Genomic DNA, 56534 nt, shown 5'->3' on the forward strand with positions numbered 1-56534 from the left:
GTCTTTGAGGCAGGGTTGATGCTCGCCGTTAGTCTCGGCCGCAAGATGCTCCTTCGTTCCCAAAAATCTGCTCCATATACGTTGCTCCTTCGTTCTGGTTTCAGCGCGTCGTGGCGCGCCTTGCCGCTGGGCGGAATCCCTGCGTGCGTAACGGAGTCGATGGACGGACTCCGAGCGTCAATTCAAAATGGGAGAATGGTAGGCCGACCGACGCTGGCCGGGTTGAAGTTGGACTTCACCTGCGCGGAGCGCAGGGCCACTCGAGCTCACTGGCCGTCATGGCTGTTTTGCCGGCTGGCGCCGACTTGTGCCCCCGACGCTACCAACATCGCGGGGCTAGAGCCTGATTAGAACAGGCAACGTCTGGCTGCCACACTAATGACGTTGCGTCAAGTGGCAATTCGCGTGACATTGATCGTGTCAGACAATTTGCCGTGCTTCGTGGTGTAGGAGCGAGGCTCACTGTCATCCGATGACAGTGACGACCTCAGCCCGGGGACGAATTGGTACTAACACCCGCGCGGCGTGCGATCTCCCCGTCGCTCCACCTACCCCACTCCTCATCGTAGAGTAGCGTCAGCACAGCACGCCGCTTATCTTCTCAGAGAGGTTGGCCAGCGCCCGCCGGTCCTTCCAACCGGCGGTTGGCGCTTCCAACCGCCATGGGGTTATAGGGGTATATTCACACACACCAGTTGGAAGGCGGTTGGAAGCCAGTTGGAAGGCGAATGGAAACCACCCTAAGAGGCGATCAAGCGGCTGCGCTGTCGTGACTTCGAGCCTTCGGTAATCATCCTTATTTGCCCGCTATCCATCAGGCGCTGCATTGCTTCCGCCAAGACCTTCTTCGACATCCCGTCCGCGTCAGGGTGTTCGGCAATCCGCTTCGGCGCGTAGGTCGGTCCTGTGTTGGCGCTGACGTTGATGCCTTGTTCATTGAACTTCCCCAGCACCTCGAGGAAAACTTTCGCGGCCTTCCGATGTAAGAGAGCAGAACTAGCTGTTGAGCGGCCATCATCGATGACGAAGACGCCGTCGCGCCAACGTAGCCGCAACTCTTCGCCCTTTCGGCCATAGTTCGATTTCATGCCTTTCAGCACACGCAGATCCTCATCGTCCTTGTCAGCGGTGAGGTAGAGGCGACTTCGGACTGAGTTGTTCCACGCCGTCGAACCGGAAGTACCCGTACCGGTCTGCATCCCTTGAACGGAAGGATGCGAAAGCAGGACGACAGCAGTGTCGAATGCGATTGCCAACGCGCGCAGCATTCCGATGAACCGCCGCACTTGGTTTCGGTTGATCTCATCGCCGCCGAACAGATCAGCGCTGGTGTCAAGTACAATAAGCGAAGGCCTGAACAACGCTACCTGGTCCAGTAGCGCTTCGTAGACTTTTGTCGGCAGAAGATGTCTCCGCGAGGCATCCAGAGACGCCAGTTCCACGTCCTCGCCAGCGGCGGGAATAACCAACATCCGGTCACGCAACCCCGCCATACCAACTGCATGCTCGCGACAGATATCCGCCAGGCGGCGATGGATCTCGTCTTGATCATCTTCAGCGGCAAGCACTAACGTACGCCCTTGCTGCGGCGTAAGGCCTAGCGTGCTGATACCTAAAGCGCCGGCCACCGCGATCTGCAGCGCCAGGAGTGACTTGCCCGTGCCGCCGTCACCTGAAAGCAACGTCACGTTGCGGGCGGGAATTAGGCCGTCGATGTACCACTGGCGCGCGGGAACCGGCTTATCGGCAAGCTCGGCAGGGTCAATCGGCTTGAGCGATAATGCGGCGGCAGGTGGCGCGTTATCATTTGCTGGTTTCAGCGGAAACAAATCCTGACGAAGCTTCTCCGCTGCCTGCGCCACCCTACCGCGTTCACGCTTCGGCGGCTCGGCGCCTATATCGCGCGCGATGATGGCTTCGGCGATTGCCTCGTCATCGGCCAAGCCTGCAATCCGCCCGTGCTGGACCTGGCCGTCATCGTCCACCCACAACAAGTATGACGTATCGCGGGCGCAGCCGTCGATTCCGTCGTCCGACACTGCAACACGTCGCGCGGTCTGATCGTCATCGGGCCATTCGTCAGCGGGAAGGCTTTCGAGACACTCCGGTGCGGCGCGTTGCCAATCCGGTGAACCGTCCTCCTTTGCTGGCGCGAGGACGACATTTGTTATGCAATGGCCGTGATCCCACAACCGGTCGCAAAGGCCGAATATGATGGCCTCGCGATCATGAGAGGAAATGAGCTTAGGCTGCGCGCTGCTGGTCAAGGTTCATCTCTCCGATAACGGCCAGAGCGGCGTCGATAATTTGAGCAGCGATGTCTGGCGTGAACGTCACAGCAGCGCTGCCGAAAGAGGAGGGGCCGAATGCTCGCCAGCCGCGATCGGTCTGCTTTAGTGCTACATTGAATAGGCGGATACCCCACGGCGTCTCAACGTCTACACGGGCGCGCGTGGTCCCACCTGCCGGCATGAGCCGGTAAGCAATCACCTTCATGATCTGTCACCATCTTAGACGCCAGCGCGTCGGCTGGCGGTTTCAACTTTTATGCGTTTTGGTGCGCGTTGCAGCGCCTAATAAGTTGAAACTTTGTATGAGAAACAGGCACTTCCCCCCGGCCTGTCACGCCGGAGGTCGCGGGTTCGAGCCCCGTCACTCGCGCCATTTTCTTTCTAGGCTTTGCGGCCGTTTCTTCCTGTAAAGTCTGACCTTTTGGCTCGCTTACTTTGCCGTGTGCGCGGTTACCGTACGCAAGCGGGGGGCGGACGCCCCGAGAATCGCTTCGACGAATCCTCAGCCGCCTGTCACCTGAGGGAACAGCGTTCACATTGCGGGTGAAATCGGGCTCTTCGTCGACTGATTTATCGAGGGAACGGGGGGCAGGGCAGTGCACGGCCTGTGTGCTCGGCTATTCCTCCGCCACCACGCCCGCAGCCCGTGCTGCCTTGGTCGCGAGCTCGATGAACTGCCGGTATTCGTCAGGGTTGAGGCCGGGCAAGAGTTCCTTCTGCAGCTCCTCGACGATCGGCGCGGTTTTTTCGAGCAGGTCTTCGCCGGCAGGCGTCAGGGTGAGTTGCAAGGCGCGTTTGTCGCTGGTGCTGGCCTGGCGGGTTACCAGACCCTTTTGCTCAAGGCGGTCGGCAACTGCGCCGACGGTCGCCTTGTCCTTACCGATCGCCTGCGCAAGCCGCGCCTGATCGGTACCGGGACGGTCGCTCAGGGCATCAAGCGCCGCGAACTGCACGGGAGTGAGGTCGAAGCCAGCCTCCCGCATCCGGGTCATGAACACCTGCGTCGAGAGCTGATGCAGCCGGCGGATCAGGTGACCCGGCATTCCAGAACTTCTGTACATCGCGACCGCTCCTCACACCTGCCTGTGTCCCGCAGGAGGCTTGTTGATAGCCAACTTATGCGCGGCGACCCAGATTCTTGTTGACGCACGCATCCGGCGTATCCATATCGTAAGTGTACTTACTAATTTAACCGGGAGGGTCGGTCTTGCAATATCATCTCAACGGTTTTCGTCCGGGGGATCCGGAGCTTGCTCCTCTCGGCGCCGGTCGCAGCGAGAACCAGGGACCGCTGCCGGAAAAGGTTGATGTGCTGATCGTAGGCTGTGGTCCCGCTGGCCTGACGCTTGCGGCACAGCTTTCGCAGTTTCCCCAGATCGTTACGCGAATCGTTGAGCGCAAGGACGGCCCGCTTGAGAAGGGGCAGGCCGACGGCATTTCCTGCCGCTCCATGGAGATGTTCAACGCCTTCGGCTTTGCCGAGAAGGTGCTGAAGCAGGGCTACTGGGTCAACGAGACCACCTTCTGGAAACCGGATCCGAATGAGCCGGAGCGAATCATCCGCAATGGCCGCATCCAGGACGTCGAGGACGGCCTGTCCGAGATGCCGCACATGATCCTCAATCAGGCGCGCGTGCACGACATGTATCTCGAGGTCATGCGCAAGTCGCCGACACGGCTGGTGCCTGACTATTCGCTGGCCTTCGCGGGCCTGGTGATCGAAGAAAGTGCTGACGACTATCCGGTGACCGTGACGCTGGAGCGTCAGGACGAGGGGCACATTGGCGAGACCGTGACCGTGCGCGCCCGCTACGTCGTCGGCTGCGACGGCGCGCGCAGCGGCGTGCGCAAGGCGATCGGCCGGGAGCTGGTCGGCGATTCGGCCAACCAGGCCTGGGGCGTGATGGACGTGCTGCCGGTCACCAACTTCCCGGACATCCGCTGCAAGACGCTGATCCAGTCGGCGCATGAGGGCAACATCATCATCATCCCGCGCGAGGGCGGCTATCTCACGCGTTTCTACATCGAGATGGACAAGCTTGCCGCGGGCGAGCGCGTCCACAACCGCGACATCACCATCGAGCATCTGGTTTCGGCCGCCCAGCGCATTTTGCGGCCGTATGATTTCGAGGTGAAGGACGTGGCGTGGTGGTCGGTCTACGAGATCGGCCAGCGACTTACTGACAAGTTCGACGATGTGCCGGCCGATCAGGTCGCCACCCGCCAGCCGCGCGTGTTCATCGCGGGTGATGCCTGCCACACGCACAGTCCGAAGGCGGGGCAGGGCATGAACGTGTCGATGGGCGACACCTTCAACCTCGGCTGGAAGCTTGCTTCGGTGCTGCTTGACCGCTGCGCGCCGGGAATCCTGCACAGCTATTCGGCCGAGCGCCAGGCGGTAGCGCAGGACCTCATCAATTTCGACCGCGAGTGGTCGCGCATCATCAGCTCGCGGCCGTCGGCGGACGATGGCGCGAATGGCGAGGAGCCAAAGTTCCAGCGCTATTTCATCCAGCACGGCCGTTACACGGCCGGCATGTCGGTGACCTACACGGAGTCGAAAATCACCGGCAGCACGAAGTATCAGTCGCTCGCGGCGGGCTTTCCGATCGGCCAGCGCTTCCACTCGGCGCCGGTGATCCGGGTTGCCGACGCCAAGCCGATTGAGATTGGCCACACCGTGCTGGCTGATGCGCGCTGGCATGTCTATGCCTTTGCGGGCGAGGGCGATGCCGGCGGCGAGGGCTCGGCGATCCGTGCGCTCTGCGAGTTCCTTGAGAATGCGCCAAATTCGCCGCTGCGCGTGCACACGCCGGCTGGTGCCGACATCGACTCGGTGATCGACGTGCGCGCGATCTTCCAGCAGGGTCACCGCGAGCTTGCGATCGAATCGATGCCGTCGCTGCTGTTGCCGAAGAAGGGCAAGTTCGGCCTGATCGACTACGAGAAGATGTTCTCGCCGGACCTCAAGAATGGCCGGGACATCTTCGATATGCGCGGGATCGGCCGCAAGAAGGGCGCGATCGTCATCGTCCGCCCGGATCAGTACGTCGCCCATGTGCTGCCACTCGATGCACACGAGGAGCTGGCGGCGTTCTTCGCCGGTTTTCTGCTGCCGGCTGCGTAAGTGAAATTCTGAAGCCCAGGAGAAGGCGGGGGCCGCTTGGCCCCCGTTTTCGCATCTACTTGTCGGAAACGCCCGCCTCGGCGAAGGTCGCCATGCCGGCGTGGCAGGCCACCGCCCCGCGCAGGATGTTGATGGCGAGGCAGGCGCCGGTACCCTCGCCAAGGCGCATGCCCATGTCCAGCAGCGGCTCGAGGCCGAGGTGATCGAGCAGGCGGCGGTGCTGCGCTTCGGCCGAGACATGACCCGCGATGGCGTGGGCGAGGCCGCCCCCGGACTGCTTCGCGAGAACGGCAGCGGCTGCGGTGGCGACGAAGCCGTCGATTATGACCGGGATACGGCAAAGGCGCGCGGCAAGCACCGCGCCGAACATGCCGGCCAGCTCCCGGCCGCCGACGCGGCGCAGCACCTCGACGGCGTCGATCATCGCATCCTTGTGTAGCGCCAGTGCTGCATCGACCGTATCGGCCTTGCGCTTCAGGCCTTCGTCATCGACGCCGGTGCCGCGGCCGACCCACGACGCGCCGTCACCGCCGAACAGGGCGGCGGCGATGGTGGCGGCCGTCGTGGTATTGCCGATGCCCATCTCTCCGATGGTGATAAGGTCGGTGTCGGGGCCGATCGCGTCGAATCCCGCAGCGACCGCCTCTACGAACTCCTCCTCGCTCATCGCTGGGGCCTGGGTGAAGTCCTGGGTCGGCGTGTCGAGCCGCAGCGAAAACACTTTCAGCGACGCGCCAGCCGCGCGCGAGAGCTGATTGATTGCCGCGCCGCCCGCCTCGAAGTTGGCGACCATCTGCGCGTTGACGGCATCCGGAAATGCCGAGACGCCGCGCGCGGTGATGCCGTGCGCACCGGCGAAGATCAGCACCTCCACCTTGTCGAGCTTCGGGATCTCGCGGCCCTGCCACCCGGCGAGCTGGATGGCGAGCTCTTCGAGACGGCCGAGGCTGCCGGGCGGCTTGGTCAGCACGGCCTGTCGCGCCGCGGCGGCCTTTGCCGCGTCAGAGTCGGCTTCAGGCAGATTGCTGCACAGACGACGGATGTCGTCGATCGATTGGGGGGATGTCATATGCATTCCTCAGGTTAGGAGCGTTGCGGCGAGAGCGAGGAGGACGATCTCGCCGATCTGTTGCAGGGCGCCGGCGACGTCGCCGGTCTGCCCGCCGATCTGGCTTTCGGCGGTGTTTTCGAGCGCGAGCAGTACGATCCCGAGCAGGACGGCAGCAAGCAGCGCGAACCAGAAGCCGGAGAGAAGGGCAATGAGGACGCCAAGGGTTGCGGCCAGCGCCGCGATCTCCTTCGGCGGGGTGCTGGCGGATGCGGATAAGCCGTCGCTGCGGGCAGGGGGCAGGTGCACCATCAGCGCCGGGATGATCGCACGGGAGCCCGCGTGCGCGGCGATGATCGCGAGAATCATCGCCAGCGGGCTCAGGAAGGCGAACGAGGCGAGCGCAGACCAGCGAATGAGCGCGGAAAGGATGAGGGCAAGGACGCCGTAGCTGCCGACGCGGCTGTCGCGCATGATCTCGAGCTTGTGCTCGCGCGTCTTACCGCCCCAGAAGCCGTCAGCGGTGTCGGCAAGGCCATCCTCGTGCAGCGCGCCGGTAAGCACGATACCGCCGCCGAGCGCAAGGGCTGCGGCGAGGTTTGGATGGACGCCGAGTGAAAGGAACAGCCAAAGGAGCAGGCCGACGAAGAGGCCGATCAACGCGCCGGCAAGCGGCGCGGCCCATTGCGTCTCGATAAAGGGCCGGCTGGGGTCGAGCTCACGACGGATCGGGATGCGCGTGTAGAAGCCGACGCAGGCGGCGAAATCGGAAGTGATCTGGTCCTTGGCTGGAAGCGACACGTCTGAACCTTTCGGGAGCGTGGCCGGGGCAACCGGATATCAGCCCCGGTCGGTTGCTGAAAGATTTCCATCGGCTGGCGCACAAATTAGTCGTGCAGAGTTGCACGAGGCAATGCGATGCGCGACACCGCATTATCGGAATGCGAACAGGTGAGCTGATGGCGGCGACAGGACGTCTGACTTTCGTGCTGGGCGGAGTGCGCTCAGGCAAGAGCCGTCATGCCGAGGAGCTGGTGTCGGCCCTCCCGGCGCCGTGGTTCTACATTGCGACTGCCCAGGCCTTCGACGACGAGATGCGCGAGCGGATCGCGCATCACCGCGACAGGCGAGGCGACAACTGGCAGACGCTGGAGGCGCCACTTGATCTGGTCGAGGTGCTGCAGGACGTGCCTGATGGCGCGCCGGTGCTGATCGACTGCCTGACGCTATGGCTGACGAACGTGATGCTGGGCGAGCGTGACGTCGAAGCAGAGACCGCCCGGCTCGCGGATGCGTTGTCGCGTCCGCGAGGGCCGTGGTTCGTCGTCTCGAATGAGGTCGGGCTCGGGATCGTGCCGGAGAATGCGCTGGCGCGGCGGTTCCGCGACGAAGCCGGTCGTCTCAATCAGGCCGTCGCCGCGAAGGCCGACAGTGTGGTCTTCATGGTGTCCGGGCTGCCGATGACGGTCAAATAGCGGTCGCGATCGATACGGAAGCCTGTTCGATCACGAGATCGGCGAGCGCGTCGACCACCTCGTAGATCTCGTCCTCGGTCATTTGTACCGAGAGCGGGAGGATGATGCAGCGCTGCTGCGCCTCCAGGCTGCGCTCGAGGCTCGATCCAGCGCGGAAGAGGCCGTCGCCCCCGTAAGCCGCCTCAATATGCGAGTTCATCACCCCACGGCGGGTGGAGATGCCCTTGTCGAGCAGCGCCTGCATGGCCGCGAGCTGGTCGATTCCATCAGGCAGGCGCACGCAATAGCTCTGCCAGTTGCTGCGCACGCAGCTTGGCTCGACGGGCGTTCCGAAGCCGGGGATCTCCGAGATCGCTTCGGTGTAGAGCGCGGCAAGCCGCCGGCGCGTCTCGATGATCTCGGGCAGCCTTTTCAACTGCTCGCGGCCCATCGCCGCCTGCATGTCGGTCATGCGGTAGTTGTAGCCGAGCTCGGGATAGTCCTCGTGGATCACCTTGGGCGAGCCGTGGCGCACCGTGTCCGGCACGCTCATGCCGTGCTGGCGCCAGAGCCTGAATCTCCGGTCGTATTCCGGGTTCTTCGTCGTCAGCATGCCGCCGTCGCCGGTGGTGATCACCTTGCGCGGATGGAAGGAGAAGCAAGCGATGTCGCCGTGCGGCTTGCCGATCTTTTCCCAGCGACCCTGCCACAGGATCTCGCTGCCGATGGCGCAGGCGGCATCCTCGATGACCGGGATGTTGTTGCGCCGGGCGATGCCGACGATAGCGGCGAGGTCGCACGGCATACCGAGCTGGTGGACGCAGAGAATTGCCTTCGTCTTCGGCGTGATCGCTGCCTCGATGAGGTTGGGATCGATGTTGAAGCCGTCCGGCTCAATATCGACGAACACGGGAACCGCGCCGCAATAGCGAATGGCGTTGGCCGTCGCGATGAAGGAGTGGCTGACAGTGATGACCTCGTCGCCTTCGCCCACATCCGCAGCGAGCAGCGCCAAATGCAGCGCCGTGGTGCAATTGGAGACCGCGCAGGCATGCGGCGCGCCGACGAGTTCGGCGAACTCCTTTTCGAACGCGGCGACCTCCGGTCCCTGCGTGACCCAGCCGGAGAGGATGACCCGGCGGACTGCTTCCACCTCGCGTTCGTCGAGGACCGGGCGGGCGACAGGAATTGTACTTGTGCGTTTGGTCATTACTCAGCCGCCATCGAGGTTGTGCCACTTTCGGCGCGCCACCAGTCGACGAGTTCCTCCAGACCCTGCTCGAGCCCGATCTCGGCCTTGAAGCCCAGCATCCGCTCAGCCTTGGTAGTGTCGGCAAGACGGCGGGTGACGCCATTGACGGTGCGGGCAGGACCGTGCTCCGGCGGGATGCTGACGCCCATCACCTTCGACAGCGCCTGTGCGAGCTGCAGCAGACTAGTCTCGGTTCCGCTGGCGACGTTGAAGACCTCGTCGGTGACGTCCGCTTCTGCCGCCAGAACGTTGGCGCGCGCAATGTCGCGGACGTTGACGAAGTCCATAGTCTGCGAGCCGTCGCCATGAATGAGTGGCGGTTCGCCGCGGGCCAGGCGCTCCATCCACCGGATGAGCACTTCGGTATAGGCGCCATGCACATCCATGCGCGGGCCGTAGACGTTGAAGTAGCGCAACGCGACATAGCGCAGGCCGTACATATCGGCGAAGCTGCGCAGCAGTCCCTCGTTGAACGCCTTGGCGGCACCGTAGATGGTGCGATTGTTGTAGGGGTGGTGGTCTTCTGTGGTCGGGAAGCTTTCGGCGAGCCCGAGCACCGAGGCCGATGACGCGGCGACAACCTTGGAAACCTTCGCATTCACAGCCGCTTCCAGCACGTCGAACGTGCCGCCGGCGAGGACATCGAAGGCAAGGCGCGGCTCCTCCGCGCACTGGGTGATGCGGATCGCCGCCTGGTGGAACACCACGTCGACGCCATCAAATACCTGCGCCAGCAGTGCACGGTCGCGGATGTCGCCATGGACGATGGTGAGTGGGAAGGTGGCCAGCGCCTGCTTAAGGTTCTCGAGCCGCCCGCGCACGAAATTGTCGAGGATGATGATCTCTGATGGACCCCTTTCGGCCACCAGATCGGCGATGTGCGACCCGATCAGTCCCGCGCCGCCGGTAATCAGGACGCGCTTGTCCTTCAGCATTCTCGTTCTCCCTCTGGCGCCCGTTGGGGGCTAGCCGACTGTTTCTTCCTCGCGCGCCGTCGCATGCACGGCGGCTGCAATGCGCTCGATCTGTTCTGCGGTTAGTTCCGGATACATCGGCAGTGACAGCACCTCGGCGGCTGCGGCTTCCGCTTCCGGGAAATCGCCGGGGCCGTAGCCAAGGTCCGCATGCGCCTGCTGCAAGTGAACCGGCACCGGATAGTGCAGGCCGGTGCTGATACCGGCTTTCTCCAGCTCGGCCTTCAGCCGGTCGCGCTCGCGAGTGCGGATCGCGTACACATGGTAGACGTGGCGGCTGCCCGGCATCTCTATGGGGGGCGTGATCGCGGATGAGCCCGCCAGCAGCCGGTCGTAGAGCGCAGCATTGCGCCGCCTTGCTTCCGTCCACTCCTCGAGATGGCGCAGCTTGATGCGCAAGATCGCGCCCTGAATGCCATCCATCCGGTAGTTGTAGCCCTTAATGTCGTGGTAGTAGCGGCGGCTCTGGCCCCAGTCCCGCAACATGCGGATCTTTTCGGCCTGGCGCGGATCGCTGGTGACGACGATGCCGCCTTCGCCGCATGCGCCAAGGTTCTTGCCAGGATAGAAGCTGAAGCAGCCGGTGAGACCGATGCTGCCGGCGCGCCGGCCGCGATATTCGGCGCCGTGTGCTTGGCAGGCGTCCTCGATCACCAGCAGGCCGCGCCGGCGCGCGATTTCCATGATCGCGTCCATGTCGGCCATCTGGCCATAGAGATGGACCGGCAGGATCGCCTTGGTTCGCGGCGTAATCGCAGCTTCGATTTTTGCCGGGTCCATCGTCAGCGTGACCGGATCGACATCGACGAACACCGGCGTAGCGCCCGTATAGCAGACTGACGACACTGTCGCGACGAAGGTGAACGGGACGGTGATGACCTCGTCACTTGGCCCGACGTCTGCCGCCAGCAGCGCGAGATGCAGCGCGCTGGTGCCTGTGTTGACGGCGATGGCGTCGGTCACGTCGCAATAGCGGGCGAACTCGCGCTCGAACGCGGCGACTTCCTCGCCGAGCACATATTGCGCCGATGCCAGTACCCTCAGCACCGCCGGTTCGACCTCGGCTCTGATGCTCGCATACTGCGCCTTCAGATCGAGAAGCGGGATCATGCAACTTGCCTTGCAGGTTCGAGATCGATCGGGCGGCCGCGCTGGGCCAGTGATAGGGTTGCTGCTTCAAGGATTCGCACCACGCGCAGGCCCGCATGACCATCGGCAGTTGGCGTGCCGCTGGTTTCGATGCAGCGGACGAATTCCCGAAGCTCGATGTTGAGGGCCTCGGTCACCTCGAGGTGCGGCGCCCACATGTCGCCGGTGCGGTAGCCCACGAGCGCCTGATAGACGTTGCTGCCATTGCTTTGGGCGGCGTCCCTGAGGGTAATGCCCTTGTCGTAGACCTTGATCTTTTCGCTCGGCTCGAGGTCGTCATAGACGATCATCTTGCGGCTTCCGCCGATGAGCGTCCGGCGCACCTTGACCGGCGCCAGCCAGTTGACGTGGATGTGAGCAATCAGATTGCAGGGGAAGTGCAGCGTCAGATACGCGATGTTCTCCGGCTCGCCCGGCACATGGCTGACGCCCGTCGCCGAAACCGCTACGGGACGCGTTTGCAGCACGTAGTCCATGATCGACAGGTCGTGGACGGCGAGATCCCAGATCACGCTGACGTCGTGCTGGAAAAGGCCGAGATTCACCCGCACGGAGTCGTAGTAGTACATCTCGCCGAGGCCGCCATCGACCAGCTCGCGCATCTTTCGCACAGCGCCGGTGTGGATGAAGGTATGGTCAACCGCGAGCACCAGCCCGCGCCGTGCCGCCTCGTCCACCAGCCGCTCTGCTTCCTCGGCAGAGGAGGCGATCGGCTTTTCGACGAAGACATGCTTGCCCGCCTTCAGCGCCGCCATGGCGAGGCGGAAGTGCGACGAGACGGGAGTTGCGATTGCGACGGCGTCGATTGAGTTGTCGTGCAGGAGCGCATCGAAATCGTCGGTGATGGTCACCTGCGGATAGCGCAGCTTGACCGGCTTCAGCCGCTCGAGATTGAGGTCGCAGACGGCTGCGAGGTTGGCATCCGGGATTTCGGCAAGGTTGCGGACGAGGTTGGGGCCCCAGTAGCCGTATCCGACAACAGCAATGTTGATCATCGCACGGCCCTCGCAGCCAGGGCAGGCGCGTCCTTCGCCCTGCCGGTAACGACCGCCGGAACGCCGGCAACGATGGCGTAGTCGGGCACGTCACGGGTCACGACCGCGCCCGCGCCGACAACCGCGCCGCGGCCGATGGTGATGCCGGGCAAGATCGTCGCGTTGCTGCCGATGGCGGCACCTTCGCGCACGATAGTGGGGATCAGCTCCCAGTCGGCATCCGTCATCAGGTTGCCGTCAGGGGTGACGGCCCTCGGATAGAGGTCGTTGGTGAACATCACGCCATGGCCGACGAAGACGCCATCCTCGATCGTGATGCCTTCGCAGACAAAGCTATGACTGGAGATCTTGCAGTTCGCGCCGATCACGGCGTTCTTCTGGATCTCGACGAAGGTGCCGATGCGCGTTCCCGCGCCGACACGGCATCCGTAAAGGTTGACGAGATCGGGGTGATGAATCACCACCCCCTCTGCCAGCACGACGTCCGAAGAAATCATCTGTTCGGGATCCTCTCGCCGCTGTTCGGCTCCCCGCAACGAGACGGTTTTTCAACCTTCCGGTAAACCGACGAAAACGCGGTAGCGCGGCTCCTCGAAAGGAGTAGGGGCGTAAGCGGGGATGGATTTTCGGACGGGGATGGGGATGTGTGGACGGGGGAAGTGCGCAAGACCAATCTGTCCGGATGCCCTTGCGTTTGCTCTGCGATGTTAAGGCAGCGCGCGCCCGTCAGCGAACCCAATCATCCCATTGTGGGATACCAGTGCAATTGCCGCTCTTCCGCTTTCGTGGAACCCTGTCCGCGATCCCTGCCGGGGCAGTAGACGGGACGGCTTGCGCTACCGTTGGTCCGCCGGACCTCGCAAGCCAAGCCTCACCAGACCAGAGAGGAAGTACGGGAATGGTCGGCAAAGTTCAGGGCGTTTCCGTCGTCAGCGTCGTCAACAATCCGGATGTGCGCCGGGAGTGCCTCGACAGCTCCATAGCCGGCCGGGAGGAGATCGAGTTCATCCCGATCGACAACACGAATGGCGGCTTTGCGACTGCGGGCGCTGCCCTCAATCATGGCGCGCGCCAAGCCCGGCACGACGTGATCGTGTTCGTCCATCAGGATGTTTACCTGCATTCAGTTGACCGGCTTCTTGAGGCTGCTGCGTTTCTGACCGGCGACACAAGATGGGGAATGCTGGGCGCGGTAGGCATCACATCAGATGGCAAATATTTCGGACGAATGCGCGATCGCGTGGAACTTCTTGGGCAAACGGCTCCCGATCCGGTTGAGGTCGACAGTCTCGATGAAGTGCTTTTCATGCTCCCCCGAAACCTCGTCCTCGAATGCCCGATCTCGGAGCATCCTGAACTGGCTTGGCATGCTTATGCGGTGGAATACGGCATCCGCGTCAGGGACCGCGGGCTGTTGGTTGGGGCTGTCGACGTCGCCATCACCCACAACAGCATGACAACCAATCTGGCGCAGCTCGATGTTGCACATCGGCGCGTGGCGTCGATGCACCAGGAGGCGATCCCGCTTCGCACGACATGCGGAACAATCGGCGGCGAGGTGAAGGACCGGTTGCGCAAATTGCCGTTGATCGGCCGCCATGGCTGGCGCTTCCGCTGGTTGCGGGAATCGCTGCTTGTCGCGAGGGCGAGGCAGCATCTGAACATACCGGGAGTGATCGGCGATATCCGCAGCGATGTCGATTTGTTGCAGGTAGGTGAGGGGCGTGTGCTTCATGTCATCAACGTTGATGACGGGAGCTTCTCCCCCTTCCAATCTGAAACTTTACGTCTGACGCGGCGCGGCCGTGAGGTCCGTTTCGAGGCGGTCAGTTCGGAACAGGAATTAGTGGCGGCTTTGCGTCGAGTGCCGGCAGGAGATTCGGCGCTTGTGACGCATCTTTCGCTCGAGCACCTTCGGACGCTAAGCGCACTGCCGGATCAAAGCGGCGTCCCTGCGCTACTCGGCGTGCATGATGGCATGCTCTGGCTCGTGACAGGCCCCGCGGCAACGCGTCTCCCATCCGTCTGGCAGCAGCCGAGGGCAGTTCCCTTCGGCGGCGGTCGCGTCCTGATGCCGGCAGAAGCCTGAACTGGTTGTTTATGATCCCAACAGCGGATCGCCGTTACGCAGCCAGCGAAGCGCCGCGCCTACATGGCTGCGCAGGGAGAACTTGGCCAGCTTCCAGGATGCACTGTCGAGCGGAGCCGAGGCCAGAGCGCTCAGGACGATGCGACGCGCGGTGCCGAAATCGCCGACTCGCTGCCGGGCGAACGTGCCCTGTGTGACGGCTGGGCTCAGCCCGCCGTGCCTTACGGCAGCCGGCGCGCCGTCACCTGACATGACCTGCCACAGGCAAAGACCGAGATCGGCATCCTCAGCTATACTCGGCGCGATGGGGATCGGGTGCGGGGAATGGACGAGGTGGTCGGTCCGCGCATACACGCGCCCGAGTTCCACGAGCCATCCGGACGCGACGTTGCGGGCGAGCATGCGCTCCCGCAGGACCGTCCCCAGCTTCCTGCGAACTTCCGGTTCTCGCATCAGCCTTGCCGCGCGCGAAACATATTCCTGCTGGTCCGAAGGATTTGAGATGATCTCCCAGAGCCCGTCATCGCCCGCGATCAGCTGCGGGCTCAGCGGCGAGGGAGCAGGAACGACCGGCAGCCCCGCAAGAGCGGCTTCGAGCAAGGCGGTATTGGACCCGAACGGGAAGCTTTCCAGGTAGATGTCAGCCGCGGCCCGGTAGGGCGACGGATCCTCCAACTGGCCAACGAAATGCAAACGGGGATGGAGAGGGTAGCTGATGTGCCGGCTGATGCCCTCGGCGCTTTCGCCGACAACAAAGACGTGAGCGCTCGGTTCGCTTTCCAGGATCCGCGAAGCGGTCGCAACGAAATCATGTTCGCCGCAAGGGCGGTATTTTTCCGCTCTTGCGACGCTCAGCAGGACGATCTCGTCGTCCGCCATTCCCATCTGGCGCCGCACGCTCTGCTTCTTCGCGGGGGCGGGGTCGTCAGCCAGTGGAATGGGAAGCGCGGCATTGTTCTCGACGAAACGCCGGTCGCGTGAATGTGGGATGGATGCGCTGCGCAGGTTGATGACCAGGTCCGTCACCGAACTTCCAAGCCAGAAGATGTGGTCGGCGTGGTTCAGGACCGCAATTGGCGGGAGCCCTTCCACTGCGAAAGCGACGACCGGGAGCGAATCCCATGCCGAGTGATGCAGCACTACCAGATCGGCCTGTTTCGCGAGATGGCGCAGGAACAGCGCCCGTTCGATTCGCGAGGGCGTTTCAGGCAGTCTCGTGATAGTGCCGCCGCTTCCGGCGATTGCCTTCTCGACGCCGGGGGGAACCGGGACGTCCTCCTGGAAGGCAAGTACAAGCGAGTGCCGGGAGGAGCGATCGTGGAGTGCCCAATGCATCAGCGTGCGCGTGTGGCCACCGACGGCGTGGACGCGATCGAAGTAGTGGAGGACCCGGCGACGGCAGTCGGCCCTTGGCAGCCGTTCTGAGCTTGTTTGTGCAGGCTCCCGGAGTTCCCGGCCGATTCGCAGCGCGAGGTTTTCAATAGCGCCGTCGGCGAACCGCCCCGTGTGGCAGTTCGATGCGAACTTCGCGGCGGCCTCTATCCTGCGGAGCAGAAGCTCCGGATGCCAGGTGCTCGCATGCGTCGTGATCTCCCGCACCAGCCACTCGTAGGCCTCGTTATTGGCGGCGAGGAATTGTTCGGTACCGCTTGGTAGATTGCTCACAAGTCATCTCCCGGCCTGTAGTCGCTCGATGCTGGAACATCTGCGCGTTCATACAAGCCGGACGGTTGTCGTGTGCGCCACTTCCAATGGCGCAGGTTCAGCCTCCTGCTCCCTGGCGGACGTAACACCCGTGCTCCGGTTGGTCGAAGCTCACCTACCCCTGCCTGCGCCTTTCGGGTACCACGAGCCACCGCGCGCAGCCTACAGGACGGTCACAGCGACGATGGAACCAGTCAGTTCAATGTGGTCTTATAGCGGAAGATAAGAAGCTGCCTTGGCCTGAAGGTCCCTAGTATCGCCTTCGTCGCTGCTCAGCGGGGGAAGGCGGTCGCCGGAGCGGCTGGACCTTCTGCAAAAGGTAATGGAGGGAAATGAGGGATCTTACGGTCAATCGCTTCCGCACCGCTCGCGGGAGGATCCTGCGCGAGATGATCGGGCGGCTCGCCGCGAAGCTCGGCCGACCGGTCACCGTCCTCGATATCGGCGGCCGTTCGGATTACTGGGACAATGTCGGCTTCGACAACATTGCCGAAATCAGGCTTCTCAATAACGATGAGAGCGAGTTCGGGCGTCACGCTTCCTCCGACCTGTTCCTCGAGGAGCTCGGTGATGCACGCAACCTGGCCAATTACGGCGACAAGTCAGTCGATCTTGTTCACTCGAACTCGGTAATCGAGCATGTCGGCATGTGGCCGGATATGTGCGCGATGGCCGACGAATCGCTGCGTGTCGGGATTGCTGGCTGGGTTCAGACTCCGGCCTGGGAGTTCCCGATCGAGCCGCACTACCAGCTCCCGTTCCTGCACTGGCTTGCCGCGCCCGCGCGCCGGAAACTGCTCACCTTCTCCAAGGATTACAGGGACCTGGATGTCCGCGGCCGGCGCTTTCACATCGACCGCATCAACCTGCTTTCCCGCAAGGAGGTAGAGGCACTCTTCCCCGGTTGCGACATCTACGTAGAGCGGGTTCTTCTGCCCAAGAGCTACACGGTCAGGTGGGGGCCTGAAGGCGTCGTCTGATCAGGCTGTTGGGGCTGTGAGCGCAGCCTTGAGCGAGGCACGATGTGCAGGCCCAAAGGGCGCGCGGAGCGCGGCACCGGCCGCCAGTCCAAGCCGGAACAGGGCCGTGGAGAGCTTCCCATGGCGCCTGCCGAAGTCGCGGATCATGTTGGCGGTCAGCAGGCCAGTCAGGAACGGATTGGCCGTATACTCCCCGCCGAAGTGCGTGACCTCGACGTCGCTGATGTACTGAACCGAGAACCCGGCGGCGCGGGTGCGGCGCATGTAGTCGACCTCCTCGCTGTAGAGGAAGAACGACTCGTCCCATGGCCCGACGCGCTGGCGTGTGGCGGCAGAAATCATGAGCACCGCGCCGGTTGCCCACTCGATCTCGCGTGAGACTTCATAATGGTCGGGATCGCCGATGATGTCGCCCGTGCCGAGCCACTGCGAGAGCCGGCCGCCGAGAAGGGCGTTCGACCAGGCAGTCAGGATCGTCGGCTCGCGGCGCAGCGAGTAGGCGAGGGTGCCGTCGTGGTTCAGCAGGCGCGGCACGACAATTCCGGTGTTGCCCTTGCGCAGTTCGATCTGCAACCGCCGTGCAACGCCGCGCTGAAGACGGGAATCGGGATTGAGGACGAGCAGGTCGCTGTCGGGACTGAGCTGCGCGGCGGCAATATTGATGCCTGCCGCATAACCGGCGTTGCGGCCCGTTTCGATCACTTCCGGCTGGAGCGGATGCAGCCGGGCGATGATGGCGCTGGCGTCGGCGGAATCATTGTCGACGATGATGATGCGCCGCTGAGCGATATCGGCGAGGCCGTCTTCCAGCGAGTCGAGCAGGCCTGGAAGGACGTCGGCGCTGTTGTAGGTGACAACAACTACCGCAAGCGGCGGCAGGGCGTGATTTTGCCTGAGACTATGGTCTGCACGATACTGAACTGTCACGGTTCCTCGCCGACGCTTGCGGTCGCTGCGTGGTGCAGCGTTGCGAGCATCGACGGGCGACGGCTTCGCGGCAATGTCGAACAGGGGCGTATTCATCACGCCCGATAGGGGAAGGGCCGCTTCCAGCCGTAAATCCTCTCCGCCGTTGGAGGTAGGAGGCGTCATCCCGAAGAGCCTGCCTTAGCGGCGCATCATCCAATCTGGCTTCTGGCACGTATCGTCGCATTCCGATCATCCTAACTCCGGGCCTCGGCTTCATGCCGCATCAGCGATTCAACTCGGACCAATGGGATGTGCTCGTGGTAGCCATTAGCCAGACTGTACAGAACGAGACGGGGCCGGCAGGTCTGCTGGCAGATAGCCGCCTGGAAGGACTAAGGTCCGTTGCGCCGGCAACGCATGCCCGACTCCTGCAGCTTATCGAACTCGCCAAGGACGGCCTGCCGCAGATGCATGCCAATGGCCTGTTCGCGCATACGGTGCGCAAGACCAATGACAATGGCGGTACGGGCAGCGGTGTCCGCGCGGAAGGCGACAGCCTGCGCTACGCCATCAATTGCGCGCTCGGCTTGTCCTACACCGACGAAGAGACGCAGCGGCGGCTACTTGATGGACGCACAGCCGCCGACCTGGCGCTGCAGTGCGCGCACAGGGCGCAGTCTTCGCAGGATCCGGGCGCGGTGGCCCTGGCCGCGTGGACGGCGGCGGAAGCTGCCGGCGTGTTCACGTCGGAGCTCTTCGCACATCTCGTGGCGCTGCTTGAATCAAACCGGCCGATCGACACGGTCGACTGCTCGTGGACGCTTATCGCAGCGGTGGCCGGCAGTCGGCTTGGTGACACCCGCACCCTGACGCGCCTCGCACGCGACCGACTGCTCAAGGGGCAGGGGCCGTACGGGCTCTTTCCGCATCATCTGCCTGCGTCGGCGAGCGGACGGTTGCGGGCGCATATCGGCTGCTTTGCGGACCAGGTCTACTCGACACAGGGACTCGCCCGGCTGTCGATGATCTCGCACGATCCGGATGCGTTGGCTGCAGCCAATGCCAGCGGTGATGCGATCTGCCGGCTGCAGGGCCCGCAGGGCCAGTGGTGGTGGCACTACGACACGCGCAACGGCACGGTCGTCGAGGGCTATCCCGTCTACAGTGTGCATCAGCACGCGATGGGGCCGATGGCGCTGCTCGACCTGCGCGACGCAGGGGGGCACGACCACATGGCGTCGATCGCCCGCGGCATCGACTGGCTCGACGGGCCGAACGAGGCCGGTCAGTCCCTCGTCTGCAACGCCGACAACGTCATCTGGCGCAAAGTCGCGCGCCATGAGCCGAAGAAACTGGTGCGAGCAATCTCGGCTGCGATAACGGCTGCAGCGCCGGGACTCAAGGTGCCGGGCCTCGACGCGGTCTTCCGTCCCGGCAGGATCGACTACGAATGCCGCCCGTACGAGCTTGGCTGGCTGCTGTTTGCCTGGCTGTCCGACGGCATGAAGGAGCGGCTGAGCGCCGGGCCTGCAGCGGCAGAGGAGCGGCCGCAATGAACGCGCCCATGCGCTACGACCGCCGGCTGCTGTTCGGCTTCCAGCTCGATCCGCTGACACTTAATGACGTGCTGCGGCGTTGCTCGACAGCAATCCAGACCCGGGAGCGGCTGCTGATCGGCGTTCTGAATGCGGCTAAGATCGTCAAGGCACGGCGCGACGACCTGCTGCGCAACTCGCTCCTCGACTGTGACGTGCTGCTGGCTGATGGCCAGTCGGTGGTGTGGGCGAGCAAGCTGGTCAAGCGCCCGCTGCCGGAACGCGTGGCGGGTATTGACCTCTTCGAGCAGCTTCTTGCGCTGGCGGACCAGCAGCAGCGCTCGATCTACCTACTGGGGGCAAAGCCGGAGGTTCTGGAGAAGCTCAAGGCGGTGGTCGCACAGCGCTATCCGGGCGCGCGGCTCGCCGGCAGCCATCACGGCTACTTTGCCGACGCGGATAGTGAAAGCATTGCGCAGGACATCGCGCAATCGGGTGCCGACATGCTGTTTATCGGCATGACCTCGCCACGCAAGGAGATCTTCCTCGCAAAGTACGGCCCGTCGCTGAACGTGCCAGTTTTGCACGGGGTAGGCGGCTCGTTCGACATCATGGCTGGTCACACCAAGCGGGCTCCGGTTGCCTGGCAACGGGCGGGCATGGAGTGGGCGTATCGGGTGGTCCAGGAGCCTCGACGCATGTGGTGGCGGTACTTCAGCACGAACACGAGCTTCATCCTGCTGACGCTCGCTGAGTTGCTGCGGCCGGCGCATCCCTTCGAAGCTCCGAGGATTCAAGCTTCGGCATCAGGCATCAGGCACATCTAGGACCGTTTCATGGACGACAAATTCACGGGCAAGGTCGCCATCGTCGGCCTGGGGTATATTGGGCTGCCCACCGCGGTGGCGCTAGCAACACGGGGCATCGATGTGGTCGGGGTGGACGTCAATCCCGCCATCGTCGAGGCGGTGTCACGGGGGGAGGTGCCCTTCGTGGAACCTGACCTTGCGGTTGCCGTCAGCGGCGCGGTGGCGATGGGGAGGCTCGTCGCAACGCGTGAGATGCCCGAGGCGGATGCCTACATCATCGCGGTGCCCACCCCTTTCACCGAGGATCGCAAGGCGGATCTCGCCTATGTCGAGGCGGCCGCGCGCAGCATTGCGCCGAAGCTGAGGCGTGGCGCGATCGTGGTGCTGGAATCGACCTCGCCGCCTGGAACGACCGAAAAAGTAAAGGGCTGGATCGGCGAAGAGCGGCCAGACCTCAAACTGCCGCATGACACCGAGCCGCAGCCCGACATCCACCTGGCGCACTGCCCGGAGCGCGTGTTGCCCGGCCGCATCATGATCGAGATGATCACCAACGACCGCATCGTTGGTGGGATAACGCCGCGTTGCGCGCAGAAGGCAGCCTCGATCTATCGCGTATTCGCGCAGGGCGAGATCCTGCTGACGGACGCCGCCAGTGCCGAGATGGCCAAGCTGGTCGAAAACGCCTATCGCGACGTCAATATCGCCTTCGCCAACGAGATTTCGCTGATCTGCGAGTATCTGCACGTCGATGTGTGGGAGGTCATCCGCCTCGCAAACCGGCACCCGCGCGTGAATATCCTCAATCCCGGTCCAGGTGTCGGCGGGCACTGCATACCGGTTGATCCGTGGTTCATCGTGGCGGCCGCGCCGCAGCTATCGCCGCTGCTGCGGACAGCCCGGGAAGTCAATGATCGCCGGCCCCACCATGTGGCGGAGCAGGTGATCGCCAAGGCACAGCGGTTCCGAGCCCCCTCGATTGCTTGCCTTGGCCTTACCTTCAAGGCGAACGTCGACGACATCCGCGAGAGCCCCGCGGTGGAGGTGGTGAACCTGATCGCCAAAGGACTGCCGGATGTCGAGATCGCCGCCTGCGACCCTTATGTCGCCGAACTGCCGCCGCTCCTTTCGGATTGCGAGAACCTGAAGCTCAAGGACGCGGTGCAGGCGGTTGAAGAGGCTGACATCGTGGTTCTGCTGGTCGAACACGAGCCGTTCCGGGCGATGCGTCATACCCGCCTGGGCGGCAAGGTCGTCTACGACACACGCGGCATCTGGCGCTAAGTCAGGCAAAAATTGTTACGGCGCGGAACGTGTTCCGCGCCGTTTTCTTTTCCGGCTGGTGATTACCTGGCTGCGGGCTGGGGCACGAGCGAGCGGATGCCACGCTCGTCGATCACCTGCTGAACCAGATCCGCCGCCACGACCGTGCGGCCCTCGGCGAAGGCATAGACCAGCGCGTAGTCGCAAATCTGGTTGATGACCCGCGGCAGGCCTGCGCTGGCGGCCGCGACCAGATCGCAAGCGCCTGGGGTAAATATCCAAGACTTGGCGCCGGCAGTCACAAGCCGGTGATTAATGTAGGGCCGCACCGCCGACAACGGCATGCCGGACAGGTGGTGCTTGGCGGAGACGCGTTGGGCGAACTGCAGCAGGCGCGGCCGCGCCAGAATTTCGTTCAGCTCCGGCTGGCCCACCAGCAGAAGCTGGAGCAACTCCATGTTTCCGCCGTTGAGGTTGGAAAAGCACCTGAGCTCCTCGAGCTTCTTTGCCGAGAGGTTCTGGGCCTCGTCGAAGACGAGCAGGGTGCGGTTTCCGGCCATCGCCTGGCGGTGCAGGTATTCCTCAAAGCGCGAGAGGCGCTTCACGTAGGACATCGACTTCTCGGCCTCATTGTCACCAAGTGCACGCAGGATCCACTGCAGCAGCTGGCCGCGATTACCGTGCACGTCCGAGATCAGGCCGACCTGCAGCGAACTGGGCGCGGACGAAAGCAGGTGGCGCACCAGCGTTGTCTTGCCAGCACCGATCTCCCCGGTAATGACGATGATCGGCGCGAAGCTCGCCAGTCCGTATTCCAGCATCGCATAGGCGCGGGCATGCTCTTCTGACCAGTACAGGTAGGCGGGGTCCGGCTGCAGGCTGAACGGCCGCTCCCTCAGGCCGAAGTGTTCCAGATAAAGGCAAACGGCCGAGCCGGACCTGGCGGTGGCCACTTCACTGCGTTCGGTACTCACCGGCGCGAAACTCTCCCGAAAACGAGCGTCCACGGTCAGCCTCCATAGCCATAGGCCTGCGCTTCAACGGCGTGACGACATTTGTTCAGGATAACCCCGAGCAGCTTTGACCTCGAGGACAACTCGTATTCGCACGCCGCGACCTGTTCGGGCGTGTTCTTCTCCGCCTCGACCACCAGGATCGCGCAGTCGACGTTCGGCAGGAATGCCATCACGTCGTCGGCGGCAAGCATCGGCGGCAAGTCGTAGAGAATGACGTCAGGCGAAAGCTTTTCCCTGACTTCCGTGACGCACCTGACAGCCTCCGGACTTTGCAGCAACTCGGCGGCGAACTCGACCGGCCGGCCGTTGGTCGCTACCGCGAGGTTGTCCTTCAGCTTCTTGAAGGATTGCTCGAAGCTCCTGGTGCCGCGGATGAATTCCTCGATCGGTGAAGACGCGGGGATGCCGAGGCTGGTCCCAATCGTTGGGCACCTCAGGTCGAAGTCGAGCAGCGCGATGCGGCAATCCGGCCGGTTGGACAGGCTAAAGGCGAGGTTGAGCGCGAGCGAAGATTTTCCGCCGCCCGCCGTCGGCGAGGTGATCGCGATCGAGGTCCAGTTGTTTTCGCGCAACCGCTGCAGCACGCGGGTCCGCAGCATGTCATAAGCAACGCCCACCTGATGGTTCTTGTCCAGGGTGACTATCCGGCTACCCTCCAGATGCGCCGGGCTCAGCCTCGCTACTGGGAGGGCGTCCCAAACCGTCTCCTGGAGCGGCTTGGTCGGAGCTGGCGGTTCGCTGGTGCGGGGAGATCCGAAAGATGCCCCCGCCTTCTGCATCGCCGTTCGAATGTGCTCCATTGGCACGATCCGAGTTTCTTCTTGTTGCATGATGGTGTGCCTTTTCCGGAATTACATCAGACTGTTGCGGTCGATGCTTTCGATCAGGTTCTCGAAGGCGATCGCGAGCGGCGGACGGTAGTGGTAGAGGGCTGCCCCCGCGATGGCGACCGCGCATACCAACGTTGCCAGGCTGATGGAGAGCTTGCGTTTCCGAGCTTCCTTCTCTCCCGGGTTCCAGATGTAGGGAATAGTGCCAAGCAGCGGCTCCTCGACCAGCGGGACGAGGTCTGCTGGCCTTCGCACGGTCCGATTCATTAGTTCGAGGCCGGCTATCGCGCCGAAACCGAGGAAGATGCCCATTGCCACGCCGATGCCGGCGATCTTGCGCCTGTTGGGGCTCAAGCGGCTTTCGGGCGGAATGGCGGGCTCAACAAGCGTGAACCGTCCGGCCTTGGCGCGGAGTTCGATCTGTTCGCCGGTTGACGCTTCAGCCAGCTTGGCAACCGCCTTGTTGTACTGTTCCTGGATGTTGTCCCGGTGGCGTTCGAGAGCGTTCAGGCTCGTCTCGTTCTGTGGTGTGACCTCGATGGTTTTTGCCAGTACATCAAGGTTCTCCTTGATGGCGGCCTTCTCGCGTTCGATGAAGGACAGGCGCTCATCGATGTCGGAGAGCTGGAGATCGAGCTCGGAAACGCCGCCCGCCGCTTGCTTGGTGTCTTGGCTGGCCTGCACCTCCCTTTGGAGCGAATCGATCCGGCCACGGAGTGCGACGATCTTCGGGCTGCCTTCGGAGAAGATTGCCAGTTGCTCTGCCAGAGACCGCTTCAGGTCACGCAGCATTTCCTGTTCGAGCGAGAGCGGCCCGGTGCCTGCGACCTGACCGGTCGTCTCGAAGACGCGCACAAGGTTGGTCCGTCGCACCCTCAGTGACGATTCTTCGCGCTCGAGGAGAAGCAACCGTTCCTGCTGGTTGCTCAACTGGGCGCGGCGGAAGTCGAGGCTGTCGGGGAGGGCGTGGATATTGGCATTGCGAAATTCCAGCACCGCCTCTTCCTGACGGGCGAGCTCATCGGCCAGACGAGCCACCTCCTTTTCGAAGAACTCCAGCGTGTCGCCTGCTTTGCTGGCGCGCATGCCCGCGTTCTTCGCAAGGATGATCGAAACCAGTTCGTTGACGACCTGTGCCGATAGCTTTGGATCGCGAGCCTGGAAGGATACGCTGAAGATGGTCGCACCCTCGCGTTCCGTCGGAACCAGCTGGAGGATGGTGCGTTTGCGCAGATTTTCGACGATTTCCCCTTCTGTCAGCTTCTCGGCTGCATCGCCGAAAATATCCAGCCGGCGCGCCAGCTCCAGGAGGTTCTCCCGCGTCGTGATCTCTTCCTGGATGATCTGCAGTTGCTCAAGCGGCGGAATATGAACGGTCGGCTTTGCCATCTCCGCGGGGATCTGCGGCGGTTCCACCAGGATCTTGGCGCTGGCGCCATAGACCGTCGGCATCAGGTAAGCCACCGTGATCCCAAGGCCTGCGACAACGAGAGCGATGCTGAAGATGTAAGGCAGTCTTCCGATCAGGATCGAAAGGTAGAAGCGGATGTCGCTATCGGTCATTTTGTTGCCTGTCGTCCGTTGCGGCAATAATGCCAGCTTGATCCATCTTCATGCGAGCGCAGCCGGGGACGATAGATCGCCGATAGGGGACTACAGCTCGGAAGGTTAGCCTCGGGCTACTCTCTTTGGCGGTAGTGGTACCCCTCGACGCCATCTCGCTCATGAGGCGTTGATGGCGTAGGGACGCATCTGTCGCGACGGTTCGCGCAGGTACGAGTCCGCCAGCCAGAGCGCGAGTTTCATGATCGTCAAAGTCGGGTTGGCGCTGCCAGCGCTCGGGAAGACCGAGGCGCTCGCAACAGCGACATTTGGCACCTCGTGGCAGTGCAGATCCGGCCCGACTACGGAAGTCGAGGGGTCTAATCCCATCCGCGTAGTACCAGAGGGATGCGCGCATGCTTCAGCGATGCTCGTGATGTGGGCTGGGTCCTCCTTCACAGGGCTGACCCATTTCAGGGGACAGATCTGGTTGAAGCCGGCCTGCTCCCAGTAGGCAGAGATTGCGCTGATGGTGGAACGGAACGTCCTCTCGTCAGTCTGGGTAGGGTTCCAGTCACAATGAACCATCGGGACGCCAAGCGCATCGAGCCTGTCGGACAGGACGAGGCGGTTGTTCCAGTCTGGCAGTTGCTCCACGCACACCATCAGGCGAAGGACGATGTCCGCGGGTACGAACAACTGCTTCCGGACCAGGCGCCAGGCGGCGGCCCGTGCAATCAGCCCGACGTTGCCCGAGAGGCGCACGGTTGCCTTGAGGTCCACCTCACCGCGCTGGATCGAGTGCGCGATCTGCTTGACGTGCGAGAGCGGGCTGTCATCGAGGTCCATGGCGATATATGCAAAGGCACTGCCGACTTCGTCGCGTACCTGCACGCCGTGGCCGAGTTCCAGATGAAGATCCCGCCGGGTACCATTGACAAAGCGGTATCCAAAAAGACGGTTCGTTGATTGCGGATCGCTGCGATCGATCGTGGCGACATGCGCCTTCAGATGATCCTGGAAGTATCGGCCGAGCACCTTGCATCTGGAGAAAGCGCGGTAGCCGGAACGCTGCTGGAGGAGCAAAAGAAGCCGTGTGGTTTCGATAGTGCCCGCGGCGAGGATAAAGCGGTCCGCCCTGACCAGGAGCTCGCGGCCTGTGAAGTTGCGGGCGCGCACCGCCGCGAGACGACCCGATTGCGCATCCAGCTCGAAGTCGCAGACCGTCGCATCGAGCCAGATGTCGATGTTGGGCGAGCGTCTCAGCTCATCCTTGAGCAGGGTAGCGATGTTGCAGTTCTTGAAGCGCGGGCACTTTGCCCAGCGCGGAACGAGCGACATCCAATCGACGGGAAATTCCGGAGCAATAGGGCCGGTATCATCTTCCAGCTCGTCATGTGATCCCGAGGCGACCTTGAAAAGAGCTTCGATCTCTTCCTCGTAGGTGTCTAGCTCCATTGCCGGGAGATCCCACGCGCCATCAGGAACATGCGGGCGACGTGACGTATCATGCGGGCTTATCCGTATCATCCGGCCGCCCCAGAGACTGGAGGTCCCCCCCAGGCCACGCCGACGTCCCGTGGTCGCACGGGTGTAGCGGCTGGACGGGTCGTCCAGCTCGTTCAGCCGGTCGACATCCTCCGAGTTGCCGTCATTGCCGCTTTCAAGGACGATGACCTTGCGCCCGGCTTCGGAAAGTTTGCGGGCAATCAGAAGCCCGGCGAGTCCACCTCCAATAATACAAAATGGCGCTAAGGCATAATTCTGTACACTTTCACTAGTATTCAAGCTGTGTATAGACATGTGATCCCTCAAAAACCCCGGTGGAAAATTTTTGAATTGACATGAGTATGATTTGTACTCAGCCTGTGTTTGAGTTTAACTCCGGTTTTGTTGGTAGGAATTCGATGCCTATAGTACCAATGATTAGTGTGATCATCCCCCATCTGAATGAGCCGGATGAACTCAGGCGCTGCCTCGCGTCGCTCGTCGCGCAGCGAACCACCGATATTCCCTGTGAGATTATCGTCGTCGACAACGGCTCGGCTCAGCCGCCGACCGGTGTGTGTGCGGATTTCGATGGGGTGAAGCTCGAGGTCGAGCTGGTGCCGGGGCCGGGGCCCGCACGCAACCGTGGCGCGGCCGTAGCCCAAGGTGAAATCCTCGCCTTCATCGACTGCGACTGCATCGCCGGGTCGCGCTGGATCGAGTACATCGTCAGCTTTTTCGCGCGCAATCCGGACGTCGACTTCGTCGGCGGCGACATCCGGATCCAGCCGGCGCAGCCAGAACGGCTGACCGCGATCGAGGCGTACGAAAGCGTCTTCAGCTACCGCAATGACCGCTATGTCACCGAGTACGCCTTCTCCGCCACTGGCAACATGGCGGTGCGCGCGAAGGTTTTTGCGGCTGTCGGGCCGTTCGGCGGCATCGGCACGATGGAAGATACCGACTGGGGGATGAAGGCGAGCGCAGAGGGCTATCGCATCGCGTACCTCGATGAAGCGAAGGTGTATACGCCTCCCTGTGCCTCCCTCGGCGAACTTCTGGTGCGCTGGGACCGGCACGTTGCCCATGAATTCAGGAAGCTGGGTCCTCATGTTGCCGATAACCTGATGTGGGCCCTTAAAAGCGTGGCGGTTGCCCTTTCGCCACTCGCCGAGACGATCACCGTCTTCAGGACGCGTCGCATTCGAAGCTTTCGAGCCCGAGTGCTGGCCTTTGCCGTGCTGGTTTGCGTGCGGCTTCACCGCGCCCGGCGGATGATCGGCTTCTTGCTGTCAGACAATAGCTCGTCCACGGTCGGAAAGTGGAATAGGGAAAACACCTGAACCAGCCTCATCCGGTTGGCTAAGGTGGTACAACCTATGCATCCCACGGCAACGAGCCGGGCAGACCTTCTAATGCTACTTCTACGTATGGGTGTCGCGATCTAGGCCGGCAGGAGCCGTCACGGTCCATCCTTTCATCGCCTGGCAGCAGGCGGACATCCCCAGCATGGTCGATTTTGGCCAAGTTTTGCGTCATGCGACGGTCTGTAGACCAAGCAGAGTCTCGCATCTGTGCTGGAGTCGGGCGCCGTAATGTCAAATTAAATCCAGGTCGTAGCTCTTAATAGCTAACGGACGATTGATTGAGCACTCCACCCTTCATGGCTAACTTTTCCTGAACAACAGGAGATCGCACAGCGAGCATTTTTACTGCTCAACGGCGCAGGACTCACGTTCTGCGGACGGGGATCTCTTGCCTCGAATTTCCATGGGAGGTGGGGATTTATCATGTCTGACTATCGTCACGAACTGGCGCCAGGCCCGTCCCTCGACATCATCACGATAGCGGACGCCGAGAGGACAAGGAGGAGGCTCTATTTCTTCAGCAAGCGCTGCCTGGACATTGCCGCGACTGTACTCGCGGCTCCGGTCGTAGTGCCGGTCATCGGCGTTGCAGCCTTGCTGGTCAGGCTGGAGGGAGGGAAGGCATTTTACAGCCAGATGCGGGTTGGGAAGGACGGTCAGGTCTTCCGCATGTGGAAACTGCGGACAATGCGTCCTAACGCAGCCGAGATGCTCGAGGCGTATTTGCAGGAGTGTCCTGAGGCGCGCCCGGAATGGGAGCTGCATCAGAAGCTGCGGCACGACCCCCGGGTTACACGAGTCGGCAGGTTCCTGAGGAAGTACTCTCTGGATGAGCTGCCCCAGCTTTGGAACGTATTCGTGGGGCAGATGACGCTGGTAGGGCCGCGGCCGTTCATGCCCGAGCAGCGAAACCAGTATCCGGGTTCCGCCTATTACGAGATGAAGCCTGGGCTGACGGGGCTGTGGCAGATCAGCGAGCGGAACAACTGCACCTTCGCGGAGCGGGCAATGCACGATACCCGCTACGCGAAGGTGATGTCATTCGGTACCGATCTCAAGATCCTGTTCAAGACGGTATCCGTTGTCGTCAACGGAACCGGTCATTGAAGGGCAGATCAGTTGCCAAGAGAACGAGAGGCCTGGCTTCCCGATGAAAGCGAATAGTTCGGGAACATGTCATTGATCTTGTATGCGACTTCAGTCCGGTTCGTTGCCTTGAGCTTGCGCATGATATTGCGGATGTGAACTTTTACAGTGCTTTCGCGCAGGTTCAATTCGTAGGCGATGATCTTGTTCGCCTTGCCGCGCCGAAGGGCTTCCACCACCTCGGCCTGACGTGAGGTGAACATGCTGGCATAGGGATGGTTCTCGATGTTCGTTTCCACCAGCTTGCGCATTGCAAGAACACTGCTCGCGGGAACGAACACTCCTCCCGCCATCGAAAGGCCAATTGCTTCGATGCAGACATCGATGCCGACTGAGGTCGGAATGAAACCGCGGGCGCCGAGTTCAAGTGCTTGCATGATCTGCGGCAGCTCGTCGGTGTCGGCTAGGATGATCAGCGGAATCTTGCCGAGTTCCGTAACCAGCTTCTTGATTTCATCTGCAACCGCAGGTTCGTTGATCCGCCTTCCGCCGACATTGAACAGCACCGCGGATAGTGAAGAGATTGGTTGTTTCGTTGCTTTAAATGATTCAACCGATCCGAATGGAAGTACTGTCATCCCAATTCCGTGGGATACCAGACTTTGCGCAAAGCATTCTCGGTCCAGTGCCCTGCTATCGACGATCAGCAGTTTGCGTTCGATATTCTCCTCGCCCGAAACGCCGCCCTTCTTGGCAGGTATATCGTCGGGGAGCTGCGGGGCAGTAACTACATCAAATGCGTTACGAGTGCCGTTAGTGACGATACCCATGTTCATTAGCCTGATCCTCTTTCACAGCGGGTCTAGGCATGCCGATGCATGACTGGAAAGATTTCCGCCCGCCTATTTATAGTTTGGACTTTGCCCCCACTAAGCATTCCCCGCCGCAGTCGAAATAATCGACAACCGAATACAACCATAGCGGTTTTGAATGATCTGAAAATTGATCGAAATTAACCCCGCCTTAAATGTTGTCGTCTTGTCTAATGTGTGGCCAAACTGCCTCACATTGGCGTTCGGCCAGAATAGCGGGGGGGTGAATGCCGCGTGCCGGCGTCTCAGGCGGGGCCTGGACACATCTCGTTGAAAAATAGGCGTTATGAGAAGCAGCTTGGTCGCAGGAGGTGCCTGACCAGGCTGACGGTGCAGTTTCGCGCCGTCGCGGGTGTGAGCGGTGCCCCCGTTAGACTGGCCAATCGGCCACAACGTCGGAATGCACGCCATGAAGGTGAGGGTGCGGTCAGGCGAACGTATGCATGTGAAGCCACCGGCATCCCCCAAAAGTAGTAGTCGGTAGTCCGAGTTAGTCAGACCTAGGATGTAGAGCAGGTCCATCACACCAAGTTTAGCTGACACGCGGATCGGAAGTGGCTGTTTTACATTATAGATCCAGATCAATAACCTTGCGTTAGACTGGCGATATACCCGCCAATCATAGCGAAGGCAGGCAGGCTGGGAATGCGCAGAAAACACCAGATGGACCACGATGAAGACGCCCTCGCAATTAAGCTGCAGGCGTTTCAGCCGCTCGGCGAGGACGAGAAGGCGAGGCTAGAGGACCTTCAACGGCATCGGATGCAATTTGCTGCCGGAAGCGAGGTTGTCTATCAGGGCCAGACCAACCGTGGCGCGTACATTCTTCGCAAGGGCTGGGCGTGCTCATACAAACGCCTGCGCGATGGCAGCCGGCAAATTATCGACATCCACCTTCCCGGAGACTTCCTCGGTGTGCGCAGCCTGCTTCTGCGTACCTCTGACCAAAGTTTCATCACCCTGACCGATGTCGAGGTGTCGAAGGTGACCGTCGAAGCCATGTGGGACGTGTTTCGGGCTGCGCCGAAGCTCGCGGTCTCGCTCCTGTGGGCTGCATCCCGCGACGAGGCGATGGTGGTAGAACATCTGGTGAGCGTCGGGCGGAGAGGGGCACTTGAGCGTACGGCGCACTTCCTGTTGGAGCTCGGGGCGCGGCTGCACCTGATCGGCTGCGGCACTGGTGACAACTATCCGTGCCCGATTTCCCAGGCGGTGCTCGCCGATGCGCTCGGCATGACGACCATCCATCTCAACCGCGTGCTGCGCCAGTTGCGGGAGATCAAGTTGGTGGTATTTCGGGAGGGGACAGTGACGTTCCCGGACGTCCACCGGGCGGCAGAGTTTACCGGGTTCGACCTCCGCTACCTAGACCACGGGACCCGTCCCTGAAGCGTCTGGTTTCGCGAAAAGATCAACTGCTGCAGTGTCTCACCGCTCCTGGTTCGTCGCGGCTTCCCTGTACATTGCTGCCGCTTGTGTGCGGTTGTGTACACCCAGCTTGGCAATGATGTTGTGAAGATGGATCTTCACAGTGTGCTCGGAAAGCGAGAACGCGGACGCGATCGACTTGTTCTGCATGCCAAGGGCCACCATTCCCAGTACCTCGATCTCGCGCGGCGTCAGCCCCGCCAGTTGAAGCGCTGTCGGCTTCGCCGGCGCCTGGACGGTGGCGGGTTCCAAAGACGCGGCTGGGTGCCTCGGCACCTCTGGCTCGCGCTTGATCATCGGCGGATAGTACTCTCCGCCGCTTAGCATGAGGCGGATCACCGACAGCCAGACGTCGAGCCGCATGTTCATCGGCAGAACGCTGCGAGCCACCCGCGACCTTTCAACAAGCGTCAGGACCTTCTCACGGTCTCTGCTCTCCTGCTCGATAAGTCCGACCACGGGAAGCGGTTGATCGCGGCCGCGTGTTGCCGCCAAGGCTTCGAGAGAGGCAAGGAGGTCCGGATCCAGCAGGATCAGCGCCAGCGGGAAGCGGTATCTTGCGTCCGCAGCCGCGACTTCCGTCCGCTGCTCGACGGTGATCCATGGAAATTCCCGTTCGATCGCATGGACCATGCTCGGCGGAAACAGCCCCTGTGATGCGAGAACCAGCATAGTTCGCCGGGGATGTCCCGTATCTGGGCAGATGACACTCATGTCGTAATTCTGCTCGTCCCTGGATTTGAAATCCACGAAATCAGCTCCTGCATCGTGTGCCTGAAAGGTCGCACATCAGCCTCCCGCCGACGAACCAAGGCTTTGGTTGCGGAACAATAGCTTGGCGCCTGCAACCTTGCGACGCTGCAATAGGTTGAGGCGCGGCCTCATCTTGCCATCAACGGACGAGAAGGGATGCCACCCGTTGAAACTTTGGGTGGCACCCGATGCGCCGGAGCCATCCTTAAGGATTAGGGGCGCCGACGAGGTGCCACCTTACCCGCGCAGGTGCCTTCGATCAGACTTGCTGTCAACGTGATGCAAGAAGGGCCGGCAGCGGGCACATGACTTCCTTCCTACAGTTTATAAGTGAGAGTCGACGGTTCCTCTTCACCGCGGCTTCATTTGCCGTGTTGAGCACGACCACATCCGGCATGGCCGCCGAGGACGTGCTCGTTCCCCAGACGAAGTTGCGGATCACAGTTGTGCAGTGGATGCCGATGAAGGGTGTCTATGAGCAATGGAGCGCACTTGGCGGCGATTTCGTGGTTTCAGACGACGGAACCATATCGGTGCCCGTCGTCGGCGCGATTCCCGTGGAAGGGCGCGACAGCAAGCAGCTGGCTGACGAGATTTCCAACCGCCTGCAGCAGGCAATGGGCACGGTAGACATCCCGAACACGACGGTGGAAATCATGGAGTACCCGCCGATCTACGTGGTGGGTGATGTGAATACTCCCGGCTCCCACGGCTATCGCCCGGGCATGAGCGTGCTCAAGGCGATCGCGATGTCCGGCGGCCAGAGCAGGTCGCAGGTGCAGCCTTCGGATGAGATCAAGCTGGTCGGCGACCTGCGCTCGATCGAGAGCGATATCCTGCGCGCCAGGGCGCGAATCGCGCGGCTCGAGGCGGAGATGGACGGGGCTACCGAGATCCGTTTCCCGCAGATGCCCTTGGATCCGCAAGACCAGGCCCTCGCCGAGGAGGTCCAGGCCCATGAGCGGATGATCATGCAGACCCGCGCCAATGAACTCGAGCGGCAGACGAAGTCGCTCAATGAGTTGCGGGAGCTTCTGCATGCGGAGATTGGCGTACTCGAGCAGAAGATCGTGGCGTCCGATCAGGCCATCGCCGCCGCGGAACGGGAACTCAAGGGCGTTACGACGCTCGTCGAGAAGGGAATCGCGATTGCGTCGCGCCAGTCCGATCTCGAACGGGCGCTAACCTCACATCGTGCCGACCGCCTCGATCAGGTGACAGCTATCATGCGTGCCCGGCAGGGCGTCGCGGAAGCGACACGGAGCCTTGATGGCCTGCATGATCGCCGCAAGACGCAGATCGCCTCTGAACTGCAGCAGCAACGCGCATCGCTGGAGCAGATGCTGCTGAAGCGCGAAACGTCGCAAAAGCTGCTGCTCGAGCTGTTGGCGAAGAAGGGGCCGGCGCTCGACGAGCCGCAGGTGTCGATGACGATTGTGCGGTTGGAAAACGGTCAGTCGGTCGAATTCGAAGCGGAGGAATCGACACCTTTAATGCCCGGCGACGTCGTGAAGGTGAAGCTGAACAAGCCGAAGCTCGACTCGGCATCACTGACGCATTCGGTGAGTCAGTGATGCTGGGAGACGCAGACAGAAAGGCTATGCGGAGCGTGATGTTGCCGCCAGATCGTCATCCGATGCGAAATGCACACGGAAGCTCGGTCAGTGATGCAGAACCAAATTTTTAAGGGAGGGAAACTGGTACGCCCAAGGGGAATCGAACCCCTGTTTGCGCCGTGAAAGGGCGCCGTCCTAACCGCTAGACGATGGGCGCGGGCCAGTTACGAGAGGGCTTATATGGGGCATCCTCGCGGAGTGCAACCCCCTCTTTCACGGGAAGGAGAACTTTTTCACACCCTTCCCGCGAAAAATTATTTGCGGCGCCGGCAGCGCCAGTTCCAGTCGCGTTCCGGGCCTACGTCAATGTGCACGGCGTCGGTGTGGCAGTAGGTGCCAACGCCGCCGCGGCCGGGCATTGAGCGAGCAAAAGCAGCAAGTTGCGCCTTGCTGACGCCTTCGACCTTCACGTCAGCTGCGGCGCAGTACATGTGCAGCGAGTTCCTCGCGCCACGGGCCTTCGCGTTGCGTGCCGGGTTGCGGTAGCCGGAGGTGACGACGACCTTGCGGCCGAAGTGATTCTCGATCGCCTTCAACGTGCGCACCAGCGAAGGTTTCAGGCAGGCGACGTCGACGTGGTCGGTCTGGCGCAGCAGGCCGTTGGGTGCGAGTCGCGCGAGGCCGGCTGCCGAGGCTACCTGCACCGGAGCTTCCTCATCCTCATAAACGTCGATGTCGTCGCTTTCGTCTGCGCCGGAGCGGCGGGAAATTTCGAAGAGAGAATTGGTTCGAACGCCGGGGAGGGCATTTTCGCCAGCCCCACTCGCCTTCGCAGGCTTGCTATTGCCGTTCGAGGCGAGCTGAATCATCGGGCGGGGCTTTGGTTCAGGAGCCGCGGCTGGCGCCTTGGGCGCCTCGGAAGGTGCAGGTGCTGCTGCTTGCGGAATGAGCGGCTGCGGCGCCGACTGCTGTTGCTGGTTGCCGAAGAGCGAGGCGAACAGGCCACGTTTCTTCGGTGGTTCGGTAGGAGCGATGAAGGCGGTTGCCGTTGCGGGCGCCTCTGCCTCCGGGCGCGCCGCGGGTACTGATTCGGCCGCAGGTGCCGGCGCTGCAGCGGCTGCAGGCGAGGGCGCCGGAACGGGAACAGTCTGCGTCTGCGATTCGGCTGCAGTTGGTGGTGCCTGTTGCGGCGCGAGCGCCGCCGTCACGATCTGCTGCTGAACCTGCTGCTGCGCAGCGAGAGCCTCTGCCTGCTGCTGCAGCGTCGTTTCCTGCAGCTGGGAAACCGGACCGCCAGCGGAAAGGACCGGACGGAGGCCCGGAGCTGCTGCAACGGTGTCGGGAAGGTTCGGGTCGCCTTCTTCCTGGACAAAGGCGGAGACTGGTGCCGGAGCGTCGGCGGAAGGGAGTTCAGGTGCGCTCAGCGCGACAGTTTGTTCGGCTGCGGCCAGGGAGGAAGCTGCAGTGGGCGAAAAGCCCATGAACTCGTCAGAACCGCTCGTCGTGCAGGATGCAAGGAGGATCGACGCCAGCGTCGAGAGAATAACGCGCCTGCCGGCGCGTGCGTAGCGCGAGTCCTCTACTTTCAAACCGAACCCCTTCCAGGAACTGCGCGTGCCGCGACACGCCTACGTCTAACAGCCCAGATCCGCAGGTTTGCCCGTCCCAGAAACACAGAGGTAACGAATCGTAAGCTGTTACGCAACATCACGGCTAAAATCGAATTAAGGCGGGAAAATGGTCAGAAAAGGGCGGGAGCAGCCCGGCACAAGCGACGCGTGTGGTGACGCTCGGAGAGGAACCGAATACCCGTTTGGTTTCAGGTGATTACAGTTTGGAGGCGTTCAAGCTCGGCAAGCTGACTCTTGGTCGTCTCGTAACCGATCCGGATTGCCTCGTCAGCGCGGTAGAACTCGGTAAGGCCGATGTGGCCGAGCTTGGGCAGCAGAGATAGGTCCGGCGGGTCGCCTGCCATGCGGGCGCGCGAGATGCGGTCCTGAATGATGTTGAAGGCCTCGACCATGACACCGGTGATGCCGAGACGCACGTCGCGCTCGCTCGGGCCGCGATCCAAAACGAGCTCCGCGCCATCCTCGGGGTTCTTATCATCGGCGCTGTGCTTGATGACCGCGGCGCGACCGAAAAGGTCGTAGTGAAGGTTCACAGCCACGACGCGGGTCTGTTCGTAGGCACGGCAGACCGACACCGGCACCGGATTGACCAGCGCGCCATCGACCAGCACCCGGCGATTGCAGGTCACCGGCTCGAACACGCCCGGCAGTGCATAGGATGCCCGGATCGCGGTGATGATCGAGCCGCCCGACAGCCAAACCTCGTGGCCAGTACGGATTTCCGTCGCAACACAGACGAACGGCTTCGGCAGGTCGGCGAAGGTGATCCCTTCGAGATGCTGCTGCATCTTCTGCGTCAGCTTCATGCCGCCCAGCAGGCCGTTGCCGCCGAGGCGCAGGTCGAGCAGGCCAAAGATGCGGCGCTTGGTGAGCGAGCGGGCAAATTCCTCGAGTTCATCCAGCTTGCCGGCGAGGTAGCAGCCGCCGACGAGGGCGCCGATCGAAGTACCGGCGATCATGCTGATCTCGATGCCGGCCTCGTCGAGGGCGCGCAGGACGCCGATATGTGCCCAGCCGCGCGCCGCGCCGCCGCCAAGCGCCAGTGCGATCGGGGATTTTTTGCGGGGAGTTGGAGACGGCTCTTCCGGTGCGGCGGGCGGCTGATCCTCGCCGTTCGTCGGGTCCTGTTTGCTGCTCCGCAGTGCAGCCCAGTCAAGCATCGTCATGGCTCCCTCCTCCTGCGCGCAATATAGGTCGCAGGTTGTATCGAAATGATGAATAGGAGGGGAAGGCGACGCGGCTAGTTGCCGTAGACACCTTCTGGATCAAACTTGGCCGGCTGACCGTCGTCTGAAAGTATTGCCGTCCCATCTTCTGCCACCACGATCCTGTAGAAACAGGAACGCCGCCCAGTGTGACAGGTTGCGTCGTGACCGGCGACTTCTACTTTCAGCCATACCGCATCCTGGTCGCAATCGGTACGCATCTCGACCACATGCTGGAGGTTGCCGGAGGTCTCCCCCTTCTTCCAGAGGCTTTTGCGGGAGCGCGACCAATAGTGCGCGATCCCGGTCTCGAGCGTTTTTGCCAGCGCTTCCGCGTTCATGTGCGCGACCATCAGCAGCGTCCCGTCGGCCGCGTCGGTAACGACGGCGGTCACGAGCCCGTCACGGTCGAAGCGCGGCGAGAAGAGCTTGCCTTCCTCAAGAACGGACTTGTCGCTCGAAGGCGCGGTGAATTCCATGATCTGTCCCGGGAAGATTAGCGGCCGGTGCCGGCGCGCAGCATCATCATGAAGCGCGCCTGCTCCTGGGGATCGTCCTGGAACGCGCCGGTGAATGTTGTGGTCAGCGTGGTTGAGCCCTGCTTGCGGATGCCGCGCATGGCCATGCACATGTGCTCGGCCTCGATCATGATGGCAACGCCACGTGGGTTGAGGACGTCCTGGATCACGCCAGCGATCTGTGCGGTCATCGCTTCCTGCGTCTGCAGGCGATGCGCGAAGATGTCGACTACGCGGGCGATCTTGGAGAGACCCACCACCTTGCCGTCGGGCAGGTAACCGACATGGGCGCGGCCGATGATCGGCACCATGTGGTGCTCGCAGTGCGAGTGGAACTGGATGTCACGAACCAGGACGAGGTCGTTGTAGCCCTCGACTTCCTCGAAGGTGCGGCCGAGCTCTTCGGCCGGGTCCTGAGTATAGCCGGAGAACATCTCGCGATATGCCTTGGCCACACGCTTCGGCGTGTCGATCAGGCCCTCGCGATCAGGGTTGTCGCCGGTCCAGCGAAGGAGCGTGCGCACGGCGGCTTCGACTTCGGCCTGGGTCGGTGCCGGCTCAGAATGCTTCGGGTTTTCCGCACGCGGCGGGAAGTTCTTGACGATCGCGTCCATGAAAGGTGTCTCCCGTAGTCCCTTTCGAGGAAGGGACGAGTTAAACGGACCACAGCCATTCACGGGGAACATCCACATCCCGGGAAGCGGCGTGCATTCCTACCTCAAGCGACAGGCTTGCTTGTCGCTCGCGGCGTCCGGCCATTATATATGCAGGTAGAATACGATTTGGAAGACCGGTATGGAGTAAACAATCCGTCTTCCTGGCCACAAGGGCGAAAGCCATGATCGACGAAGTCTATAACGCGAAAATCCTTGGCTTTGCAGGGAATATCGGCCGCATTGGCCGCCTCCAAGCTCCGGATGCGACAGCCACGGCGCACTCAAAACTGTGTGGCTCCACTGTAACCGTGGACATCCGGATGGAGGGGGAGGTCATTGTCGACTTCGCCCATGAAGTAAAGGCCTGCGCGCTTGGCCAGGCGTCGTCCTCAATCATGGCGCAGAACGTTGTCGGCGCGACGGCGGATGAACTTCGCGCGGTGCGCGAGGCGATGCTGAAGATGCTGAAGGAGAACGGCGCGCCGCCGGAGGGCCGCTTCGCGGACCTCAAATATCTGGAGCCGGTTCGCGACTACAAGGCGCGTCATGCCTCCACGATGCTTACCTTCGACGCTGTTGTCGATGCGATCGGCCAGGTCGAGAAGAAGCGGGCAGGCGAGGCGGCCTGAGCCGCCTCTTCATCCCGTCATCCCTGAGCGAGGATGTCCTTCACCATCGGCATGACTTTCGTGCCGTAGAGTTCGATGCTCTTCATGAGCGTCGGATGCGGCATCGGGCCAGACGCATATTTCATGTCGAAGCGATGGATGCCGAGCGTCTTGATCGTGCTCGCGATCTTCTTCGCGACCGTCTCCGGCGAGCCGACATAGAGCGAGCCCATATCGGCCTCCATCTTCATCCGGTCCTTCGTGATCCGGCCCCAGCCGCGCTCGCCGCCGATACGGTTGTGCAGCATCTCGTAGCCGGGCCAGAGTTCTTCCAGCGCCTGTTCGTCAGTTTCGGCCACGTGGCCGGGCGAATGAACGCCGAGCGGCTGTACCTCGCCGCCGAGCTGCTCGACCGCGCGATGGTAGAGGTCGATGAAAGGCAGGAAACGCTTCGGGTCACCGCCGATGATCGCAAGCATCATCGGCAGGCCGTAGTTCACGGCACGGACCACGGATTCCGGGCTGCCACCGACGCCGACCCAGGTCTTGAGCGAACCGTTCTCGATCGGCGGGTAGACCATCTGGTCGCGCAGAGGCGGGCGCACCGTCCCTTGCCACGTCACTGGACCGCCCTTCAACAGGCCTGCGAAGAGGTCGAGCTTTTCGGAAAACAGCGTCTCATAGTCGTTGAGATTGTAGCCGAAGAGCGGGAACGACTCGGTGAAAGAGCCGCGGCCGAGGATGACCTCGGCACGGCCGTTCGAAATGGCATTGAGCGTCGAGAACCGCTGGAAGACGCGGACCGGCTCGTCGGAGGATAGCACGGTAACGGCCGAACCCAGGCGGATCCGACTGGTTCGCGCAGCGATCGCGGAGAGAACCACCTCCGGCGAGGAGATCGCGAAATCGTCGCGATGATGCTCGCCGAGGCCGATGAAGTCGATGCCAACCTGATCAGCGAGCACGCCCTGTTCGACAACGTCGCGCAGCACCTGAGCATGGTGCTTCAGCTTGCCGTTTTCGTCGACGGTGACGTCGCCGAACGTATCGAGGCCGAGTTCAACACTGTCGGTCATGATAAGATCCTTTGGCCGCGCCCGAACGGCGTGGCTTTCCGTTGCGTTGGTTCACAATTAAAGGTTTCACGGCGCCGTTCAAATGCGTGACGCTGAACGGATTGTTCTCTTGAGGTGTACTTGAAGCAGGATGCGAAAAAGCCCGCACGGCGCGGCCGGAACTGGGACGGTCCCTGGCGCAGGACGCCGGGACGGCTCATCGGCACCGCGTTCGTGCGCCTGTACCAGCTGACGCTGTCGGGCTTCATCGGCAATTCCTGTCGGCATTTCCCAACCTGCTCGGAATATGCCTATGAGGCGATCGCACGGCACGGCCTGTGGGCTGGCGGCTTCATGGGGTTGTTCAGGGTGATGCGCTGCGGACCCGGCGGAACGCACGGGATTGATCTTGTTCCTGAAACGCTCGACAGCCGCTTCGTCTGGTACCTGCCGTGGCGTTACTGGGCGATTTCCTCGGGAAAAACCCCCGTCGCATCGTGAATGCTGACTGTCAGTGGTTGATGAAGCTTGACGTGTCGGGGGTGAACGAAGCAACCTGACGGCCTCTCGCACTCGCGCAATTTGGAGGGGTCCATGCACAAGTTCGAAATCTACAAGGACAAGGCCGGCGAATATCGAGTTCGCTTCAAGTACAACAGCGAGATCATGTTCTCGACCGAAGGCTACAAGTCGAAGGCGAGCGCTCAGAACGCGATCGAGTCGATCAAGAAGAATGGTCCGGACGCTCCTGTCGAAGACATCAGCGTCGCCTAACCGGCCTAATCAGCAAGTTCAGGGCCCGCGCCGCAAGGCGCGGGCCCTTTACCTATCCGGTCAGGGCGGTTATGTGTGCCGCCGCGTGGCAGCCGGCTTTGCGCGCCACGATAAATCTTGAGGCCACCCGCGTTCGTAGGCGGGACTGGATAGGAGAATTTCGATGGCTTCCGTTTCCCTTACATTTCCCGATGGTTCCGTCCGCGAATACGACGCGGCGATGACCGGCGCCGAGCTGGCCGAATCCATCTCCAAGTCCCTGGCGAAAAAGGCCGTGGCCTACGCCGTCGACGGCACGCTGCGTGACCTGTCCGACCCGCTCGGCAACTCGGGCAAGGTCGAAATCGTGACGCGCGACGATCCGCGCGCGCTCGAACTGATCCGCCATGACGCGGCGCACGTGCTCGCCGAGGCGGTCCAGGAGCTGTGGCCGGGCACCCAGGTCACCATCGGCCCGGTGATCGAGAACGGCTTCTATTACGACTTCGCACGCAACGAGCCGTTCACGCCGGACGACTTCGCCGCCATCGAGAAGAAGATGCGGGAGATCATCCAGCGCAACAAGCCGTTCACCAAGGAAGTCTGGTCGCGCGACGAGGCCAAGAAGGTGTTCGCCGAGAAGGGCGAGGCCTACAAGGTCGAACTCGTCGACGCGATCCCGGAAGACCAGGACATCAAGATCTACCGCCAGGGCGACTGGTTCGACCTGTGCCGCGGCCCGCACATGGCCTCGACCGGCCAGATCGGCAACGCTTTCAAGCTGATGAAGGTCGCGGGCGCCTACTGGCGCGGTGACTCCAACAATCCGATGCTGACCCGCATCTACGGCACGGCTTGGGCGACGCAGGAGCAGCTCGACCAGTACCTGCACATGCTTGAAGAGGCTGAGAAGCGCGACCATCGCCGCCTGGGCCGTGAGATGGACCTGTTCCACTTCCAGGAGGAGGGGCCGGGCGTCGTGTTCTGGCACGCGAAGGGCTGGAAGATGTTCCAGACGCTGGTCGCCTACATGCGACGCCGCCTTGCCGCCGACTATCAGGAGGTCAACGCACCGCAGGTGCTCGACCACGGCTTGTGGGAGACCTCGGGTCACTGGGGCTGGTACAAGGAGAACATGTTCGCCGTGCAGTCGGCGGGTGAGGAAGCCGAGGACAAGCGCATCTTCGCTCTCAAGCCGATGAACTGCCCGGGCCACGTCCAGATCTTCAAGCACGGTCTTAAGTCGTATCGCGAACTGCCGATCCGCCTTGCTGAATTCGGGACTGTTCACCGCTACGAGCCCTCGGGCGCGCTGCACGGCCTGATGCGCGTGCGCGGCTTCACGCAGGACGATGCGCACATCTTCTGTACGGAAGAGCAGCTCGCCGAGGAGTGCCTCAAGATCAACGAGTTGATCCTGTCGGTCTACCAGGACTTCGGCTTTGAGGAGATCGTCGTCAAGCTGTCGACGCGTCCCGAGAAGCGCGTCGGCTCTGATGAGAACTGGGATCACGCCGAGGAGATCATGACCCGCGTCCTCAAGCAGATCGAGGAGCAGTCGGGCGGCCGCATCAAGACCGGCATCCTGCCCGGCGAGGGGGCGTTCTACGGTCCGAAGTTCGAGTACACGCTGAAGGACGCCATCGGCCGTGAGTGGCAGTGCGGCACGACTCAGGTCGACTTCAATCTGCCGGAGCGCTTCGGCGCGTTCTACATCGGTGCCGACTCTGAGAAAAAGCAGCCGGTGATGGTTCACCGCGCGATCTGCGGCTCGATGGAGCGCTTCCTTGGCATCCTGATCGAGAACTTCTCGGGTCACTTCCCGCTTTGGCTGGCGCCGGTGCAGGTGGTTGTCGCGACGATCACCTCGGACGCCGACGAGTACGCTTCGCGCGTCGTCGCCAAGCTGCGTGCCGCCGGCCTTGCCGCCGAAGCGGACCTTCGTAACGAGAAGATCAACTACAAGGTCCGCGAGCACTCGCTGGCCAAGGTGCCGGTCATTCTCGTTTGCGGCCGCCGTGAGGCGGAAGAGGGCACGGTGAACATCCGCCGCCTCGGCTCGCGTGACCAGGAGTCGAGCACGCTCGAAGCCACGATCGCGATGCTGGTGGACGAGGCAACGCCTCCGGACATCAAGCGCGCCCGGGCTGCTGCAGCGGCAATCTGATCAGGAAATGAAGACCGGCGGCTGGCTTAGTCAGCCGCCGGATCCGTTTCGGCCTCGGAGATCAGGACCTCGACATCCTGATTGCGGCCGGCAACGACGGTAAAGTCGCGCTGGTAGATCTTGTCGCGATTCTTCGCGACCACCGCGTAGTCGCCTTCGGCCAGCACCAGCGAAGAGAAAGCGCCGACGCTTTCACGCACGATATCGCCCGCGTCCGACAGCACGACCCAGGACGTGTCAGCGATCGCCTCGCCGCCCTTTTCGCGGACCAGCTTCAGCGTCACTTCCGCGGCGCGGTGCTCAACCGTCGCTTCGGTCAGCTTGCCAGCTTCGACAATGATGTCGGAGCGGATGACGGCGTTGACGTCGCCGTAGGTTGAAACGACGTGATAGGTCCCCGACTTGAGGCGCACGACGGTATTCGGCTTGACCTGCGGCGCGATCAGCGCGCGATCGCCATTGGCGTCCGTCTCGGCCTCGTAGATGGAAAAGCTCAGCTTGCCGTTGGGGATGCGCATGCCACCGGCGAGAATGGCGTCAAGCTTCATGCCGCCCGCATCGAGGACGACGGTTTCGGTCTTAGAGTTGGCACCGACCGTAATGCGCTTGGTGGCACCGGCGCGGCCGAAGGAGGCATGGACGAGGTAGCTGCCCGGTTCAAGGTGAAAAGTACTGGAGCCGCCCTGTGCCGAAGCAACCAGTGGCAGCTTTCCATCTTCGCCGGCCTGGGGGCTGAATACTCGCCAAACAATTCCGCGGGTGATTTCCTTGCCGTCCTCCGTCATCAGCGCGGTCAGCTTGACCTCGCCGAGACCCTGCTGCGCAAGTGGTGCGCTGCTGGAGGGCGGGGCGTAGGTGGACAAACCAGGCAGGCGCAGACCATCGATCGTCGTCCCTTGCTGGACGAAATCCTGCGCTGTCGCGGCGGTGGCTCCAAACAGGGCGACCGCGGCGGCAAGCGTGAACAGACTGGATACCACCCCTCTCATGCCTTGCTTTGGACCGCATACGGGTGGCAATTTCAAGGCGAAAACTTCACACGTGCAAAGAGCTGCCGGGCACATTCAGTGTCCCGGACATACATGAAGGGGCAGTCTTGTCGAATCCCGCAATTGAATTGCTGCTGAACCGTTGTTCCGCTCCCGTCCAGGAACTCAAGGAACCGGCACCCTCCGACGAAGAGATCCGCACCATCCTGACCGCCGCTTCGCGCGTTCCTGATCATGGCCGCCTCGCTCCATGGCGGTTCATCATCTTTCGCGGGGAGGCGAGGGAACTGGTCGGCGAGAAGCTTGTAGAGCTCGCCCTGAAGCGCGAGCCGGACCTCAGCGAAGCGCGGCAGGAGCAGGAACGCACGCGGTTTTCTCGCGCGCCGCTCGTTATCGGAGTCGTCTCAGTGCCGCGCGAGCATCCCAAGGTGCCGCAGTGGGAGATGTTCCTCTCGGGCGGCGCCGCCGCGATGAATCTGGTCCTTGCGGCCAATGCCCTCGGCTATTCGACCAACTGGATCACCAACTGGTATTCGGACGATGAGGAAGGCCGGCGCATTCTCGGCCTTGCGCCCGAGGAACGCGTCGTCGGGTTTGTGCATATTGGTACGTTCAGCGGCCAGCCGCAGCAGCGGCCGCGCCCGAACCTTGATTCGCTGGTTTCCGAATATTCGGGCCCCTACGAAGGATGAGCTGATGTTCTACGAACCCTCCAAGGGCCACGGCCTTCCGCATGACCCGTTCAAGGCGCTCGTGGCGCCGCGCCCGATCGGCTGGATTTCGACCCAGGCGAAGGACGGTTCGCTGAATCTTGCGCCCTATTCGTTCTTCAACGCGCTGGGCACCAACCCGCACCTCGTCATGTTCTGCTCGGAGGGGGCGAAGGACAGCTACACCAATGCGCTGGAGACCGGCGAGTTCGTCGCCAATCTCGTCTCCAGCGACCTGATCGAGCAGATGAACGCCTCTTCGGTCGACGCGCCGCATGGTGTTTCGGAGTTCGACTATGCGGGGCTTACCCCCGAACCGTCGCGGCTCGTGCGTCCGCCGAGGGTTCGCGAGGCACACGCTGCCCTCGAGTGCAAGGTAACCGAAATCCTCAGCCCAAAAGATCTGAACGGTGATCCAACCAGCCGTTACATGATCATCGGCCAGGTCGTCGGCGTGTACATCTCCGACGATGCTTTGACGGACGGGATGTTCGACGTGGTGAAGGCTGGAAACGTTGCCCGACTCGGCTATCTCGACTTTTCCAACGTCAAGCAAGTATTTCAGCGTACGCGCCCGCGCTGGAAGGATTAGACGCCATTTTGGCGACCGGGGTTGACTTCTTTCCTGTTTGAACCAACCTTAGCGGCATGAACACGCGCAAGCATAACCGGCTTTTCAGACCGTTCCCGATCGCGGGATAGTCACCCCGGCTCGGCTACCCCCCCGAGACCGGGGAGCGTGGACCTCATTTCACCGATTTCGCATCCGTCTACCTAGTACCCGATTGTTCGGGGCGCTGATGTGCATCCGCGCAGCGGTCGTCCGGGATTCGCGAGAGAGTTTGAATTCCTACCATCGAAAGAGAATACCCATGGCCAAACCGAAGATCGTCATCGGAAAGACCGACCACGCAAAGCTCACGCAGCTGGCGAACGGCCTGCTCGACCGCAGGCCCGAAATCGCCGACATGCTGCTGAACGAGCTTGAGCGCGCCCGTGTTGCCAAGGACGATGCTGTCCCCGCGCATACCATTCGCATGGGCTCGATGGTGACCTACCAGATGGAGGATGGCCAGCAGCGTACGGTGACGCTGGTCTATCCGGCCGACGCCGACATTGAGAAGGGCAGGATTTCCATCCTCACCCCGATCGGCACGGCGCTGCTCGGCCTGTCGGTCGACCAGAGCATCGACTTCACCTCCAACGACGGCCGCAAGCACCGGCTGACGGTACTCGCCGTCGATCAGGTTGTCGAAACGGCCGCCTGATCCTGAAGCCGATAACGCACGGGCTCCTGCTGAGGCGGGAGCTCTGGCAAAGGCACCGGAGGGCACAGTCACCTGTCAGGAGGCAGATATGACGGTGGATGGAAGGGTATGGCTCACGGAACAGGACTTTGAGGCACTTCGTAGGCTAAGGCTGAAATTCGCCAGTCCGGGCGGAGTCTACGCCAGCTTACTTGACAGCAAGCTTGAGCGGGCGGTCGTCGTGGATCCGGCGGCGCTGGAAGACGAGATTGTGACCATCGGCTCACGCGTCACCTACAGCGTGGATGGACGGCGCAAGGGCCCGTTCGTCTTGTCCGGGGCGCCCGAGGCTTTTTCGATCCATAGCCTGCACGGGCTCGCGCTTCTCGGCGTGGCGGTCGGGCGCCAGGTTACCCTTTACCTTGGCGACGACGACACGGAGGAGCTCGTGGTCGAAAGCGTCGAGACGCCGCCAGACTATCGGCGTCCGTCTTCACCGGCAACAGCTTCTGGAGCGAAGGTCATCCCGATCCAGTTCGGCAGACGACGGCCGATCGTATCAGGTCCCGGCGAGGACGATCCCGGACCAAGCGCCGCCTAGGAGCTAGTGGTCTGTACCCGCGCCAGCAGCCGCTGCGCGCGCTTCAGGTGAGGGCGGTCGTACATCTTGCCGTCGATGGCAACGACACCGGGGTTGCCCGCGTCCGCAAAAGCGGCGACCACCTGCCGGGCCTGCTCGACTGCCTCGGGCGACGGGGTGAACACCGCATTGATGATAGGCACCTGCGCCGGGTGGATCGCCATGCGGGCGGTAAAGCCGTCGCGGGCACTCTCAAGGCAGTCCTGCCTGAAGGCGACCTCATCACCAAAGCTCGGGAAGACAGTGTCGATCGCGGCGACGTCCGCGGCGGCAGCTGCAAAGACCGTCGTCGCGCGGGCGAGGCGGAACGGGTCGGTATAGCTACCATTCTCGAGCCGCGTCGCTGATGCGCCCAACTCCGCCGAAAGGTCCTCTGCGCCCCAGGTGAGGCCCGCGAGGCGCGGATCGCCGCGCGCATAGCTTGCTGCGTTCAGCACGCCCAGCGGCGTTTCGGTGATGATCGGAATGATCGTCGTGCTGCCGTCGGCGATGCCGTTTTCCGCCTCCCGCACCCTGATCTTCACCGACAGCCGTGCCACGTCATCGAGGTGGTTCGACTTCGGCAGCATAATGCCGTGCGGGGCGGCGCGCATCACCGCCTCAAGGTCAGCGTCGGTCAGGCCGGTGCCGAGGTCGTTGACGCGCACAAAGATCGTCGCGCGCGCCTTGGCGTGAGGGATGAACTCCGCGGCCATCCCGCGCGCGCCTTCCTTGCGGTCGGGTGAGACCGAATCTTCGAGGTCGAGGATCAGTACGTCGGCACCGGAGCTCAGCGCCTTTTCCAGCTTCCTCTCCGAATCGGCGGGAACGAACAGCAGTGAACGCATCACGCAGGCCTCTTGAAAACCATCGTCTGGCGCAGGCAGCGGGCCACCAGAACGTCGTTCTGGTTGTACGCGCGGTGTTCCATCTCGACGATGCCGCGGTCGGGCTTTGACTTCGATTCCCTTACCGCCTTGATCTCCGTCTCGACGCGGATCGTGTCGCCATGGAAGAGCGGATGCGGGAAGGAGGTTTCGGTCATGCCGAGGTTGGCAACGATGGTGCCGAGTGTGGTGTCGTGCACTGAGATGCCGATCATCAGCCCCAGCGTGAACAGCGAGTTCACCAGCGGCTTGCCCCACTCGCTTTTCGCCGCATAGTCGAAGTCGATGTGCAGCGGCTGCGGGTTCATCGTCATCATCGAGAACATCATGTTGTCGCTCTCGGTAATGGAGCGCGTCAGCTGATGGCGTATGACCTGACCGACTTCAAATTCTTCCAGATAGTGTCCGGCCATTCTGCTCCTCCGTCAGGTGAGGCAACCTTTGATAGCGGTGCCCGCAGCTTAACAACTATGGTGAACCGTTCGTAAACCATTTTTCGCCTAGCGTGCCAGCGGGTTTGAGTGGTGCGGGCTGGCTTGATGGTCGTCAGACAATTCCTGCAGTGGCTAAACAGTGCGCGCGTATCCGAAAGGGCCGCAGCAGCTGCCGCGCTCGCGCGGGCCTTCGTGGAGCACGAGCTTCCGTTCGAGGACCGCTGTGCCGCCGAGGCGGCGATGACGCTGCTGCTGGACGACCCGTCACCGAAGGTGAGGGCGGCGCTGTCAGAGGCGCTGTCGATGAGCCGCAACGCACCGATCCAGGTTGTCTCGGCGCTGGCCTCCGACCAGCCGGAGGTCTCCCAGTATGTGCTGGTGCGCTCGCCGCTGCTGACCGATCTCGATCTTATCGACCGGGTCGCTATCTCCAGCGGCACGCTGCAGGCGCTGATTGCCTCGCGCCCGGTCGTCTCGATGGGCGTCGCGGCCGCAATTGCCGAAGTCGGTGAGGTGGAAGCCTGCGCAGCGCTGCTGCAGAATGGCGGTGCGCAGATCGCGAGCCTGTCCTTCCGCCGAATAGCGGAGCGCCATGGCGAGGATGCCCGGCTGCGCGAATTGCTGCTGGCCGATCCTCGGTTGCCGGGCGACTGCCGTCACCTGCTTCTGATGTTCGTTGGCGCCGCGCTCAGCAAGTCGCCGCTGGTGCTGGCGCTGATGGGGCAGGCGCGCGCTGAGCGTGTCACCCGCGATGCCTGCACGCGTGCATCACTGATGGTGATTGACCGCACGGATCCGGCTGAGCACGAAGCGCTGATCGGTCACCTGCGTCTGCGCGGTGACCTGACGCCGGGTTTCCTCGTGCGGGTCGTCGCGCACGGCAAGATCGATTTCCTCGGCTCGGTTCTGATCGAACTCTCGGGCTTCCCGGAAACGCGGGTGAGGGCGCTTCTCGCGTCCGGCCGCGACGTTGCTGTCGCTGCTTTGTTCCGCGCCTGCGGCCTTGCCGACAATTTTGCGAACGTCTTCGTTCACGCGCTGAAGACCTGGCGCAAGGTGGCGAAGGGCGAATGCGTCGCCGGTGCTCAGGAAGTGAGTTGGCTCATGCTGAAGTATCTCGGCGCGGCGCCCGGCCAGCCAGGACCAGCCGAAGAGGACCGCGAGCTCGCCGCGCTGATCAAGGCGATCCATCTCGACGTGCTGCGCGAGAACGCGCGAACGCACGCGTTGGAGATTGCTGCGGCTTAAATGAAGCAACAGCGCCCGACAGTTCTGTCGGGCACCAGACCTATCAGACTTAGATATCCAGTTCTTCGACGAACTCGGCGCGCTCCTGGATGAAGCGGAAGCGCAGTTCCGGCTTCGAGCCCATCAGCGCCTCGACCGAGTCCTTGGTAGCGTTGGCGTCTTCGCTGATCTCGACGCGGAGCAGGGTTCGCTTGCCCTTCTCCATCGTCGTTTCCTTGAGCTGGCTCGCCATCATCTCGCCGAGACCCTTGAAGCGGCCAATCTCGATCTTGCCGCGACCGGTGAACTCGGTGCGCAGCAGCTCTTCCTTGTGGGCGTCATCGCGGGCGTAGGCGACCTTGCCGCCCTGGCTGATGCGGTAGAGCGGCGGGACCGCCATGTAGAGATGGCCGTTGCGGATCAGCTGCGGCATCTCCCGATAGAAGAAGGTGATCAGCAGCGTTGCGATGTGGGCACCGTCGACGTCCGCGTCGGTCATGATGATGATGCGGTCGTAGCGGAGGTCCTCTTCGCGATACTTCGACCGCGTGCCGCAGCCGAGCGCCTGGATCAGGTCAGCGATCTGCTGGTTGCTGGCGAGCTTGTCGGCGCCGGCGCTGGCAACGTTGAGGATCTTGCCGCGCAGCGGCAGCACCGCTTGGCTCGCGCGGTCGCGCGCCTGCTTGGCCGAGCCGCCTGCCGAGTCACCCTCGACGATGAAGAGCTCAGCGCCCTGGGCTGCCGTCTGGGTGCAGTCCGCCAGCTTGCCGGGCAGGCGTAGCTTGCGCACCGCGGTCTTCCGGCTCACTTCCTTTTCCTGGCGGCGCTTGAGGCGCTCGTCCGCGCGGGCAATGACCCAATCGAGCAGCTTCGACGATTCCTGCGGATTGTCGGCGAGCCAGTGGTCGAACGCGTCGCGCACGGCGTTGTCGACGATGCGCTGTGCCTCGACCGTCGCGAGGCGGTCCTTGGTCTGGCCAACGAACTCCGGCTCGCGGATGAAAACGGACAGCATGGCGGCGGCCGAGATCATCACGTCGTCGCTGGTGATGATCGAGGCGCGCTTGTTGCCGATCAGCTCGCCATAGGCCTTCAGGCCACGCAGCAGCACGTTGCGGAAGCCGAGCTCGTGCGTGCCGCCTTCCGGGGTCGGAATCGTGTTGCAGTAGGAGTTGATGAAGCCGTCGCCGCCGAACCACGACACGGCCCATTCGACGGCGCCGTGGCCGCCCTGCTTTTCGGTCTTCCCGGCGAAGATGTCGCGCGTGACCTGGTATTCCTTGCCGAGCGTGGCGGCGAGGTAGTCCTTGAGACCGCCGGGGAAGTGGAACACGGCCTTGGTCGGCGTGTCGTCCTTTCCGGTGATCAGCTCCGGCGCGCACGACCAGCGGATCTCGACGCCGCCGAACAGGTATGCCTTGGAGCGCGCCATCTTGAATAGGCGCGCCGGCTCGAATTTTGCGTCCTTGCCGAAGATCTGCGCATCCGGATGGAAGCGAACCTTGGTGCCGCGGCGGTTGTGGACCTCGCCGAGCAGCTCCAGCGGGCCCTGCGGGATACCGCGTGAGAAGCGTTGCCGGTAGAGTTTGCGGCCGCGCGCAACCTCGACCTCAAGCGAATCGGACAGCGCGTTGACCACCGAGACGCCAACGCCGTGCAGGCCGCCCGAGGTCTGGTAGACCTTGGAGTCGAATTTGCCGCCGGCGTGCAGCGTGGTCATGATGACCTCGAGCGCCGACTTGTTGACGAATTTCGGGTGCGGGTCGACCGGGATACCGCGGCCGTTGTCGGTGACTGTCAGATAGCCTTCCGCGTCCAGCTCGACCTCGATGAAGGTCGCGTGGCCCGCGACCGCCTCGTCCATCGAGTTGTCGATGACTTCCGCGAAGAGGTGGTGCAGCGCCTTCTCGTCGGTACCGCCAATATACATGCCGGGACGGCGGCGGACCGGCTCAAGGCCTTCCAAAACCTCGATGTCGGCAGCGCTGTAGCCGTCCTCTCCGTTGCGCGGCGCGGGCGCTGGCTGCGACGCCGGCTTCGTCGGCGCCGTCAGATCTGCAGCCTTTGCTGCGGGCTGCGGGCTGGCGATGCTGGAGAAAAGGTCTTGATCGTCCATGAAAACCTGACGTCGGCTAGGCTGCGAATCAAGCGTGATATTGACACGCTTCCGGTGCAAACGCGAAGCGGGTTCTTGTTCCGTTCGGGGTGCGAGGCTGGTTTATCCAGACAATAGAGGCAAGATTCCGGCGCGGCCGCGTGGTTTCGCAATTGACCCACCGGAAAGAAAAGGGGCGCCCGCTTGCATAGGCGCCCCTCGATCTTAGCTGGCCAGGGCCTCAACTGGAGGGCAGGCGCAGACCAGGTTGCGGTCGCCGCCGACATTGTCGACGCGCGAGACCGGCGGCCAGTACTTGGCTGAGAAGTCCGACTTGCCGTCCGGGAAGGCGGCAACCTGGCGCGAGTAGGGGTGCTTCCACTCGTCGGCCACCACCTCGGCTACGGTGTGCGGCGCGTTGACCAGCGGATTGTCATCCTTCGGCCAGGTGCCGTCAGCGACCTTGGCGGCTTCCTGCGCGATGCCGATCATCGCATCACAGAAGCGGTCGATCTCCGATTTCGGCTCGCTCTCGGTCGGCTCGACCATCAGCGTGCCCGCGACCGGCCAGGACATGGTCGGCGCGTGGAAGCCGTAGTCGATCAGGCGCTTGGCGATGTCCTCGACGCCGATGCCGGCCGTGGCCTTGAGGACGCGGGTGTCGAGGATGCACTCATGCGCCACACGACCGTTCCGGCCTGCGTAGAGGGTCGGATAGTAGCCCTTCAGGCGCTCGGCGATGTAGTTGGCGTTAAGGATCGCCGTCTCGGTCGCGCGCTTCAGGCCCGACGCACCCATCATGCGGATGTACATCCAGGTGATCGGCAGGATCGAGGCCGAACCGAACGCCGCGGCCGATACCGCATGGTCGAAGCCGAGCGAGACGTGGCCCGGAACGTAAGGCGCAAGGTGCGACTTGACGCCGATCGGGCCGACGCCGGGGCCGCCACCGCCGTGCGGGATGCAGAACGTCTTGTGCAGGTTCATGTGGCAGACGTCGGCACCGAGATCACCCGGGCGGGCGAGTCCGACCAGCGCGTTGAGGTTGGCGCCGTCGAAATAGACCTGGCCGCCGTACTGGTGCACGATCGCGCACATGTCGCGGATGGACTCCTCGAACACGCCATGCGTGGACGGGTAGGTAACCATCAGCGCGGCGAGGCGGTCGGCATACTGCTCGGCCTTGGCCTTGAGGTCATCGACATTGATGTCGCCGGCCTCAGTGCACTTGACCACCACGACTTCCATGCCGGCCATCGCTGCACTTGCCGGGTTGGTGCCGTGCGCCGACGACGGGATGAGGCAGACCGTGCGGTTCGCGTCACCACGCGACAGGTGATAGCGGCGGATTGCGAGGAGGCCGGCATATTCACCCTGGCTGCCCGCATTCGGCTGCAGCGAGACGGCGTCGAAGCCGGTGATCTCGGCGAGCCAGCTTTCCAGCTCGTCGGTCATCGCCTTGTAGCCGGCAGCGTGCTCGGCCGGAACCTGCGGGTGCAGGCCACCGACGGTCTGCCAGCTGACCGGCATCATCTCCGCTGCAGCGTTCAGCTTCATCGTGCACGAGCCGAGCGGAATCATCGCGCGGTCAAGCGCGAGGTCCTTGTCGGCAAGACGGCGAAGCAGGCGCATCATTTCCGTCTCGGAGCGATGCTCATGGAACATCGGCTGCGTCAGGAAATCCTTGCCGCGCGGCTTGCCCGGCACGGTCGAGGCAGCCTCTTCGGGAACCGTGACTCCGAACAGACCCGCGATCGTCTCGAGGTCGCCTTCGGTCGAGGTCTCGTCGAACGAGATGCCGAGGCGGTTCTCGTCGATCACGCGCAGCAGGAGGCCCTTGCTCTCAGCCTCGGCGGCGATTGCCTTGGCCTTGCCCGGTACGGAGACCGTCACCGTATCGAACAGCGGCGCGTCGATGCTGAGCGCGGAGGCAAGGCGCGAGGCAAGGCCGTTGATGCGGCGGGCCATTGCCTGCAGGCCTTCCGGACCGTGCCAGATCGCATACGCCGTCGCCATGTTGGCGAGCAGAGCCTGCGCGGTGCAGATGTTCGAGGTCGCCTTGTCGCGCCGGATGTGCTGCTCGCGGGTCTGCAGTGCGAGGCGATAGCCCGGGCGGCCATGCGCGTCGGTCGACTGGCCGACGAGACGGCCCGGCATCAGGCGCGTCAGCGCATCCGACACCGCGCAGTAGGCGGCGTGCGGGCCGCCAAAGCCCATCGGCACGCCATAGCGCTGCATCGAGCCGACGGCGATGTCGGCGCCGAGCGAGGCGGGCGAGTCGGTGATGGTGAGCGCGAGTGGATCAGCGACGAAGATGACCAGCGCGCCGGCCGCCTTGGCCTTGGCGATAGTGTCCTTGTGGTCGCCGAAGACGCCGTAGGTGTCCGGCCACGGCACGACGACCGCCGCGGTCTCCGCACCGATCTCGTCGGCACCGACCTTGATGCCGAGCGGCTCGGAGCGGGTGTTGACGACGTCGAGTACCTGCGGGTGCAGTTCGCCCGCCAGCACCACGTCGTTGCGCTTGGAGCGGTGGTGGCGCCAGGCGATGCCGATGGCTTCGGCAACGGCGGTCGCCTCGTCGAGCAGCGAGGCGGAAGCGACCGGCAGGCCGGTCAGCTCGCTCACCAGCGTCTGGAAGTTGAACAGCAGTTCGAGGCGGCCCTGGCTGATCTCCGACTGGTACGGCGTGTAGGCCGTGTACCAGGCCGGGTTTTCGAACATGTTGCGCTGGATCACCGGGGGCACGTTGACGCCGTAGTAGCCGGCGCCAATGAAGCTCTTCAGGACCTTGTTGCGGCCCATCTTTTCCAAGAGTTCGGCGAGCGCCTCGGCCTCGGAAGCGGGGGCCGGCAGGTTCAGCGGACGGTCGAGCCGGATCGACTGCGGCACCGTCTGGCTGATCAGCGTCTCCAGCGACGGGACGCCGAGCGTAGCCAGCATGGTGCGCACATCAGCGGCATTCGGTCCGACATGCCGGTCCGCGAATGCGGAGTGTACTTCAGTCATCTCGTTGTCCTATCCGATCAGGGCGTTGTAGCCCGCCTCGTCCAGCAGGCCTTCGAGCTGGCTCTCGTCGGCAAGCTTCATCTTCCAGAGCCAACCGTCGCCGGCCGGGGCGGAGTTGACGAGCGCGGGCTCGGACGACAGGGCCTGGTTGACCTCGACGATCTCGCCGTCGACCGGCGCGTAGACGTCAGATGCCGCCTTGACGGACTCGACGACGACCGTCGCATCTCCCTTGGAGATGGTGCGGCCGACTTCCGGAAGCTCGACGAAGACGAGGTCGCCGAGCTGCTCCTGCGCATAGTCGGTGATGCCGACCGTGGCGATGCCGCCCTCGACGCGCAGCCACTCGTGATCTTCGGTGTAGTAGGTCGTTGCCATGGGAAATTTATCCTTTGCGGTAGCGATGCTGCGAGAAGGGGAGCGGGTGGACGGCGAGTGGGATCTTGTTGCCGCGCACGTCCGCGTAAACGGTGGTGCCGATCTGGGCGAGGTCGGCTTCGACATAGCCCATGGCGATCGGGTGGTTGACCGACGGACCGAAACCGCCGGAAGTAACTTCGCCGACGATCTTGCTGTCGGCATCGGTGAGCACGGTGCCGTTGCGGACCGGCTGGCGGCCCTCCGGCTTGAGGCCGACGCGAAGGCGCTTCGGGCCGCCGGCAATGGCCGCGCGGAGCGCATCGGCGCCGATGAAGGTGCCGGTCTCGCGCAGCGACTTCGGGATCGCCCACATCAGGTTCGCCTCGACCGGATTGGTCGACGGGGTGATGTCGTTGCCGTGCAGGCAAAGGCCGGCTTCCAGGCGCAGGCTGTCGCGGGCGGCAAGGCCGATCCACTCGACATCTTCATGCGCCAGCAGTTTTTCGACGAAGTCCTTCGCCTCAGCGACCGGCATCGCGACCTCAAAGCCGTCCTCGCCGGTATAGCCCGAGCGGCTGGCGAACCAGTTTTCGCGCGGCTCGGTACCGTGCATGAAGGTGAGCGACGACAGGTCGAGGCCCGCGGCGGCAAGCGCCGCTTCCGCCTTCGGGCCCTGCAGCGCGACCAGCACACGGTCGAGCGGCTCGACCTTCGCGTCGAAGTCCGCGGCAACGGCCGTCAGCTTCTCCGCGTCCTGATCTGCATTTCCGGCATTGGCAACGACCATGTAGCGGGTCTCGCCGAGGCGGGTGACGATCAGGTCGTCATCGATCCCGGCATTTTCATTGAGGAGGAAGGTGTATTTCGATGCGCTGATCGCGATCGCCTCGGGGGCGAGCGGGCAGGCGCGGGCGAGCGCGGCGGCAGCCTGCGGACCCGTCACCAGGATCAGCTTCATGTGGGATATGTCGAACAGCCCCGCCTTCTCGCGGGCGTGAAGGTGTTCCTTCATCACGCCGAGCGGGTAGGTGAGCGGCATGTTCCAGCCGGCAAAGCCGCCGAAACGGGCCTTTGCCGCCTGATGCAGTTCGAACAGCGGTAGCGTGTTAAGGGTGCCAGGGTTGGTGGCGTCCAAGTCTTCCCTCCAGACAAGCACCAACGGCCGCGGAATTGCGACACGTTAGCGCCCCTCTGTCGGAAGCCTGAGAGACTCGGCCAGCCGGAACTCTGTCGGCGGGCCTTACACCTTCGGCGCGGGCAGCCGTTCGGCCAACCCGACTTTCCAGAGTGTCCTTACCGGCGGCGGTTCTTTTGCCTGAGAGATTTGTGGGCGATTTCCCCTTCGGCGGCAGCCAGGCTGCTCTCTCCCGCAAACCGGTCGGCCTTTCGGGCCCGGACGAGCGAATTGTGTAGCCGATGCCGGCGGGAAAGTCATCACCCCGCCAGCGATTTGGGCAATGTTTGCTACAGCTTCTTCAGGAGGCAGTTCTGCCGAGATCTCGCTCGAGCCGGAAGATCAGGTCGGCTGTCTGGCGATGAAGCCGTTTGAGCTGGTCGAGCCGGTCTGAAAGGCTCGTCACCTTCGAGGGCTTGATATCCGCCTCGGATGCCGGGCCGGTCCCAACGCCGTAGAGCAGCCAGGAAGGGCTGATATTGAGGACGCCGGCCAGCATGGAAAGGCGGTTGGCCCGCGGCTGGGCGCGGTCGCGCTCCCAGGCTTCGAGTGTTTCGATCTGCACGCCGATGCGGCGGGCAAGTTGTGCGGTCGAGACGCCGGCGCTGTCCCTGGCCCGCGAGAGCCGGCCGCCGAGCGTATCGTCATCGGGAAGGTCTGAGTAGATCGTCGTCGTGGTGTCGGACACCCGTCCCACCTCCGTGTTTGTGAAAAACAGGCCCGCGTGAAGCGGGCCGCGAACGGGACCAGCATAGGGATCGAGCCCCCCGGCGCAACCTTCTTGTCCCCAGGACGGGTCGAAGCGAGCCGCGCTGCCGCGTGCCGAACCGACCGCATCCCTTTTCCCGCAGGGGATTGGGCGACGAGGCGGCGGCGCGATCTTTTTTCGCGGGCCGCCCCGGCTGCGCCATAATCCGCGGCGGGAATGCGCATCTCAAAGAGGAGTCTTGTCATGCCGCTGCCGCACCTTACCCGCCGCCATTTTGTCCTTGCCGCAACGCTCGCGGGCTGCGGCCTTGCCACCGGCGCCCTTGCCGATTCACCTGAGGCGCCCGACATGCCGGACCCGGCGGCCGAAGGGCTTTCGATTTACCGCGAGTGGGTGGTGGAGGACGTCGCGGGCGGTGGCGTCATCGACAATGCGCGGCTGACGCTCAACATCGACGAAGCGGGTCACGCCTCTGGCCACAGCGGCTGCAACCGCTTCGTGGGGCAGGCGACCATCGACGGCGACAAACTTAGCTTTGGCGCGCTGGCCGGCACGCGCATGGCTTGCGCCGAGGCGCTGATGAACCTCGAGCAAAAGTACCTCGACGCGCTGGGCAAGGTTGCCTCCTTCCGCATCGACGAGGCCGAGCGAAAGCTGGTGTTGATGGATGCGGAGGGTAGGGAAGTGGTGAGGCTGGCGGAGGGGTGAGGTAGTCACTACCCATTAAGGAACTGGCATTCCACTTGAGTAACGTCTGAATACAAACTGAACCGCGATGTTCCTAACCAAACCAACTTATTGTTAGGAGGAACTTATCTAATTTGCTCCGCGATTTGTCTCTGAGAAGCCGGTGATCGAAGCTGGAGGTCTGGCTACCAGAGAGGAAATCAGTTCTTCAATCTCGGGCTCAAGCTGAACGTCACGCGGAGAGTGCACGCAGTAGAGGCCGGCACCCAAGACGAGA

The 56534-nt window shown here is 62.8% G+C and carries 53 protein-coding genes, 1 tRNA gene and 1 riboswitch (1 of these 55 running past the window's edge); of the genes, 21 read left to right on the forward strand and 33 right to left on the reverse strand.

Going from position 1 to position 56534, the window contains the following annotated elements; genetic code table 11:
* Window positions 1-740: 740 nt before the first annotated feature.
* The 3 genes from L630_RS22220 to L630_RS0112940 form a co-directional block, all read right to left on the reverse strand.
* Window positions 741-2267, reverse strand: coding sequence for an AAA family ATPase (locus L630_RS22220; protein ID WP_024848671.1), 1527 nt, complete (start codon window positions 2265-2267; stop codon window positions 741-743).
* On the reverse strand, window positions 2245-2496 hold the full coding sequence (locus L630_RS0112930) for a hypothetical protein (RefSeq protein ID WP_024848672.1): 252 nt from the start codon (window positions 2494-2496) through the stop codon (window positions 2245-2247). The genes L630_RS22220 and L630_RS0112930 overlap by 23 nt, the downstream gene beginning before the upstream one ends.
* Before the next feature lie 412 nt (window positions 2497-2908).
* Window positions 2909-3352: a MarR family transcriptional regulator gene (locus L630_RS0112940; protein WP_024848673.1), complete on the reverse strand. Its 444-nt coding sequence runs from the start codon at window positions 3350-3352 to the stop codon at window positions 2909-2911.
* 146 nt (window positions 3353-3498) lie between these two features.
* On the opposite strand from L630_RS0112940, the gene L630_RS0112945 reads away from it, so the two are divergent.
* On the forward strand, window positions 3499-5418 hold the full coding sequence (locus L630_RS0112945; protein ID WP_024848674.1) for an FAD-binding monooxygenase: 1920 nt from the start codon (window positions 3499-3501) through the stop codon (window positions 5416-5418).
* Window positions 5419-5473: 55 nt separating this feature from the next.
* Here L630_RS0112945 and cobT read toward each other — a convergent pair whose 3' ends face one another.
* Entirely contained in the window at window positions 5474-6487 is a 1014-nt protein-coding gene (gene cobT, locus L630_RS0112950) for a nicotinate-nucleotide--dimethylbenzimidazole phosphoribosyltransferase (RefSeq protein ID WP_024848675.1), read from the reverse strand.
* A gap of 9 nt (window positions 6488-6496) precedes the next feature.
* Window positions 6497-7267, reverse strand: a complete 771-nt coding sequence (gene cobS / locus L630_RS0112955; RefSeq protein ID WP_024848676.1) for an adenosylcobinamide-GDP ribazoletransferase — start codon at window positions 7265-7267, stop codon at window positions 6497-6499.
* Between the two features lie 158 nt (window positions 7268-7425).
* On the opposite strand from cobS, the gene cobU reads away from it, so the two are divergent.
* The gene (gene cobU, locus L630_RS0112960) at window positions 7426-7941 is read left to right on the forward strand and encodes a bifunctional adenosylcobinamide kinase/adenosylcobinamide-phosphate guanylyltransferase (RefSeq protein ID WP_024848677.1); all 516 of its coding nucleotides are present in this window, start codon (window positions 7426-7428) and stop codon (window positions 7939-7941) included.
* Here the strand turns inward: cobU and L630_RS0112965 are convergent.
* From L630_RS0112965 to L630_RS0112985, 5 genes are read right to left on the reverse strand one after another with little or no spacing between them, the layout of a single operon-like run.
* Window positions 7934-9130 (reverse strand): DegT/DnrJ/EryC1/StrS family aminotransferase, encoded by a 1197-nt coding sequence (locus L630_RS0112965; RefSeq protein WP_024848678.1) that lies wholly within the window; start codon window positions 9128-9130, stop codon window positions 7934-7936. The two genes, cobU and L630_RS0112965, sit on opposite strands and share 8 nt — an antisense overlap.
* On the reverse strand, window positions 9130-10104 hold the full coding sequence (locus tag L630_RS0112970; RefSeq protein ID WP_024848679.1) for an NAD-dependent epimerase/dehydratase family protein: 975 nt from the start codon (window positions 10102-10104) through the stop codon (window positions 9130-9132). Before L630_RS0112970 ends, L630_RS0112965 begins: the two co-directional genes overlap by 1 nt.
* Before the next feature lie 33 nt (window positions 10105-10137).
* A complete protein-coding gene (locus tag L630_RS0112975) occupies window positions 10138-11256 on the reverse strand; it encodes a DegT/DnrJ/EryC1/StrS family aminotransferase (protein ID WP_024848680.1) in 1119 nt (372 codons plus the stop codon).
* On the reverse strand, window positions 11253-12290 hold the full coding sequence (locus L630_RS0112980; RefSeq protein ID WP_024848681.1) for a Gfo/Idh/MocA family oxidoreductase: 1038 nt from the start codon (window positions 12288-12290) through the stop codon (window positions 11253-11255). Before L630_RS0112980 ends, L630_RS0112975 begins: the two co-directional genes overlap by 4 nt.
* A complete protein-coding gene (locus L630_RS0112985) occupies window positions 12287-12787 on the reverse strand; it encodes an acyltransferase (protein ID WP_024848682.1) in 501 nt (166 codons plus the stop codon). Before L630_RS0112985 ends, L630_RS0112980 begins: the two co-directional genes overlap by 4 nt.
* 401 nt (window positions 12788-13188) lie before the next feature.
* Between L630_RS0112985 and L630_RS0112990 the strand changes: the two genes are divergently transcribed.
* Window positions 13189-14379 carry a glycosyltransferase gene (locus L630_RS0112990; RefSeq protein ID WP_024848683.1) on the forward strand — a complete coding sequence of 397 codons (1191 nt, stop codon included), beginning with the start codon at window positions 13189-13191 and terminating at the stop codon, window positions 14377-14379.
* Window positions 14380-14388: 9 nt separating this feature from the next.
* On the opposite strand, the gene L630_RS0112995 is transcribed toward L630_RS0112990, so the two are convergent.
* Complete coding sequence (locus L630_RS0112995) at window positions 14389-16044, reverse strand: glycosyltransferase (RefSeq protein ID WP_024848684.1); 1656 nt, start codon at window positions 16042-16044, stop codon at window positions 14389-14391.
* 371 nt (window positions 16045-16415) lie between these two features.
* On the opposite strand from L630_RS0112995, the gene L630_RS0113000 reads away from it, so the two are divergent.
* Window positions 16416-17063 (forward strand): hypothetical protein, encoded by a 648-nt coding sequence (locus tag L630_RS0113000; protein ID WP_024848685.1) that lies wholly within the window; start codon window positions 16416-16418, stop codon window positions 17061-17063.
* Here the strand turns inward: L630_RS0113000 and L630_RS0113005 are convergent, their stop codons facing one another.
* The gene (locus L630_RS0113005) at window positions 17064-18155 is read right to left on the reverse strand and encodes a glycosyltransferase (protein WP_245263730.1); all 1092 of its coding nucleotides are present in this window, start codon (window positions 18153-18155) and stop codon (window positions 17064-17066) included.
* Between the two features lie 134 nt (window positions 18156-18289).
* Between L630_RS0113005 and L630_RS0113010 the strand changes: the two genes are divergently transcribed.
* The 3 genes from L630_RS0113010 to wecC are packed head-to-tail and all read left to right on the forward strand — an operon-like array spanning window position 18290 to window position 21600.
* Entirely contained in the window at window positions 18290-19528 is a 1239-nt protein-coding gene (locus L630_RS0113010) for a hypothetical protein (RefSeq protein ID WP_245263732.1), read from the forward strand.
* Window positions 19525-20334: a WecB/TagA/CpsF family glycosyltransferase gene (locus L630_RS0113015; RefSeq protein ID WP_245263734.1), complete on the forward strand. Its 810-nt coding sequence runs from the start codon at window positions 19525-19527 to the stop codon at window positions 20332-20334. Before L630_RS0113010 ends, L630_RS0113015 begins: the two co-directional genes overlap by 4 nt.
* 9 nt (window positions 20335-20343) lie before the next feature.
* On the forward strand, window positions 20344-21600 hold the full coding sequence (wecC, locus tag L630_RS0113020; protein ID WP_024848689.1) for a UDP-N-acetyl-D-mannosamine dehydrogenase: 1257 nt from the start codon (window positions 20344-20346) through the stop codon (window positions 21598-21600).
* A 62-nt stretch (window positions 21601-21662) separates the two neighbouring features.
* Here the strand turns inward: wecC and L630_RS0113025 are convergent, their stop codons facing one another.
* The 4 genes from L630_RS0113025 to L630_RS0113040 form a co-directional block, all read right to left on the reverse strand.
* A complete protein-coding gene (locus L630_RS0113025; RefSeq protein ID WP_144703931.1) occupies window positions 21663-22553 on the reverse strand; it encodes an AAA family ATPase in 891 nt (296 codons plus the stop codon).
* Between the two features lie 35 nt (window positions 22554-22588).
* A complete protein-coding gene (locus tag L630_RS0113030; protein ID WP_024848691.1) occupies window positions 22589-23395 on the reverse strand; it encodes a CpsD/CapB family tyrosine-protein kinase in 807 nt (268 codons plus the stop codon).
* A gap of 51 nt (window positions 23396-23446) precedes the next feature.
* Window positions 23447-24988 (reverse strand): Wzz/FepE/Etk N-terminal domain-containing protein, encoded by a 1542-nt coding sequence (locus L630_RS0113035; RefSeq protein WP_024848692.1) that lies wholly within the window; start codon window positions 24986-24988, stop codon window positions 23447-23449.
* Between the two features lie 159 nt (window positions 24989-25147).
* Window positions 25148-26770 (reverse strand): GMC oxidoreductase, encoded by a 1623-nt coding sequence (locus tag L630_RS0113040; protein ID WP_084465997.1) that lies wholly within the window; start codon window positions 26768-26770, stop codon window positions 25148-25150.
* A gap of 119 nt (window positions 26771-26889) precedes the next feature.
* Here L630_RS0113040 and L630_RS0113045 point away from each other — a divergent pair, with 119 nt between their 5' ends.
* Window positions 26890-27798: a glycosyltransferase family A protein gene (locus L630_RS0113045; protein ID WP_024848694.1), complete on the forward strand. Its 909-nt coding sequence runs from the start codon at window positions 26890-26892 to the stop codon at window positions 27796-27798.
* Between the two features lie 447 nt (window positions 27799-28245).
* The gene (locus L630_RS0113050; RefSeq protein ID WP_024848695.1) at window positions 28246-28929 is read left to right on the forward strand and encodes a sugar transferase; all 684 of its coding nucleotides are present in this window, start codon (window positions 28246-28248) and stop codon (window positions 28927-28929) included.
* An 8-nt stretch (window positions 28930-28937) separates the two neighbouring features.
* Here L630_RS0113050 and L630_RS0113055 read toward each other — a convergent pair whose 3' ends face one another.
* Window positions 28938-29744 (reverse strand): response regulator transcription factor, encoded by an 807-nt coding sequence (locus L630_RS0113055; RefSeq protein WP_245263735.1) that lies wholly within the window; start codon window positions 29742-29744, stop codon window positions 28938-28940.
* A gap of 699 nt (window positions 29745-30443) precedes the next feature.
* Between L630_RS0113055 and L630_RS0113060 the strand changes: the two genes are divergently transcribed.
* Window positions 30444-31169, forward strand: a complete 726-nt coding sequence (locus tag L630_RS0113060; RefSeq protein WP_024848697.1) for a Crp/Fnr family transcriptional regulator — start codon at window positions 30444-30446, stop codon at window positions 31167-31169.
* Between the two features lie 39 nt (window positions 31170-31208).
* Here the strand turns inward: L630_RS0113060 and L630_RS0113065 are convergent, their stop codons facing one another.
* Window positions 31209-31880, reverse strand: coding sequence for a response regulator transcription factor (locus L630_RS0113065; RefSeq protein ID WP_024848698.1), 672 nt, complete (start codon window positions 31878-31880; stop codon window positions 31209-31211).
* 476 nt (window positions 31881-32356) lie between these two features.
* On the opposite strand from L630_RS0113065, the gene L630_RS0113070 reads away from it, so the two are divergent.
* Window positions 32357-33535: a polysaccharide biosynthesis/export family protein gene (locus L630_RS0113070; protein ID WP_051473255.1), complete on the forward strand. Its 1179-nt coding sequence runs from the start codon at window positions 32357-32359 to the stop codon at window positions 33533-33535.
* 124 nt (window positions 33536-33659) lie between these two features.
* On the opposite strand, the gene L630_RS0113075 is transcribed toward L630_RS0113070, so the two are convergent.
* The 5 genes from L630_RS0113075 to folE form a co-directional block, all read right to left on the reverse strand.
* Window positions 33660-33734: transfer RNA gene (locus L630_RS0113075), tRNA-Glu, on the reverse strand.
* 97 nt (window positions 33735-33831) lie between these two features.
* A complete protein-coding gene (locus L630_RS0113080; protein WP_024848700.1) occupies window positions 33832-35106 on the reverse strand; it encodes a YcbK family protein in 1275 nt (424 codons plus the stop codon).
* Window positions 35107-35336: 230 nt separating this feature from the next.
* Complete coding sequence (locus L630_RS0113085) at window positions 35337-36308, reverse strand: patatin-like phospholipase family protein (RefSeq protein WP_024848701.1); 972 nt, start codon at window positions 36306-36308, stop codon at window positions 35337-35339.
* A gap of 80 nt (window positions 36309-36388) precedes the next feature.
* The gene (gene hisI, locus L630_RS0113090) at window positions 36389-36832 is read right to left on the reverse strand and encodes a phosphoribosyl-AMP cyclohydrolase (protein ID WP_024848702.1); all 444 of its coding nucleotides are present in this window, start codon (window positions 36830-36832) and stop codon (window positions 36389-36391) included.
* Window positions 36833-36849: 17 nt separating this feature from the next.
* The gene (gene folE / locus L630_RS0113095) at window positions 36850-37485 is read right to left on the reverse strand and encodes a GTP cyclohydrolase I FolE (RefSeq protein WP_024848703.1); all 636 of its coding nucleotides are present in this window, start codon (window positions 37483-37485) and stop codon (window positions 36850-36852) included.
* Window positions 37486-37709: 224 nt separating this feature from the next.
* On the opposite strand from folE, the gene L630_RS0113100 reads away from it, so the two are divergent.
* The gene (locus L630_RS0113100) at window positions 37710-38156 is read left to right on the forward strand and encodes an iron-sulfur cluster assembly scaffold protein (protein WP_024848704.1); all 447 of its coding nucleotides are present in this window, start codon (window positions 37710-37712) and stop codon (window positions 38154-38156) included.
* Between the two features lie 17 nt (window positions 38157-38173).
* Here the strand turns inward: L630_RS0113100 and L630_RS0113105 are convergent, their stop codons facing one another.
* Complete coding sequence (locus L630_RS0113105; protein ID WP_024848705.1) at window positions 38174-39211, reverse strand: LLM class flavin-dependent oxidoreductase; 1038 nt, start codon at window positions 39209-39211, stop codon at window positions 38174-38176.
* Between the two features lie 120 nt (window positions 39212-39331).
* On the opposite strand from L630_RS0113105, the gene yidD reads away from it, so the two are divergent.
* The 3 genes from yidD (at window position 39332) to thrS (ending at window position 42110) form a co-directional block, all read left to right on the forward strand.
* Window positions 39332-39691: a membrane protein insertion efficiency factor YidD gene (gene yidD, locus L630_RS0113110; RefSeq protein ID WP_024848706.1), complete on the forward strand. Its 360-nt coding sequence runs from the start codon at window positions 39332-39334 to the stop codon at window positions 39689-39691.
* A gap of 93 nt (window positions 39692-39784) precedes the next feature.
* Window positions 39785-39964 (forward strand): YegP family protein, encoded by a 180-nt coding sequence (locus L630_RS0113115; RefSeq protein ID WP_024848707.1) that lies wholly within the window; start codon window positions 39785-39787, stop codon window positions 39962-39964.
* A gap of 163 nt (window positions 39965-40127) precedes the next feature.
* Entirely contained in the window at window positions 40128-42110 is a 1983-nt protein-coding gene (thrS, locus tag L630_RS0113120) for a threonine--tRNA ligase (protein WP_034330299.1), read from the forward strand.
* Window positions 42111-42136: 26 nt separating this feature from the next.
* On the opposite strand, the gene L630_RS0113125 is transcribed toward thrS, so the two are convergent.
* A complete protein-coding gene (locus L630_RS0113125) occupies window positions 42137-42997 on the reverse strand; it encodes a hypothetical protein (protein WP_186441386.1) in 861 nt (286 codons plus the stop codon).
* Window positions 42998-43206: 209 nt separating this feature from the next.
* Here L630_RS0113125 and L630_RS0113130 point away from each other — a divergent pair, with 209 nt between their 5' ends.
* The 4 genes from L630_RS0113130 to L630_RS0113145 all read left to right on the forward strand — a co-directional run bounded on the left by L630_RS0113130 (window position 43207) and on the right by L630_RS0113145 (window position 45657).
* On the forward strand, window positions 43207-43791 hold the full coding sequence (locus L630_RS0113130; RefSeq protein ID WP_024848710.1) for a nitroreductase: 585 nt from the start codon (window positions 43207-43209) through the stop codon (window positions 43789-43791).
* A gap of 4 nt (window positions 43792-43795) precedes the next feature.
* Window positions 43796-44401 (forward strand): flavin reductase family protein, encoded by a 606-nt coding sequence (locus tag L630_RS0113135; protein ID WP_024848711.1) that lies wholly within the window; start codon window positions 43796-43798, stop codon window positions 44399-44401.
* Between the two features lie 280 nt (window positions 44402-44681).
* Window positions 44682-45077 carry a nucleoside diphosphate kinase regulator gene (gene rnk / locus L630_RS0113140; protein WP_024848712.1) on the forward strand — a complete coding sequence of 132 codons (396 nt, stop codon included), beginning with the start codon at window positions 44682-44684 and terminating at the stop codon, window positions 45075-45077.
* Window positions 45078-45165: 88 nt separating this feature from the next.
* On the forward strand, window positions 45166-45657 hold the full coding sequence (locus L630_RS0113145) for a hypothetical protein (protein WP_024848713.1): 492 nt from the start codon (window positions 45166-45168) through the stop codon (window positions 45655-45657).
* Here L630_RS0113145 and L630_RS0113150 read toward each other — a convergent pair.
* Together L630_RS0113150 and L630_RS0113155 are read right to left on the reverse strand one after the other, a co-directional pair.
* Window positions 45654-46523 (reverse strand): CoA ester lyase, encoded by an 870-nt coding sequence (locus L630_RS0113150; RefSeq protein WP_024848714.1) that lies wholly within the window; start codon window positions 46521-46523, stop codon window positions 45654-45656. The genes L630_RS0113145 and L630_RS0113150 overlap by 4 nt on opposite strands.
* Window positions 46523-46975, reverse strand: coding sequence for a MaoC family dehydratase (locus tag L630_RS0113155; protein ID WP_024848715.1), 453 nt, complete (start codon window positions 46973-46975; stop codon window positions 46523-46525). Before L630_RS0113155 ends, L630_RS0113150 begins: the two co-directional genes overlap by 1 nt.
* A gap of 126 nt (window positions 46976-47101) precedes the next feature.
* On the opposite strand from L630_RS0113155, the gene L630_RS0113160 reads away from it, so the two are divergent.
* Window positions 47102-48244, forward strand: coding sequence for a DUF2336 domain-containing protein (locus L630_RS0113160; RefSeq protein WP_024848716.1), 1143 nt, complete (start codon window positions 47102-47104; stop codon window positions 48242-48244).
* 49 nt (window positions 48245-48293) lie between these two features.
* Here the strand turns inward: L630_RS0113160 and parE are convergent, their stop codons facing one another.
* The 5 genes from parE to L630_RS0113185 all read right to left on the reverse strand — a co-directional run bounded on the left by parE (window position 48294) and on the right by L630_RS0113185 (window position 55549).
* The gene (gene parE / locus L630_RS0113165) at window positions 48294-50339 is read right to left on the reverse strand and encodes a DNA topoisomerase IV subunit B (protein ID WP_024848717.1); all 2046 of its coding nucleotides are present in this window, start codon (window positions 50337-50339) and stop codon (window positions 48294-48296) included.
* A gap of 204 nt (window positions 50340-50543) precedes the next feature.
* Window positions 50544-53327, reverse strand: coding sequence for an aminomethyl-transferring glycine dehydrogenase (gcvP, locus tag L630_RS0113170; protein WP_024848718.1), 2784 nt, complete (start codon window positions 53325-53327; stop codon window positions 50544-50546).
* A gap of 9 nt (window positions 53328-53336) precedes the next feature.
* On the reverse strand, window positions 53337-53705 hold the full coding sequence (gene gcvH / locus L630_RS0113175; protein WP_024848719.1) for a glycine cleavage system protein GcvH: 369 nt from the start codon (window positions 53703-53705) through the stop codon (window positions 53337-53339).
* Window positions 53706-53712: 7 nt separating this feature from the next.
* Entirely contained in the window at window positions 53713-54822 is a 1110-nt protein-coding gene (gene gcvT, locus L630_RS0113180) for a glycine cleavage system aminomethyltransferase GcvT (RefSeq protein ID WP_024848720.1), read from the reverse strand.
* Between the two features lie 158 nt (window positions 54823-54980).
* Window positions 54981-55067, reverse strand: a riboswitch (glycine riboswitch).
* Between the two features lie 95 nt (window positions 55068-55162).
* Window positions 55163-55549: a helix-turn-helix domain-containing protein gene (locus tag L630_RS0113185; RefSeq protein WP_024848721.1), complete on the reverse strand. Its 387-nt coding sequence runs from the start codon at window positions 55547-55549 to the stop codon at window positions 55163-55165.
* A gap of 264 nt (window positions 55550-55813) precedes the next feature.
* Here L630_RS0113185 and L630_RS0113190 point away from each other — a divergent pair, with 264 nt between their 5' ends.
* Window positions 55814-56278 (forward strand): META domain-containing protein, encoded by a 465-nt coding sequence (locus L630_RS0113190; RefSeq protein ID WP_024848722.1) that lies wholly within the window; start codon window positions 55814-55816, stop codon window positions 56276-56278.
* Between the two features lie 108 nt (window positions 56279-56386).
* Here the strand turns inward: L630_RS0113190 and L630_RS0113195 are convergent, their stop codons facing one another.
* Window positions 56387-56534, reverse strand: partial view of a DUF3800 domain-containing protein gene (locus L630_RS0113195; protein ID WP_084466008.1) — the 3' end only. Its footprint extends 713 nt past the window's final position; the window shows 148 of its 861 coding nt (coding positions 714-861); its start codon lies off the right edge, out of view; its stop codon occupies window positions 56387-56389.

The organism is Aminobacter sp. J41 (genome assembly GCF_000526635.1).
Classification (GTDB): Bacteria; Pseudomonadota; Alphaproteobacteria; order Rhizobiales; family Rhizobiaceae; genus Aerobium.

Bases quoted from the DNA above. Each gene is read 5' to 3' on its own strand.
- cobT (WP_024848675.1), bottom strand. From the start codon at position 6,487: ATGACATCCCCCCAATCGATCGACGACATCCGTCGTCTGTGCAGCAAT.
- L630_RS0113100 (WP_024848704.1), top strand. From the start codon at position 37,710: ATGATCGACGAAGTCTATAACGCGAAAATCCTTGGCTTTGCAGGGAAT.
- L630_RS0112940 (WP_024848673.1), bottom strand. From the start codon at position 3,352: ATGTACAGAAGTTCTGGAATGCCGGGTCACCTGATCCGCCGGCTGCAT.
- L630_RS0113045 (WP_024848694.1), top strand. From the start codon at position 26,890: ATGATTAGTGTGATCATCCCCCATCTGAATGAGCCGGATGAACTCAGG.
- L630_RS0113005 (WP_245263730.1), bottom strand. From the start codon at position 18,155: ATGACGCCTCCTACCTCCAACGGCGGAGAGGATTTACGGCTGGAAGCG.
- hisI (WP_024848702.1), bottom strand. From the start codon at position 36,832: ATGGAATTCACCGCGCCTTCGAGCGACAAGTCCGTTCTTGAGGAAGGC.
- gcvH (WP_024848719.1), bottom strand. From the start codon at position 53,705: ATGGCAACGACCTACTACACCGAAGATCACGAGTGGCTGCGCGTCGAG.
- L630_RS0113145 (WP_024848713.1), top strand. From the start codon at position 45,166: ATGACGGTGGATGGAAGGGTATGGCTCACGGAACAGGACTTTGAGGCA.
- L630_RS0113190 (WP_024848722.1), top strand. From the start codon at position 55,814: ATGCCGCTGCCGCACCTTACCCGCCGCCATTTTGTCCTTGCCGCAACG.
- L630_RS0112985 (WP_024848682.1), bottom strand. From the start codon at position 12,787: ATGATTTCTTCGGACGTCGTGCTGGCAGAGGGGGTGGTGATTCATCAC.
- thrS (WP_034330299.1), top strand. From the start codon at position 40,128: ATGGCTTCCGTTTCCCTTACATTTCCCGATGGTTCCGTCCGCGAATAC.
- L630_RS0113035 (WP_024848692.1), bottom strand. From the start codon at position 24,988: ATGACCGATAGCGACATCCGCTTCTACCTTTCGATCCTGATCGGAAGA.
- L630_RS0113065 (WP_024848698.1), bottom strand. From the start codon at position 31,880: ATGCTGGTTCTCGCATCACAGGGGCTGTTTCCGCCGAGCATGGTCCAT.
- L630_RS0113055 (WP_245263735.1), bottom strand. From the start codon at position 29,744: ATGAACATGGGTATCGTCACTAACGGCACTCGTAACGCATTTGATGTA.
- L630_RS0112990 (WP_024848683.1), top strand. From the start codon at position 13,189: ATGGTCGGCAAAGTTCAGGGCGTTTCCGTCGTCAGCGTCGTCAACAAT.
- L630_RS0112930 (WP_024848672.1), bottom strand. From the start codon at position 2,496: ATGAAGGTGATTGCTTACCGGCTCATGCCGGCAGGTGGGACCACGCGC.
- L630_RS0113150 (WP_024848714.1), bottom strand. From the start codon at position 46,523: ATGCGTTCACTGCTGTTCGTTCCCGCCGATTCGGAGAGGAAGCTGGAA.
- L630_RS0112965 (WP_024848678.1), bottom strand. From the start codon at position 9,130: ATGACCAAACGCACAAGTACAATTCCTGTCGCCCGCCCGGTCCTCGAC.
- L630_RS0113050 (WP_024848695.1), top strand. From the start codon at position 28,246: ATGTCTGACTATCGTCACGAACTGGCGCCAGGCCCGTCCCTCGACATC.
- L630_RS0113155 (WP_024848715.1), bottom strand. From the start codon at position 46,975: ATGGCCGGACACTATCTGGAAGAATTTGAAGTCGGTCAGGTCATACGC.
- L630_RS0113060 (WP_024848697.1), top strand. From the start codon at position 30,444: ATGGACCACGATGAAGACGCCCTCGCAATTAAGCTGCAGGCGTTTCAG.
- gcvP (WP_024848718.1), bottom strand. From the start codon at position 53,327: ATGACTGAAGTACACTCCGCATTCGCGGACCGGCATGTCGGACCGAAT.
- L630_RS0112980 (WP_024848681.1), bottom strand. From the start codon at position 12,290: ATGATCAACATTGCTGTTGTCGGATACGGCTACTGGGGCCCCAACCTC.
- cobU (WP_024848677.1), top strand. From the start codon at position 7,426: ATGGCGGCGACAGGACGTCTGACTTTCGTGCTGGGCGGAGTGCGCTCA.
- L630_RS0113160 (WP_024848716.1), top strand. From the start codon at position 47,102: ATGGTCGTCAGACAATTCCTGCAGTGGCTAAACAGTGCGCGCGTATCC.
- wecC (WP_024848689.1), top strand. From the start codon at position 20,344: ATGGACGACAAATTCACGGGCAAGGTCGCCATCGTCGGCCTGGGGTAT.
- parE (WP_024848717.1), bottom strand. From the start codon at position 50,339: ATGGACGATCAAGACCTTTTCTCCAGCATCGCCAGCCCGCAGCCCGCA.
- L630_RS0113070 (WP_051473255.1), top strand. From the start codon at position 32,357: ATGGCCGCCGAGGACGTGCTCGTTCCCCAGACGAAGTTGCGGATCACA.
- L630_RS0113085 (WP_024848701.1), bottom strand. From the start codon at position 36,308: ATGCTTGACTGGGCTGCACTGCGGAGCAGCAAACAGGACCCGACGAAC.
- L630_RS0113015 (WP_245263734.1), top strand. From the start codon at position 19,525: ATGAACGCGCCCATGCGCTACGACCGCCGGCTGCTGTTCGGCTTCCAG.
- L630_RS0113000 (WP_024848685.1), top strand. From the start codon at position 16,416: ATGAGGGATCTTACGGTCAATCGCTTCCGCACCGCTCGCGGGAGGATC.
- L630_RS0113030 (WP_024848691.1), bottom strand. From the start codon at position 23,395: ATGGAGCACATTCGAACGGCGATGCAGAAGGCGGGGGCATCTTTCGGA.
- L630_RS0113135 (WP_024848711.1), top strand. From the start codon at position 43,796: ATGTTCTACGAACCCTCCAAGGGCCACGGCCTTCCGCATGACCCGTTC.
- L630_RS0112975 (WP_024848680.1), bottom strand. From the start codon at position 11,256: ATGATCCCGCTTCTCGATCTGAAGGCGCAGTATGCGAGCATCAGAGCC.
- L630_RS0113040 (WP_084465997.1), bottom strand. From the start codon at position 26,770: ATGTCTATACACAGCTTGAATACTAGTGAAAGTGTACAGAATTATGCC.
- L630_RS0113105 (WP_024848705.1), bottom strand. From the start codon at position 39,211: ATGACCGACAGTGTTGAACTCGGCCTCGATACGTTCGGCGACGTCACC.
- folE (WP_024848703.1), bottom strand. From the start codon at position 37,485: ATGGACGCGATCGTCAAGAACTTCCCGCCGCGTGCGGAAAACCCGAAG.
- L630_RS0113115 (WP_024848707.1), top strand. From the start codon at position 39,785: ATGCACAAGTTCGAAATCTACAAGGACAAGGCCGGCGAATATCGAGTT.
- rnk (WP_024848712.1), top strand. From the start codon at position 44,682: ATGGCCAAACCGAAGATCGTCATCGGAAAGACCGACCACGCAAAGCTC.